The 47,517-nt window shown below is 65.9% G+C and carries 30 protein-coding genes and 2 pseudogenes (1 of these 32 only partly in view); 6 read left to right on the top strand and 26 right to left on the bottom strand.

The genetic code is table 11. The annotated features are described in order from the left end of the window. Positions 1-575: 575 nt before the first annotated feature. The 18 genes from DIE17_RS03525 to tssJ all read right to left on the bottom strand — a co-directional run bounded on the left by DIE17_RS03525 (position 576) and on the right by tssJ (position 28,940). Positions 576-1,121 carry a hypothetical protein gene (locus DIE17_RS03525; protein ID WP_124645666.1) on the bottom strand — a complete coding sequence of 182 codons (546 nt, stop codon included), beginning with the start codon at positions 1,119-1,121 and terminating at the stop codon, positions 576-578. After that, a complete protein-coding gene (locus DIE17_RS03520) occupies positions 1,121-5,611 on the bottom strand; it encodes an RHS repeat-associated core domain-containing protein (protein WP_124920682.1) in 4,491 nt (1,496 codons plus the stop codon). The genes DIE17_RS03525 and DIE17_RS03520 overlap by 1 nt, the downstream gene beginning before the upstream one ends. Positions 5,612-5,623: 12 nt before the next feature. Beyond that, positions 5,624-6,889 (bottom strand): hypothetical protein, encoded by a 1,266-nt coding sequence (locus tag DIE17_RS03515; protein WP_124645669.1) that lies wholly within the window; start codon positions 6,887-6,889, stop codon positions 5,624-5,626. Positions 6,890-6,904: 15 nt separating this feature from the next. Further along, positions 6,905-9,109: a type VI secretion system tip protein VgrG gene (gene tssI / locus DIE17_RS03510; protein WP_124920681.1), complete on the bottom strand. Its 2,205-nt coding sequence runs from the start codon at positions 9,107-9,109 to the stop codon at positions 6,905-6,907. Further along, the gene (gene tssH, locus DIE17_RS03505) at positions 9,106-11,778 is read right to left on the bottom strand and encodes a type VI secretion system ATPase TssH (RefSeq protein WP_124920680.1); all 2,673 of its coding nucleotides are present in this window, start codon (positions 11,776-11,778) and stop codon (positions 9,106-9,108) included. Before tssH ends, tssI begins: the two co-directional genes overlap by 4 nt. A gap of 12 nt (positions 11,779-11,790) precedes the next feature. After that, entirely contained in the window at positions 11,791-12,924 is a 1,134-nt protein-coding gene (tssG, locus tag DIE17_RS03500; protein WP_124920679.1) for a type VI secretion system baseplate subunit TssG, read from the bottom strand. Beyond that, entirely contained in the window at positions 12,921-14,792 is a 1,872-nt protein-coding gene (tssF, locus tag DIE17_RS03495; protein WP_124920678.1) for a type VI secretion system baseplate subunit TssF, read from the bottom strand. The genes tssG and tssF overlap by 4 nt, the downstream gene beginning before the upstream one ends. A gap of 4 nt (positions 14,793-14,796) precedes the next feature. Further along, positions 14,797-15,345, bottom strand: a complete 549-nt coding sequence (gene tssE / locus DIE17_RS03490) for a type VI secretion system baseplate subunit TssE (protein ID WP_124645676.1) — start codon at positions 15,343-15,345, stop codon at positions 14,797-14,799. Positions 15,346-15,361: 16 nt separating this feature from the next. Then, positions 15,362-15,853: a type VI secretion system tube protein Hcp gene (locus DIE17_RS03485; protein WP_059525502.1), complete on the bottom strand. Its 492-nt coding sequence runs from the start codon at positions 15,851-15,853 to the stop codon at positions 15,362-15,364. 59 nt (positions 15,854-15,912) lie between these two features. Beyond that, a complete protein-coding gene (gene tssC / locus DIE17_RS03480) occupies positions 15,913-17,430 on the bottom strand; it encodes a type VI secretion system contractile sheath large subunit (RefSeq protein WP_059690091.1) in 1,518 nt (505 codons plus the stop codon). Next, the gene (tssB, locus tag DIE17_RS03475; RefSeq protein WP_124645680.1) at positions 17,423-17,977 is read right to left on the bottom strand and encodes a type VI secretion system contractile sheath small subunit; all 555 of its coding nucleotides are present in this window, start codon (positions 17,975-17,977) and stop codon (positions 17,423-17,425) included. The genes tssC and tssB overlap by 8 nt, the downstream gene beginning before the upstream one ends. Positions 17,978-18,036: 59 nt before the next feature. Next, positions 18,037-19,161 carry a type VI secretion system protein TssA gene (gene tssA / locus DIE17_RS03470; protein ID WP_124920677.1) on the bottom strand — a complete coding sequence of 375 codons (1,125 nt, stop codon included), beginning with the start codon at positions 19,159-19,161 and terminating at the stop codon, positions 18,037-18,039. After that, positions 19,148-21,340: a serine/threonine-protein kinase gene (locus DIE17_RS03465; protein ID WP_124920676.1), complete on the bottom strand. Its 2,193-nt coding sequence runs from the start codon at positions 21,338-21,340 to the stop codon at positions 19,148-19,150. The genes tssA and DIE17_RS03465 overlap by 14 nt, the downstream gene beginning before the upstream one ends. Positions 21,341-21,405: 65 nt before the next feature. Continuing rightward, positions 21,406-22,101, bottom strand: coding sequence for a type VI secretion system-associated protein TagF (gene tagF / locus DIE17_RS03460; RefSeq protein WP_124920675.1), 696 nt, complete (start codon positions 22,099-22,101; stop codon positions 21,406-21,408). Beyond that, positions 22,083-25,709 carry a type VI secretion system membrane subunit TssM gene (gene tssM / locus DIE17_RS03455; protein WP_124920674.1) on the bottom strand — a complete coding sequence of 1,209 codons (3,627 nt, stop codon included), beginning with the start codon at positions 25,707-25,709 and terminating at the stop codon, positions 22,083-22,085. Before tssM ends, tagF begins: the two co-directional genes overlap by 19 nt. A gap of 1 nt (position 25,710) precedes the next feature. After that, a complete protein-coding gene (locus DIE17_RS03450) occupies positions 25,711-27,030 on the bottom strand; it encodes a DotU family type VI secretion system protein (protein WP_124920673.1) in 1,320 nt (439 codons plus the stop codon). 15 nt (positions 27,031-27,045) lie between these two features. Beyond that, on the bottom strand, positions 27,046-28,428 hold the full coding sequence (gene tssK / locus DIE17_RS03445; RefSeq protein WP_124645691.1) for a type VI secretion system baseplate subunit TssK: 1,383 nt from the start codon (positions 28,426-28,428) through the stop codon (positions 27,046-27,048). Further along, a complete protein-coding gene (tssJ, locus tag DIE17_RS03440; RefSeq protein WP_124920672.1) occupies positions 28,425-28,940 on the bottom strand; it encodes a type VI secretion system lipoprotein TssJ in 516 nt (171 codons plus the stop codon). The genes tssK and tssJ overlap by 4 nt, the downstream gene beginning before the upstream one ends. A gap of 626 nt (positions 28,941-29,566) precedes the next feature. Here tssJ and DIE17_RS03435 point away from each other — a divergent pair. Both DIE17_RS03435 and tagH read left to right on the top strand, forming a co-directional pair. Next, positions 29,567-29,953 carry a TssQ family T6SS-associated lipoprotein gene (locus DIE17_RS03435; protein WP_124645695.1) on the top strand — a complete coding sequence of 129 codons (387 nt, stop codon included), beginning with the start codon at positions 29,567-29,569 and terminating at the stop codon, positions 29,951-29,953. Positions 29,954-30,000: 47 nt separating this feature from the next. Then, entirely contained in the window at positions 30,001-31,404 is a 1,404-nt protein-coding gene (tagH, locus tag DIE17_RS03430; RefSeq protein WP_124920671.1) for a type VI secretion system-associated FHA domain protein TagH, read from the top strand. Between the two features lie 84 nt (positions 31,405-31,488). On the opposite strand, the gene DIE17_RS03425 is transcribed toward tagH, so the two are convergent. Together DIE17_RS03425 and DIE17_RS03420 are read right to left on the bottom strand one after the other, a co-directional pair. Next, positions 31,489-32,085, bottom strand: a complete 597-nt coding sequence (locus DIE17_RS03425; protein ID WP_124528471.1) for a recombinase family protein — start codon at positions 32,083-32,085, stop codon at positions 31,489-31,491. Between the two features lie 21 nt (positions 32,086-32,106). Beyond that, positions 32,107-36,239 (bottom strand): annotated as a pseudogene (locus tag DIE17_RS03420) (CheR family methyltransferase). Positions 36,240-36,941: 702 nt separating this feature from the next. On the opposite strand from DIE17_RS03420, the gene DIE17_RS03415 reads away from it, so the two are divergent. The 4 genes from DIE17_RS03415 (at position 36,942) to DIE17_RS03395 (ending at position 39,673) form a co-directional block, all read left to right on the top strand. Further along, positions 36,942-37,331: a hypothetical protein gene (locus tag DIE17_RS03415; protein WP_124920670.1), complete on the top strand. Its 390-nt coding sequence runs from the start codon at positions 36,942-36,944 to the stop codon at positions 37,329-37,331. A 98-nt stretch (positions 37,332-37,429) separates the two neighbouring features. After that, positions 37,430-37,627 carry a hypothetical protein gene (locus tag DIE17_RS03410; protein ID WP_044848675.1) on the top strand — a complete coding sequence of 66 codons (198 nt, stop codon included), beginning with the start codon at positions 37,430-37,432 and terminating at the stop codon, positions 37,625-37,627. A 130-nt stretch (positions 37,628-37,757) separates the two neighbouring features. After that, the gene (locus DIE17_RS03405; RefSeq protein WP_124920669.1) at positions 37,758-38,312 is read left to right on the top strand and encodes a phasin family protein; all 555 of its coding nucleotides are present in this window, start codon (positions 37,758-37,760) and stop codon (positions 38,310-38,312) included. An 869-nt stretch (positions 38,313-39,181) separates the two neighbouring features. After that, positions 39,182-39,673, top strand: a complete 492-nt coding sequence (locus DIE17_RS03395) for a PRC-barrel domain-containing protein (protein WP_124920668.1) — start codon at positions 39,182-39,184, stop codon at positions 39,671-39,673. Between the two features lie 49 nt (positions 39,674-39,722). Here the strand turns inward: DIE17_RS03395 and DIE17_RS03390 are convergent. The 6 genes and pseudogenes from DIE17_RS03390 to DIE17_RS03360 form a co-directional block, all read right to left on the bottom strand. Further along, a pseudogene (locus DIE17_RS03390) lies at positions 39,723-39,893 on the bottom strand (BON domain-containing protein); the annotation flags it as partial. A gap of 164 nt (positions 39,894-40,057) precedes the next feature. Beyond that, the gene (locus DIE17_RS03385; protein ID WP_124920666.1) at positions 40,058-41,062 is read right to left on the bottom strand and encodes a chemotaxis protein CheB; all 1,005 of its coding nucleotides are present in this window, start codon (positions 41,060-41,062) and stop codon (positions 40,058-40,060) included. 206 nt (positions 41,063-41,268) lie between these two features. After that, entirely contained in the window at positions 41,269-45,411 is a 4,143-nt protein-coding gene (locus DIE17_RS03380; protein ID WP_124920665.1) for a CheR family methyltransferase, read from the bottom strand. 313 nt (positions 45,412-45,724) lie between these two features. After that, on the bottom strand, positions 45,725-45,904 hold the full coding sequence (locus tag DIE17_RS03375) for a hypothetical protein (protein ID WP_124920664.1): 180 nt from the start codon (positions 45,902-45,904) through the stop codon (positions 45,725-45,727). A 40-nt stretch (positions 45,905-45,944) separates the two neighbouring features. Further along, positions 45,945-46,958 (bottom strand): hypothetical protein, encoded by a 1,014-nt coding sequence (locus tag DIE17_RS03370; protein ID WP_124528811.1) that lies wholly within the window; start codon positions 46,956-46,958, stop codon positions 45,945-45,947. A 384-nt stretch (positions 46,959-47,342) separates the two neighbouring features. Continuing rightward, positions 47,343-47,517, bottom strand: the 3' end of a protein-coding gene (locus DIE17_RS03360; protein ID WP_124920663.1) for a GMC oxidoreductase. The gene runs 1,421 nt beyond the window's last position; only the last 175 of its 1,596 coding nucleotides appear in the window; its start codon lies off the right edge, out of view; the stop codon is at positions 47,343-47,345.

Below are 47,517 nucleotides of genomic sequence, written 5' to 3'. Positions count from 1 at the left end.
AACCAACCCTAACCCCAACCTCAAAACCGGACATTTCTATTTAGCTGGCGCCACGACATCTTGAAATGGCTACGACATTGAATGGTCAGACCCTATAATGTTTCGTTTCAGATGATTCAACTGAACTTCAAGACAGGCGCATGGGTAGGACATGCGCCTTTGAGCGCCCGGATGCCATCCGGATAGCCGTCGGGGGTAAAGAAGTAGTCGGTCTAGCCAGTTCAACCATCTTAACGATTCCTGCCATGTTAGCTCGTCGGCAACTATTCGCGCTCGCAAAGTAAAGCGCGTGCATTCACTTTTGCGTCGCGAATGGCGTTCGAATCCTGTAGCGGTCTAGCGAATCCGGACACAGATTTGGCGAGAGTGTGCGCGATGTCGGAAGGCATCGAGCGGACGAGGTAATCGATCAGATCTGCCGGAACGAATCGGCGGAGCCAGTTTGTGCGGTTTTCGATACGCCGCGCTCCTGCGTGTACACGCATCGGGCACGAGTCCGGCATGTCGACAAGCCACCCCTTGCTCCCACGTGCGAAAAGCGATGCCGGTCACCTGCCTTCGATCTTCGATCAACATCAGACAGGCGAGCCGAATTCGATACTGAAATCGTGCGCTTCGCAAAGCGTCTTGAACGCTTCCGACACGACGAATCGGCCATGACTGTCGTTGTCCCTGCAGATGAAGAATTTGGATTCGATCTCCGGCCGGTAGACAGCACGCAATAGCAGAGACGCCCCCGACGCAAGCTTTCGATATTGCGATTTTTCGGTGTCGATCAGCGGCAGCGACCGCAATATCCGGCCGGCACTAAACTGGAATGGTTGCCCATCGCACGCGATTACACAGGGGACGAATTCCAGCTCTCCCGAAAACGTCTCCCCAAGAACGTCCTGGAATCGAGTCGAAAAAATGGGAACTCGAATGGAGGCCGCGATATAGTCGGTCGCCTGGATATTGGATTTCGTATATCCGCTCTGTGCGACGGCCTTTAACGGAATGCTCAGATCGCGCAAATCTCCACGGCCATGTATAAAATAATTCGAGATGCCCTTCGGGTCTCGGGAGAAATCCACGATGGCAAACTCGGATTGCACCGTCGTTCGTATCGAGTAAATATTCATTATTTGAATTTCGCACAGGTGAACCTGCCGTCACGGCTACCTCGCCGCAGCTCACTTTGAAGCCCGTATATCTCCTGCCTGATGGTCTGGCGGTCCCAGCCTGACTGGTGCGCCAATTCCTCGAGATCATCCAGATAAATTTCGACCATTTCGTTGTACTCCTTGTGCTTCTTCGTCCATCCTCGATGCAGCCCGATCAGTTGATGTGGATCGGTCGCGCGCGACCAATGCTTGGGCATATACATCAAGTTGGATGGGGCATCGATATTGGCGCCCGATGCCAGGAATATGGGGTGGTTGCGAAGCGAGTGCGGAATAATGTGTTGGCGTTGATGCCCTGTTTTGGTCGGCATCCACTTCAAGGCTTTCCAGTTCCGCGAACTCTTCCGCTTCAACCCCAGCGGATCGATCCAATCGAAAACATTCGGAGCGATGCCGTATATATTCTCTCCGGCCCGAAAACCGAGCGGATCCGGTGAGATGTATGTTCCGGCGAGTGAATCGTAATAGCGATAGCGATTATAGTGCAGCCCCGACTCGTCGTCGAAATATTGCCCCTGAAGACGAAGGGGCTGACGGAATCCGGCATACGTGTCGATCGCGCGGCATCCGCCCCAGGCCGTATACGACGCTTCCCACCTCACCTGCCCGCGCGCGTCGACGATGCGAACCGGCGATCCGTTCGGATCGGTTTGATAGAAGAGATGCTGTCTGTCTCCCCCATCGAAGCTCGCGTCGTGCCGATGCTTCAACAACGCCAGGGGACAAAACGTTTCAGGGTAGTAGATCCATTCTTGATCGTTCACGTCTTGCGTGTCGATGGATCCCGTTAGGTCCCTGACGTCCGGTCCGGTGCCATCGACCACGAACTCCCGCGCCAGCGCGTCCCCGTCCCAAAAAAAGCGGCTGACACGTGAACGCCGTTTCGAAGGGGAATGCTGTCGCGAAGCCGGCCTTCCGCCGAACTGCGTATGCGACACCTTCCCGATCCGCCGGTGAAGCGCATCGTAGGTGTAGCGCGTACGCGTGTTCGATTCGCCATCGATCGCAATGCGTCTTGCCTCGGTTTCGATCAATAACCCGTCGCTGTCCCAGTGCAGCAGCAGATCCTGCGTGGCGTCCCGCCTGCGCACGAGATTTCCGGATAAGTCGAACGTGTAGTGGCAGCCGGCATAGCTACCTTCGCGCGTCTGCGCGTGTCGTTCGTGACTCGCGTGCGGCGGCGTTTTCAGCAGGTCGCCAGCCGGATCGAACAAATAGCGTTGCAGCCCGCTGGTCGGGTCGACGTGATGCGTCAGTCGTCCTACAGGATCGTACTCGAAGCGCTCGACACCGAGGCGAGCGTCACGCTTTTCGAGCATGTTGCCATTTGCGTCGTACGTATATTCGCTTGCGAACAGCACACCGGTACCGTTCAACAACGTTTGTCTCGCCGGTCGCCCGTCTATGCCGTACGACAACTCGCGGCGTAACGCCGTGCCTAGATGCTCGACGCGGATCTGTCCGAGTTCGTCGCGCTCCAGCGTTATCGGCGCTTCGTCGCCGATCTGTATCGTCGTGACTTCATCCAGCTCGTTGTACGCGTACCGGACGGTATGACTGAGCACGGCCGTCCCGGCGAGCAGCCGGGTCGTGCGTTCGATTCGGTTTCCCGATTCGTCGTACACGTTGGCAATCGTGAAATCATCGCCCTGCTTTTCTTCGACGACGCGTCCCGCCAGGTCATAGGTGAGTTCGACGCGGCTATCCGGATTCTCCGCGATGACGAGATTTCCGCCGCCATCGTACGTGAGCGTTTCGATGCGAAACCCGTCAGGCTGTCGCGAGTCGGGCACCTGCTTTTGCACGATGCGCCCAAGTGCGTCGGTCCGGTAGACGATTGCCTGTCCAAGCGGGTCGATACTGCGCAGTAGCCGGCCCTGCAAGTCATAGCCATACTGGCGCGACTGCCCGTAGTAGTCGACTTCTTCGACGATCCGCCCCATCGCATCGCGTTGCAGTTCGTAGCGCCTGCCGCGCTCGTCGACGACGCAGACCAGTTGCGCTTCGGTGTCGTACAGGTACTCGACGGCATTTCCGTCGGCCGTCAGTCGTTTGCTGACATGCCCGAGCGCCGAATACTCGAGCTGTGTCACATGTCCGAGCGGGTCGCGATAGCGCGTCAGATTGCCATCTGCATCGTAGATGCAGTGGATCTCCAGTCCGCCCGGCTCGATGGCACGAAGAAGATTGCCGTTGCGGTCGTATTCGTAACGGCTCGTCTGGCCGAGGGCGTTCACGGCTTGAATCAGATTGCCGCGCGAGTCATGGACGTACTGCGTATAGCGGCCGAGCGCATCGCAGCGTGTCGACGGATTGCCGTCGCGATCGTATTCGAACCGGGTCACTCCGCCGCGTGGCCCGACATGCGCAATGAGCTGTCCGCACGCATCGTAGGCGTACCGCGAGGTTGCCTGCGCCGGCGTCGTCTGAGCGAGCAAGTTGCCGCACGCATCCCATTCATAGCGCCACACCCTGCCGCCCGGCGCCGTCACGCAAACGAGCCGGAGATCATCGTCGTACTCGTTGCGCAAGGCGCTGCCGTCCGGCAGTGTCTGCGCCTGCAGATTGCCGTACGCATCGTATTCCCAGGTCGTCGCGCGGCCGGCTGCATCGATGCGCGCGCTCGCTCTGGATTGTGCATCGTATCGATAGGTCGTCACCCCACCCAGCGGATCGGTTTCGGCCACGGGCATGCCGCGCGCGTTGAGCTGCAAGACGGTGGTGTGGCCCAGCGAATCGGTGACCCGCGTTTCCATTCGCTCGCGATCGTAGACGAAGCGATAGTCGAGGACGCCCTCGTCTCCCCACGCACGATCCGCGCGCCAGACGCCGTCGTCGTGCTTCAGGTAGCTGTAGTAAAACGACACGCCGCGCGCGCTGGCATGACGCACCATGCGATGGTCGCTGGCGTACTCGAAACGATGCGGTTGTGTCATCGCATCAATTGCGGCGACCAGGTTTCCCTCGTGATCGTGCTCGTAACGTGCGAGCGGATGCACGCGGCCATCCGCATCGATCAGGGTCAATGACGTCAGCCGTGCGGCGTGCGGCGGATGGCCCCGGCCGCACTCGATGACGCGCTTCGTTGGACCGTCACGCGTGCATTCGACCAGGCGTATGAGGCTGCCGTCCGGCTCACGCTCGAAAATCCATGCGTTGCCGTTGAGATCGGCCATGCGATCGACCGGCGCGACCAGCCCGGCACGCTCGTCGGGCTCACTTGCCATTGCGCACCACTGAACCTGACGGTCGGGCGACAACACGAACGCGTACTCGATTCCGGCGGTCGTTCGCAGCACCAGGTGTGCGCCTCGGCGGTATAGGGCGTACCCATGCTGCCAGTCGTACACACGGGCCTGCCACCCCGCCTCGTCAGGCAGCGTGTCGAACGCCGTCGCGTAATCCGTAAAATACGCCGCCGCGCCGACGCCATGCTCGTGCCGTATCAGTTCGAGTCGGATGTCGGCCGGCGTCAGCCAGCCAACGCCGACCGCGCTCACGTATCGCTCATGGCTCGCATAGCACCGGTCCCACTCGAACGGCAGACGCCCCGACACAGTGAAATCGCTCTGCTGAACGACGACCTCTCCGGTGGTCGCGTCGACCGGCTCCGCCTTCAGTACGGTGCACCTCAAAAACCCCGGTTTCAAATTCAGCTTGTCTGCCAGCGACTTCGCCCACTCCGACCCGCGAAACGCCTTGAACAGCCCCTTCGCAAGCGCCGCCATGTTGACGATCGGCGGCCCGCCCACCAGCACGGGGCGTCCGGTCGGAATCGGCAGCATGAACGACGTCGGCAGCGACAGATGCTCGCGCTTCGTATGGGCGCCGTTATGCGTTGGCGGTTCCAGCCCGACCGCCCAGCAGCTCATCGCAGGCAGCGCCAGGAAAGCCATCGGATCGTTGTTCGCGAGCACGGTCTTGCTGCCCATGTACGCTTCCGCGTCGTTCGATGGGTCCGGATCGGGCGGCGCGAACGATGCGCCCAGCGGAAAATGCAGCGACGGCACATGAAACGCGTGCGTGCCCGCTGTCGCGCGCAGCATCCCGTTCACGAAGATCGGCCGGCCGGCTATGCTGCCCATCCCGACGCCCGCGCCCGCCGCATTCGCGATGTCGGCGGCCATGGTCGCGCCCTTCAGTACGTGTGCGACGGTCGGATTGCTTCCGAGCTTTTTGGCTTCGTTGGAGGCGGCGTTGACTGTGTCGCCGAGTTGCTTCACGTCGTCCGGATGATCCTCGAGATACTCGACGGCTTTTTCTTCGACGATCGTGAAGGCGATTGCACCGATCACGCCCAGCGCGGCGTTCACATACTCGCGCAGATCCAGCATGAACCCGATATGGGGGTGCGGCAGGAACACGGGCGTCGGGCTCGGCGTGACCATGACTGAATGCAAGTCGACGCCGACGACCGGATCGAGATGCTTGACCGCCGGCAGCGCCATGCGTGTCTCCGATCAGCGGGCACCGCGCAACGCGGCGACTTTCTCGCCGAGTTCGGCGCGGCGCCGGTCGAACGCCCCGACCTGCGACGCGATCCACTCGACGACGAACTGCAGGTTGCTGTTGACGCGCGTCGAGTCATCCAGCGCCAATCCCGCATCGAGTGCGTTGAAGCCGGCTTCCAGCGCATGCTCACGCTCCCCTGCGCGCTCCCAACATATGGCGCTCATGCGCCACGCTTCGACCGTCATCAGCGTATCCTGCGCCGCGGTCGTCGATGCGGCTGCCCGTTCGTAGCAGTAGGCGGCGTGCGCATGATCGTTGTACGTCAGGTGCACGCTCGCCTCGCCGAACAAGCCGTTGGCGACGAGCTTGTGGCCGGCCGGATGGCCGGTGTTCACCGCATGCGCCCCGCTTTCGGCTGCATGGCGATACGCGTCGACGGCCTGCTCGCGATTGCGCCATTTCAGATACGCGGCACCGGCAATCAAATGCACGACGACACACTGGTCGAACCACTTTTCGCGCTCGGCCACCTGCAGCGCAGCCGCGCGGAGTTCCTCCAGGCGCGCGGGATTGCCGCCTTCGACGGTCTCGCTCATCGCGACGAACAGTCGGCGGAATTCGCCGCTTGATCCGCGCTCGCCCGATTCCGCGAGCAACTCACGCGGCACGCTCGCCATCGCGTACTTGCCTTGTACGACTCGCACTGTGGCCGGATACCGCAGCATCAGTGCTGCGAACGACGCGATCCCGGTACGCGGCACGACGAAGCGCACGCGTTCGCCCAGCTTCGGTGCGGCGCCGATGACCGACAACAAGCCGTCCATCCATCGCACCCATGCCGCGTCATCCCGCACGTGCGCCGGCTCCAGCACGAACACCATCGCCGGAAAAACTTCCGGATGGTGCTGCATCAGGCTGTCGGCAACCGTGAGGAGATACAGCACCGGGTGCTTGCCATCGTCATACGGCGCTTGCCAATCCGCACGCACGCCCTGCGCGGCGGATGCGTCGCGCCGGCTGTCGTAGAAAGCGATGAGCTCATCCGTCAGCGCCGACGCATAACCGGCTTCGCTCACGAACGACGCCCTCATCGTCCTTACCGCACACGACGTCTCGTCCTGAACCTGGAAATACAGCCGCACGAGCTCCGCATCCTTCTCGTCGGTCTGCCAGATCATCAATCGCGCATCGCGATCCTTCGCAAAACGCATCCAGTCCGTGTGCGCATCCATGAACCTGCGTTCCACCGGATTGGTTGGCTGCCAGTTCTGCATTCGTGCGAGCCTCCGTTATGGATTCAGTTTCAGGACCGTGCCTTCGACCGTGTGCTCGCCCGTGGCCGACGACGTGACCGTCGTTCCGCGCACGCTATGGCTTTGGGAGCCGGTCGATGCGACGTTGACGCCCTGGATCGTGATCGTGCCGTCGCGCTTCATCACGATGCTCGACATCCCGCAGACGAGCGAAAGCTGATCGCCGGCGTTGACGGTGACCTGATGCTGCACGTTCGTCGTCTGGTTCGCGCCGACGTTGACGGTGTGTTCGCCGCCGACCGTGTGCGTATGGGCGTTCGCAATCGTCGATGTACGTGCACCGATTTCCTCGGTATGCGACGACGCAACCAGCGTCTTCATGTCTTGCGAAGTCGTTTGATACATCTGTCCGACGTTCAGCGTCTTGCCTTCGCCGATCGTTTCAGTCTTGGCTTTCGCAACCGTCTCGGTATGTATTCCACCAATGGTCGCGTCGCGATTCGCGGCGATCGTCACGGTTTCGTTCTTGCCGACCGTTCGCGTGCGATTCCCCCCCACCCCATGCGTCTCATCCACCCCGATCTGCGCGACCCGGTTCTTGCCGATATTCACCGTCTCGTCCTGCCCGACACTCCGTTGCCGGTTGTTCTTCACCTGCATCGTCTCGTCGTTTCCGACCGTATGCGTGTGGTTGTTCCCGACGGACAGCGAATGATCGACCTCCGTCTCCGCATCGAAATTGCGCTCAGCGTGCATCCACAGTTGCTCGGCGCCCTTCTTGTCCTCGAACCGGAACGCGTTCGCATGGTCGGTTGTCCCGCCGGGCGACGAGCGCGACAGCAACCCGCTCTGCGTCGCACTGCCCGGTAACCCCCACGGTGGCATCTTCTCGCCGTTGTAAACCCGCCCCGTCACGATCGGCTCATCCGGATCACCATTGAGAAAATCGACAACGACCTCATCGCCGACGCGCGGGATCTGCACGCCACCGAATCCACCGCCCGCCCAAGGGCTCGACACGCGCACCCAGCACGACGAATCCTGGTTGCTCTGCCCATACCGATCCCAGCGAAACTGCAGCTTCACGCGCCCGTACTGGTCGGTCCAGATCTCCTCGCCGGGCGGTCCGACAACGGTCGCCGTCTGCGGCCCGTTCGTCCGCGGGCGCGGCGTTTCACGCGGCGATCGATAAGGCAGGCTCGACGGCTGCACGAGCATCGTCGTTCGATGCACGACAGCCTCCGCGCCCTGATCGCTCGCATACGCGTTCTCCTGGAAACGGTATCGACACCGCACGATCAGGTACTCGCGGTTCTGATCGGCACGCGGGCAATGCGCAAGCGTGAACAGATACCCGGGCGCGGCACCGCGCACGTCGGTATCCGCACTCGCCCGCTCATGCTCGGCCTGCTGCTCCTCGAGTCTCACGCGGCTGTAATGCGCACCAGGCGCATCGTCGCGATACCCGCCCGGCCATTCGAACGACGCAAAACTGTCGTGATCATGCCCACGCGGATCGACCTTCTGCGACGAGAGATCCGCACGCGGCTTCATATAGTCGTAGTCGGCGGTCTGATGCTTGCCGACGCTCACCTCCTGCGCGGGCAGCCAGCCGTCGACGCGTTCCTCGTCGGCGATCGCGGTGCGATCCTGCGCGATGTACGGGATCGTTTCGTAACCGGGCAACGCGACGTGCGACGACATCGCATCGCACAGCACGAGCGTATGACTGTCGGCCGCGTGCCGGAAATAAAAATAGATGCCCTCGAACTCCATCAATCGCGTCACGAACGCGGTGTCGGTCTCGTTGTACTGCACGCAGAACTCGCGCGGCACGTACGCATCGGTCAGCTTGTTCTCGATGGGGAAGCCGTAGGGCGCGAGCACTTCCTGCACGATGTCGGGCACGGTGCGATTCTGGAAAATTCGGCAATCGGAGCGGCGCGTCGCGAGCCACAGCCATGGCCGCACGACCAGTTCGTAGCCATAGTGCCGCTCGGCGCGCCGGCCGCAGAGCGTCGCGCGCGCGACGATGCCGTTCAAGTAACGCGTCGACAGGTCCTGCTGCTCGATCCGCACGGTCACGGGCTTGCCGAGCATGTCCTTCAGCGACAGGCTATGGCTGTCCGCCAGCGCGTCGATCCGGAATTCGAACAGGCGGCCGAGTTCGTCGCTGCCGTCGAGCGCATGGAATTTCAGGTCGTCGCCGTGCGGGCTGTCGAGTGTGAATACGCGATTCACGTCGTTCCCTCCTCGTCGAACCGGTAAGCGAATTCGCCGCCGGCCGCGCTCACCTCGATCGAAGCCAGCGCGCGGCCTTCGAGCGTGGCCTCGAGGATCGCGCGGCCGATGCGCGGCATCACGGTATGCGTGAGGATCGCGTCGACCATGCGGCCGCCGGATTCGATCGTCCGGCAGCGCTCGACGATCAGCGCGGTCGCCGAATCGGTGCAGCGCAGCCGGATGCCGTGATGCAGATCGATCCGCTTCTCGAAGCGCCGCAACTGCAACTCGACGATGCGCGCGAGCGTCGCATCGGTCAGCGGGTAGTACGGCACGACGGTCAGCCGGCCGAGCAGCGCGGCGGGGAACACGTCGAGCAGCGGCGCGCGCAGCGCATCGGCGAGCGCCTGCATGTCGGGCAGATGGTCGGGGTCGCGGCACAGCTGCATCACGCGCTCGGCGCCGACGTTGGATGTCAGCAAAATCACGGTATGCCGGAAGTCGATGTCGCGCCCTTCGCCATCTTCCATCCAGCCCTTGTCGAACACCTGGAAGAACATCTCGTGCACGTCGCGGTGCGCCTTCTCGATCTCGTCGAGCAGCACGACGCTGTACGGCCGCCGGCGCACGGCCTCGGTGAGCACCCCGCCCTGCCCGTAGCCGACGTAGCCGGGCGGCGCGCCCTTCAGCGTCGATACCGTGTGCGCCTCCTGGAACTCGCTCATGTTGATCGTGATCGCGTTGCGCTCGCCGCCATACAGCGTGTCGGCCAGCGCGAGCGCGGTCTCGGTCTTGCCGACGCCGGACGGCCCGCACAGCAGGAACACGCCATGCGGTTTGGTCGGGTCGTCGAGCTTCGCACGTGCGGTCTGAATCCGTTGGGCGATCAGTTCGACCGCATGGTGCTGGCCGACGACACGTTCGCCGAGCGTTTCGGCGAGCTTGAGCACGGCCTGCGTCTCGTCGCGCACCATCCGGCCGAGCGGGATGCCGGTCCAGTCGGCGACGACGGCGGCGACCGCATGCGTGTCGACGGCGGGCAGCACGAGCGGTGCGTCGCCTTGCATCTCGGCCAGCGCCTGCTGCGCGGCTGTGAGGCGCGACAGGGCATCGGCGCGTGCGTCGCTGGTGAGCGCGCGCGACGGCGCGTCGTCGAGCAGCGCGGCGCGCGATTCGACGATCGAGGCCAATGCGTCGCGCTCGGCTTGCCAGCGCGTATCGAGCCGATCGAGTTCCGCCTGCACGGCGGCAAGCTCGGCATCGATCGCGTCGCGCCGCGCGGTGTCGCCGCTGCCGAGCGCGCACTCGCGCGCGATCCGTTCCCGCTCGACGCGCAGGCCGTCGATGCGTCGGCGCGCGTCCTCGATCGGAGCGGGCACCGCGTGCTGGCTGACGGCGACGCGCGCGCAGGCCGTGTCGAGCAGGCTGATCGCCTTGTCCGGCAACTGCCGCGCGGGAATATACCGGTGCGACAACGTCACGGCGGCCTGCAGCGCATCGTCGAGCATCAGCACGCGGTGGTGGGCTTCGAGCTCCGCGGCGAGGCCGCGCAGCATCGTCACGGCGGCGGCTTCTTCGGGTTCGAGAACATGCACGAGCTGGAAGCGCCGCGTCAGCGCGGGATCCTTCTCGATGTACTGCTTGTACTCGGACCAGGTGGTCGCGCCGATGGTGCGCAGCAGGCCGCGCGCGAGCGCCGGTTTCAGCAGGTTGGCGGCGTCGCCGGTGCCGGCCGCCCCGCCCGCGCCGACGAGCGTATGGACTTCGTCGATGAAAAGGATCGTCGGCCGCTCGGACGACATCGCTTCGTCGATCACGCCGCGCAGGCGGCTCTCGAATTCACCCTTCACGCTCGCGCCGGCCTGCAGCAGCCCGATGTCGAGCAGGCACAGCGCGACATCTCGCAGAGACGGCGGCACGTCGCCGGCGGCGATGCGCAGCGCAAAGCCTTCCGCGACAGCGGTCTTGCCGACGCCGGCCTCGCCGACCAGCAGCGGGTTGTTCTGCCGGCGCCGCAGCAGGATGTCGACGATCTGGCGGATCTCCGCGTCGCGCCCGACGACGGGGTCGATCTCGCCTGCCCGCGCTCGGGCGGTCAGGTCGACGGCGAAGCGCGCCAGGGCCGAGCCTTCCGCGGCTGGCACACCGCGCATCGCGGCGGCGTCGGCGCCGGCGCCAAGGCCCGAGTCGCCACGCGCAGCCGGTTGCGCCTCGGGCGAACCGTCGACGATCGATGCGAGTTCGTCGGCGAGCACGTCGGGCACGATGCGCTCGAACTCGCGTGCGATCGCGTACAACACGCCGCGCAACTGCGGCGTCTTCAGGATCGCGAGCAGCAGGACCGCGCCGCGAATCCGCGTCGCGTCGTATTTCAAGGTCGCATAGACCCACGCACGCTCGACCGCGTCGTCGATGTGCACGGACAGGTCCGACACCGATCCCGCGCCACGCGGCAGCCGATCGAGCGACGCGACGAGGCCGCGCTCGATCGCGGCCTCGTCGATCTCGAACCGGCGCAGCACGCGCTGCAGGTCGCCGTCGGGCCGCTGCAGGAGCTGCTTGAACCAGTGCGCGAGTTCCACGTACGGATTGCCGCGCAGCCGGCAGAATCCGGTCGCCTGCTCGAGCGTCTCGTAGAGGAGCGGGTCGAGCTTTCCGAACAGGTTGACGCGGCCGATATCGGACATGACGGTTCCCGTTTAGGCGGTTTCGCGATGAGGAGCGGCGCCGGTGCGCGGCGGGCCGCCACGGCGCGCGTCGTAACGGACGATGAGATCGCGCGCGGGCCCCGCGTCGAGCCGTTGCCCGAGCCACGCGGTACGGCCGAGGCCCTGCGGCACGCCGAGTGCGATCGCGGGCACCGCGTCGGCCGCCAGTTCGAGCTGGACGTCCCAGTCGAACTCGATGCCGACGTATTCGCGCACCCAGTGCGCGAGCTGCCGCGCGTGCGGGCCGCCCGGCAGGAAGCGCCGGTACGCGTCGAGCGATAGCGGCCCGAGCACGATCCGGAAATGGGACTGCGCGTCGCGCACCGCGATGCCGAGCGCGACGCCGCCGACGCGCAGGGTCGGCCGCGTCGCACGGATCACGCAGCGCTGCGAGCGCTCGATCGCGACCCAGCGCGGCACGTGCTCGACGATGCGCGCGTCGACGCCGAAATGGCGTCGCAGGATCTGCACGAGCCCTTCCGGGTTGCGCGTGTGCCGCACGAGATGACCCGCGTGGAAATAAAGCGCATGCGGCGCGAGCGTGTCGGCGGCCGTGCGTTCCGCATCGGCCTGCGCGGCCGGCCTGTCGTCATGCGCGGTGCGCCCGATGAGGCTCGCGACATACGCGTCGAACCGTGCACGCCCGGGACGATCGAGGCTCACCGTCGGTTGCGCGTCGGCCCATGCGCGGTAGAACAGCAGGATCAGCCGGTGATGAAACAGGTCCGCGAACGCGGCGAAGGTCGGGTCGTCGTGCTGGGCCGCGCGCTCGTGCGCGTATTCGGTCAGGTGGGTCGGCAGCGGACCGTTCGGTCCGAACAATCCGAAACCGTGGATCGCGATGCGCGGCCGCGTGGCGCCGCCGTCCCCGTCGTATCCGTCGTATCCGCCGGCCACCATCGACGCCGCGAACGCAAGCGACGGCCGTTGCCCGAGCCGCACCGGTTCGTCGCGCGGCCGCGCGGCATGGCCGAGCGGTGCGCGGCCTGACGACAGCGCGTCGAGCCAGCGCAACGCCTGGAACAGGTCGTAACCGTGCGGCGCGGCGCGTAGTTGCGCCCACCACGCATCGCGGCGGGCGGATTCGACGGCCGATCGAGCGCCGGGTGGCGTGCCGTGTTTCATATCGCGGGCCGTCTACCGATGCGCGCAGGCCAGTGCGCGAGCGTGCCGCGCTGCACGCTGGTCAGCACGCATTCGGCGAACGCATTGATCGAAACATGCCGCGCGAAGAACTGTTCGAGCACCGCGCCGAGCAGGAACGGGCTGTCGCCGGAGAACGCATGATCGTCGACGGTCACGTCGACCTGAACGCCACGTCCGAACATCAGCGGGCCGAGCGCCGGCAGCCGCCGGAACACCGGCGAGAACGCGACGCGCCGCACGCCGTCGATCTGCCGGCGCATCGCGGCATCGGCCGGGTCGGCGTGCAGGCCGAGCAGCTCGCGCAGCGCATGCGCGCCCTCGTCGTCGTCGAGATCGGTCAGCGTCTGGCGGGCGAGCCCGAGATGGCGAACGAGCCGCCAGGCCGTCTGTGCGTCGGCGATCGGCGGGCGCGGCCGCGACGGGCCGCGAATCGCGACGATGCGTTCGACGGGCGCCGAGATGCGCAGCGTGAATGCGTTCGCGTCGCCCGGCGGCGGCAGCAGCGCGAGATCGCGGTTCGTGCACAGCGTGTCGACGGACAGGTAGCGCATCGTCTCGTCGTACGGCGCGCACTGGCTGTCGACGAGCGACACGTAGGTTTCGCTGCCGACGTAGCCGGTGCGCGTGCCGTTCGCGCGTGCCTGCTCGGACACCAGCCGAGGCTCGCGCCGCACCGTGTAGTACGCGCCGTAGTTGCCGTCGTCGCGCGCGAACGACGCATGGAACGGCCGGAATTCGCGCGACCGGCCATCGTCGCGCTGCTCGCTCGCAAGCCGCTGCACGGCATAGACCTCGTGATCGAGCGGCCGGCTGCGGTCGACGACGACATGATGCTCGCGCGCGCCCGGCTGCAACAGGATGCGGTCGCCGCGACGTGCGAACAGGTTCACGGCCGGTGTGCAGTTCAGCGCCAGATGCCGCGCATCGACGGCCGCCTCGAGCGCGGCGTCGTGGCGATCGAACAGCACGGTCAGCTCGCATTCGTCGCCGGTGGCGCGCGCGAGCGCGGCGCGCAGCCCGCCGATGCTGAAGAACAGGAAGCGCGCCGGAAACGCGAAATACTCTCGCAGCAGCCGGTAGCCGTGGAAGCTGCGCCCGTCGTCGGGCAGGATCGCCTGCGCCGGATCGAAGCCCTCATGGACGATCGCATCGGCGTCGAGCGTGTGCAGCCACCTCGGCGGCTGCCCCGGGTCGTGGCAGACGGCGCCGAGCGCGTGCGCGGCGATCAGTTCGAGCAGGTGCAGCGCGTCGCGTTCCGGGCCCGCGAGATGAAAGGTCAGCCGCTCGAGCGGCAGTTGCGACAGCCTGGCGCCGCCGCGCGCCTTGAGCCGGATGCGCAGCGCGCCGCGCACGTCCTGGCGTGCCGGCACGGCGCCGCGCGGCAGCCACGACGGCGCGCCGGTGACGGCCGCATCGGTCAGCTCGAGCGGCCACAGCGTCAGGTCGTGCGCGGTACGGAATTCGCACGCGGTCTGCTCGGACGCGGCGGCCCGCGCGCGCAGCGCGGTGCCGGCGGGAAGCCGCCAGCCCTGCGCGAGGCTGCCTTCGTTCGGCATCGGCGCGAACCGAACGATCGCCATCGACGGCAACGGCGCCAGATAGCCCGGATACACGGCGTCCAGCAGCGCCTGCGTGAAGCGCGGAAATTCGGCATCCATCTTCAGCTGCACGCGCGCGGTGAGGAAGCTGAAGCCTTCGAGCAGCCGTTCGACGTACGGATCGGGCGGCCCCGATTCGGTGAGCCGCAGCCGCGCGGCGACCTTCGGAAACTGCTGCGCGAATTCGTCGCCGAGCTCGCGCAGGTATGCGAGTTCGCGGTTGTAGTAGTCGAGCAGGCGCGTATCCATCGTGTCAGTTTCCCGCAGCCGGCCGCAGCGACATCGCGCCCGTCTCGAGATCGAGGTCGGAGCGCAGCACGAATTCGACCGGATGCGGGATCGACCACAGCGTGCCGCGAATCTCGAACAGCAGCACGTTGTGACGCCGTTCGCCGGCGCGCCCGTCCGATGCATCGGCGACGCTGCGGACCTCGACGCTGTCCGGCGCGATGCGCGGCTCGAAGCGCACGATCGCGTCGCGGATCGACGCCTCGACCGACATCCGCTCGACGCCCGACATCGGCTTGCCGACGAGCGGCCGCATCCCGTAGTTGAGCACCGAGGCCTGCGCATGCGCGAACGCGGCCCAGTCGACGAAGCCGTCCTCGGCGTTGCGCGTATTGAGCAGCCACGCGAGATCGCGCAGCACGGCCGCGCGCAGGCGCTCGGCGCCGATCCCTTGCGTGCCGGGCGGATCGGCCGTGCGCTGCGGCGCGTCGTCGGTCAGCCGGTCGAGCAGCGCGGGCTGCAGCCGGTCGCGCACACCGGCGTGCCGGCCGGCGCCGGCTTGCGGGTCGTCCATCGTCATCGCTCCACCGTCACATCTCGGTGTTTTCCTTGATGTTCCAGCCGACCGACACCTCGGCGCCCTTGCCGCCGTTGTCGTTCTGCTGCCAGTACTGCTTCTTCACCTTCGCGGCCTGGAAGCCGTAGTGCATCATCAGCCGGTCGGCCGCGTCGCCAGGGTCGATGCCCGCGACCTGCGCGGACGTGACGAGCACTTCCTGCAGCGTCACGCGCATGAACTCGACCTGCGTGCCGCCGGTCTTGCACGCGGAGATCTCGACCTTCGGCAAGTGCTTGCCGCTCGCGCAGTTCTTGACGATCGCCGGCGCGCCCTTGTCCATGTACGCAGCGACGACGAGATCGTTGAAACTCGCCTTGCCCGCGTTGCCGCCGCTGCCGCTCGCCATCGCGCCCGGCTGGCTCGCGCCCCACGTGAACGATTCGATGTCGGTCCAGCCCTTGTGCTGCGCGTCCGCCGATTCGCCGGTCACGCCGTCCACCTTCATAAACATTGCCACGCCCATTGCCGTCTCCGTTTCGGTGCGAAATCAGGTTGAATGCCGTATCGAATGCCGCGTGCCGCTCACTCGTTCGCCGCCTTCGCCGATGGCAGGCGCGAGATGAGCCGCAGCGACACGGTGAGCCCTTCGAGCTGGTAATGCGGTCGCAGGAAGAATTTCGACGTGTAGTAGCCGGGGTTGTCCTCGACCTCGTCGACGACCACCTGCGCGGCGGCCAGCGGCTTGCGCGCCTTGGTTTCCTGGGACGAGTTCACGGGGTCGCCGTCGACGTAGTTCATGATCCAGTCGTTGAGCCAGCGCTCCATGTCGTCGCGCTCGCGGAACGAGCCGATCTTGTCGCGCACGATGCATTTCAGGTAGTGCGCGAAGCGGCAGCACGCGAACAGATAAGGCAGGCGGCCGGACAACCGCGCGTTCGCGGTCGCGTCCGGGTCGTGATATTCGGCCGGCTGGTACAGCGACTGCGCGCCGATGAACGCCGCGAAATCCGAGTTCTTCCGGTGCACGAACGGCATGAAGCCGTTCTTCGCGAGCTCGGCCTCGCGGCGGTCGCTGATCGCGATCTCGGTCGGGCATTTCTGGTCGACGCCGCCGTCGTCGGTCGGGAACGTGTGGCTCGGCAGCCCTTCGACGGCCCCGCCCGACTCGACGCCGCGAATCGACGAGCACCAGCCGTACAGCTTGAACGAGCGGTTGATGTTCGCGGCCATCGCGTAAGCCGAGTTCGCCCACGTGTAGCGGTCGTGATTCGCGGCGTCGGTGTCTTCCTCGAAGTCGAATTCGTCGACCGGATTGGTGCGTGCGCCATACGGCAGCCGCGCGAGAAAACGCGGCATCGCGAGGCCGACGTAGCGCGAATCCTCCGACTGTCGCAGGCTGCGCCAGCCCGCGTATTCGGTGTTCTGGAAGATCTTGGTGAGGTCGCGCGGATTCGACAGCTCCTGCCACGAATCCATCTGCATCAGTTCCGGCGACGCGCCCGCGATGAACGGCGCGTGCGCGGCCGCCGCGATCTTCGACAGCTCGCCGAGCATCTCGACGTCCGGCGGGCTGTGATTGAAGTAGAAGTCGCCGACTAGGCAGCCGAACGGCTCGCCGCCGAACTGCCCGTATTCCTCCTCGTAGATCTTGCGGAACAGCGGGCTCTGGTCCCACGCGACGCCCTTGTAGCGCTTGAGCATCCGCGCGACCTCGTTGCGCGACGCCGGCAAGGCCTTGATCTTCAGCAGCTCGTCGGTCTCGGTGTGCGTGACGAGGTAATGCAGGCCGCGCCATGCGCCTTCGAGCGTCTGGAATTCGTCGTGATGCAGGATCTGGTTGATCTGTTCGGACAGCTTCCGGTCGATCTCCGCAATGATCTGCTTCACGCTGCCGTATGCGTCGGTCGTCATGCCGACCGTATGTTCGAGCGCCTGCTGCGCGAGCGTGCGCACTGCGCGCTCGACCGACTCGCGCGCCTCGGCGGTCTTCGGCTTGAACTCCTTCTGCAGCAGCGCGGCGAACTCGCCGTGCGCGACGGCCGGCTGCGCGGCGTCGCGGGTGTTGCGAGTTTCTGCGCGGGACTGGACGGGGTCATTCATCGCGGGCCTCCGGTTGGGTCGCGTCGCCGGCCTGCGCGTCGGCGCGCGGTTCGCGCACGAGCGTCTTCAGCAGGTCGGGATCGTTGATCGCGCGCTCGATCAGCTGCTCGGCGCCGTGCTTGCCGTCCATGTACGACAGCAGGTTCGACAGCTCGGTGCGCGCCTCCAGCAGCCGGCGCAGCGCGTCGACGTTGCGCGCGATCGCCGCCGGCGAGAAATCGTCGATCTGCTCGAACGTCATGTCGACGTTGAGCATCCCTTCGCCCGTCAGCGTGTTGGGCACCTGGAACGCGACGCGCGGCGCGACCGACTTCATCCGCTCGTCGAAGTTGTCGACGTCGATCTCGAGGAACTTGCGCTCCGGCAAATCCGGCAGCGGCTCGGCACGCCTGCCCGCCAGGTCCGCGATGACGCCCATCACGAACGGCAGCTGCACCTTGCGCTCGGCGCCGTAGGTCTCGACGTCGTACTCGATCTGCACGCGCGGCGCCCGATTGCGCGCGATGAACTTCTGTCCGCTGCCTGCCGCCTTGGTTCTGTCCGTCATCGTCCGCTCCTTCACATCGATCAGATTGCGTGTACGTCGCCGCCGCCGGGCGGCTTGCCTCATTCGCTCCGCTCGCCGCTCAGCAGGTCCAGCTTCGGCAGGCTCTCCGGAGCGAGGTCCCGGATGATTTCGTAGAAGTCGAGCGCGAGCAGCCGCTGCGCGCGCCGCAGCAGCAGCGGCGCCGGGTGGCTCGGCTCGTGCAGTTCGAAATAGCGGCACATCTTGTCGAGGCCGAGCCGCACGTCGTCGCGGCTCGCGACCTCGGCATCGCGCCAGGCCTCTCCGTGCGGCAACGCGGCCGGCGCGGACGCGGCGTGCGCGGCGCCGGATGCGGCCGGCGTTGCCGGAATCGAACCGTCCGCCGGCCGTGCCGCTTGCAGCGGTGCCGGCTCCGGCATTTCGCGCACGATGCGTTGCAACGCCTTTTCCGTGTCGCTCGCATCGGGCGACCATTCGCTGCCGAGCCGGTCCGTGACGTGCGTGCGGATCGCATCCAGCGCACCCAGCACCGCGCGCACCGCGTCGATCGGCGCGCGGCCGTCGTCGCGTGCGGTCGACAGCGCGGCGACCAGGCCGTCGCGGCTGCCTGCGGCCGGGTCGCCCGTATCGTCGCGGCCGTCGAGCGCGCGTTCGGCGTCGCGCACGCTCGGGCCGCCATCGAACAGCGGCTGGCGCCGCGCCGCGCGCGCGCATTCGTGCGCGCCGGCGACATCGGCCAGCGCGTTCATTCGCAATGTCGGATCCGGTTCGCCATCGGCGTCGAGGCGCGGATGCAGGTCGTCCCACCAGCGCTCGATCAGGCCGGCGACGACCGCGAGCCCGTCCGCGTAGCCCGGAATGCCGTGCTGCTCGGTCCAGCTGCGCGCGAGATACGCGGCGACACGCAAGTCCTTCGTCCGCTCGCCCAGCGCGAGTGCGAGGCGCTCGACCGCGCGCCAGTCGGGCGTCTCGGCCGGAATCACGGTGTCGCCGTATTGCTGCTCGGCGCGCGGTGTCGCCCGCGCCTGAAGCTGCAGGTAGTCGGCGTCGTATTCGAGGTTCGGACCGCACGGGGCTTCGGGCGAGACCGCCGCCAGCAACCGGCCGATCAACCCGGCGCGCGGCGTCGCGGCCGGCAAACCGGGCGACGGCGAGGACAATGCGGCGGCGGCCGGCGCCGCCTGGCTGACGTCATTCGAATGCATAGTCGATGTTGACCGGTTTGCTGCCGAAGTCGATCGCCACGGTGCGGTGCAACGGCGGCAGCGAGCCGTTGCGGATCTCGATCTGATAGACGCCCGGTGTCAGCGACACCGAGCGCAGCGGCGGGCTCGCGCCGCGCCGTGCGCCGTTCACGTACACGTCGCCCCACGGACGCACATTGAAACGGACCTGGACGGTCTCCTGTTTCGGCGGGCGCTGCTCGACGGCCGGCGCGTTGATCGCCGCGACGGCTGTCGCCGCTTCCGATGGCGACGCCGGCGCGGGCACCGGTGCGGCCGACGGCGACGCAGCAGCCTCCGACGGCGGCACGTTGACGACGCGCTCCGATGCGTCGAGGCTGCCGGCCGGCGCGATGGTCGCGCTCGAACCCGCTTGTGACGGCGTGACGCCGGCGATGTCCGTGGCGGTCGTCGCGACCTGCGGCGCGGAAACGGCAGCCACCGCGGCGGGCGTGCTGGCCGGCGATGGCGGCGGCACCTGCGCGGAGGATCCGCCCGGCATGCTCGACGGCGGCACGACGATCGGCGTCGGGCCACGCTGCGCGAGCATCGCATCCGACGCGCCGGCCGAGGACGCGACGCCGGCCGGCGGCTGGCTTGCGCCGGCTTCCGGTTCGCCCGCGACTTTCGCGGGACGCGACAGATAGGTCGCGGCGATGCCAACGACGATCAGCGCTGCCAGCGCGCCACCCACGTAGGTCTTCGTGCGCCGGTTGCCCGCCGCGATGAACGATGGGCGGCGCGGCGGGTGGATCGGAGGCGCTGCGCCCGGCGAGGGCGTGGATGTGGAGGCGCCAGCAGCGCCAGCAGCGCCAGCAGCGCCAGCAGCGCCAGCAGCGCCAGCAATCGGCGGTGCCGTTCCGTTCAGGTTCCCTGTATCCGTTGCACGGCCTTGCCCACTGTCCGCCCCGGCGCTTGCCGATCGCATGCCGGCATCGCCATGCATTTCGGTCCTCGAAGCCGACCGGTCGTCGTGCGACGCTTCCTTTGCATGCTCCTCATCGTCTTCACGTCCATCGGACAGCCCCGTTTTCGCGCAGGGCGACAACGCCTGCGATACGGATGACGAAGCAGTTGAAGACGCGGACGACGCCTGTGAAGCCAGCGCTCCCGCAGCCGCACCCGAAACGCCGGAAGCAACCTTCCCTGCTCTGCCGCCCCCGGCATCGGCCGCCGGCGACACAACGGCCGCACCATACCCGCCGCCCGGCCGGTCGAGATCGCGCAACCCGAGTTCCGCCGCGAACGCCGCGACCGACTCCGGCCGATCCGGGATCCGCAACTGCAACGCATGATCGATCGCCGCGAGGAACGCCGGGCTGTACACCTCGCCGGCCGGCAATTCGCGCGACGCGAGCGGCCGGTACGTGTCCTTGATGCTGCGCACGACGGCCGCAGGCGGCAGTTCACCGGTGATCAACGCGTGCATCACCGCGCCGAGCGCGTAGAGATCGGTCCACGGCCCCTGGCTGAAAGCGGGGTCGTCGGTGTATTGCTCGATCGGCGCGTAGCCGGGCTTGATCATCATCGCGCCGTCGTCGACGAGATCGCCGATCCGCTTGCGCGCCGCGCCGAAGTCGAGCAGGATCGCGCTGCCGTTCGGGCGGATCAGCACGTTGTCGAGCGCGACGTCGCGATGGAAGCACTGCGCGCGATGCAGCGTGTCGAGCGCGCCGAGCAGCGCGCCGACGATGTTGCGCAATTGCGTCTCGCTCATCCGCACACCGCCGTCGAGCAGCTGCTTGAGCGTGCGCCCCTCGTAGAACGGCATCACCATGTATGCGGTGCCGTGGCTCTCCCAGAAGTGCAGCACCTTCACGAGCCCCGGATGGTCGAATTGCGCGAGCAGGCGCGCCTCGTTGAGGAACGCGCCGCGTCCCGCGTCGAACGCCTGGGCGAACCGCTCGGAGCGCAGCGACACCGTGTAGTCGCCGCCGCGCGTCGCGAGCATCGACGGCATGTATTCCTTGATCGCGACCGCGCGCCGCAACGTGCGGTCGAACGCACGATAGACGATGCCGAAACCACCGATGCCCAGCACCTCGTCGAGCTGCAGCTCGCCCAGGCGATGACCGAGCGGCAGCGGCCGCACCGTGAATTCGGGTGCGTCGCCGCGGGTCGCCGTGTCGTGCTCGTTGTCTCTCGATGAAGGGTCCTTCATGTCTACCTCGCGATACCGCATCCGTATTGCCTGCGTTGCCTGCCTCCGACCGCCGGCCGGCACCGTCAGCGACCGCCGAACAGTGTCAGGAACAGCGCGTTGTCGGGTGCGCCCGTATGCGCATGCGTGCGCAGCGGCGAGCCGTCGGCGCGATTGGTCCACCAGAAGCTCGTCCCGCCGTGCGGATCGAAATAGCCGGACAGCCCGGGCCATGCGGCGAGCGCCGGCCGCTCCGGCAGCGTCGCCGTGATCCCGTCGACCACGTCCGCCGTCGGCCCGTCGCCCGGTGCGAGCCGCACGCGGTCGAGCGTCTCCTCGAGGTCGACCGGCGCGCGCGCATGCCGGATCGCGTCGAGCAGTGCATGGCCGATCTGCCAGTAGAACGCGTCGGCGGCGTCCGGCAGCCCGTTCCAGTAATCGGCCGCCGGCATCGCCAGCGTGACGACCACCGGGTAGTAACGCCCGACGCGGTCGCAGCTCGGCGCGAGACAACCGGCCTGCACGCACGACGCGCCGGCGCCCGTCGGCACCAGGAAATTCCAGACCGGCGCGACCGTGTAGTGGCGCGCGATCTCGTCCGGGCCGCGCTGGCGCATCGCGCCCATCCCCTGCTGAAGCCAGCGTTCCCACCACTGCGCGAGCGCATGCGGCAGCCGGCTGTTTACGAAGTCGCCGGCGCCGGGAATCTTTCCGTACCAGGCCGGGGCGTCGCCATCGGCGCGCGTGAGCGGCGGGAGGCGGCTCATTGCTTCGGAGGGCATGTAAAGGACTCCATCTGGGGCAGCCTGAACGGATTGCGGACACTGCCCGCATTCACCTGCAGCACGAGCGGTTTGCCGTCGACGGTGAAGCGCGCGACCATCTGGTCCGACCCGCGCCCGGCCGACACGGCCGCGCGGTCGAACAGCCGGTGCAGCGCCCACGGGCCGCCGGTCGTGAAGCCGTCGGTCGCGCCGGCCTGCCCCGACACCTGCAGGCGCACCTGGTTGCTGCCGCGCGTGCCCGGCCAGTCGACCGCGCTCTGCACGAGCGGGCCGTGCGCATAACGGACGATCTGGCCGTCGACATCGAGCACCATCTCCGTGAGCGACGGATCCATTTCGAGCGGCTGGATCTGCACCTTCAATTGCGCGGTGCGTGCGCCGCCGAAATACACGTCGCGAATCACCGCGGCCTTCTCGAACGACGAAAGCATCGCGGCAGCAGCCGGATCGGCGTCCGCATTGCGGTTCGCGAAACGCCACGGGTGCGACGTCGTATCGACGATCGACTGCAGGTTCTTCTGGTAGAAATCGTCCATCAGGCCGCCCGGCGCGAACATCTGCGCGAAGTCCGCCGGGGCGACGTCGCGCGACGATCCGCGCGCGAACGGGTAGCGACCCGCGATCGCCTGCCGGCAGAAATCGCCGACGTTCGCGCCGGCCCGCTGCGCGACGCTGCGCTGCTCGACGGTCGCGACGCTGCCGTTCGCGACGTTCGACAGGTCGTCGAGCACTTCACGGAACGGCGTGGGCAGCCGGCCCGCCTGCGCGCGCAGCCGCGCGGGCGCGTCGGACGGCGGCGGCTGGGCGCCGCTGCGCAGTGCATCGTCGGTGGCCGTCAGGTACGTATAGAGCGCGTCGATCGACTTCAGCACCGCGTCGAACGCCTGCGCCTGGTCGCCGCTGCCCGGCGCGAACGCGCGCAGTCCGGCGAAGTGGCTGTCGACCACCTGCTCGGGGCTCGCGGGCGCCGCGGCCGACGGATTCGCGTCGCTCGCGCCCTGCCCCGCGAAGATCTGCGACAGCGAACTGCGCGCCTCGTCGACCTTGTCCTGCGCGCGCGACGCGAGATTGCGCGCACCGCCCGGCGCATCGCCGAGCGCCGTGTCGCGCGCGAGCGCGATCATCAGCCGGGTGAGCGGCGAATCCGCCGACGACAGCGCGCGCGCGACCTGGATGCTCTGCGCGAGCGTCGCCGTGCGCTGCAGCTTGAGGTCGGCGAGGTAGTCGTCCCAGATCTTCAGATAGTCGTTCAGGTACAGCTGGCGGATGTCACGCGCCCATGCGGCGGCGTCGTTCGGCCCGGGGATCTCGGACAGCCCGAGATTCAGCACCCATACCTCCTCGCGCCCGTATGCGTCGACCTCGCCCGCGAGGCGCGACGCGAACGCGTTCCGATAGCCGTTGCGCGTATACAGGCCCGGCACGCCTTCCGACAGCGGCTTGCCGCTCTGGCGGCGGAACACGAGCGACGCGTCCGGCCCCACCGCGCGCGCGACGCTGAAATCGAACGCGGACGTCGCCGTCCGCAGCGTGCGCGTGAGCTGGCGATACAGCCGCTGCGAGAATGGCACCTGCCGCAGCCGGTCGCGTACGTCGGCCACGAGCCGCTCGTTCATCGGATACGGCGACACGGCCACCCGGTTGCCGAACAGCGCGGCGAGATGCGCGCGCAGCGCCGAGCGTTCGGCCGGCGAGAAATCGGGCGGCAGCGCGCGCTCCATTTCCAGGTCGACGACGGCCTGCACGAACGCAGGATCGTAATGCGCGCTGTCGTACAGCATCAGGTAGGCCTTCAGCGCCGCATACGCGTAGTCGGTTTCGTCCGGCCGTGCATCGCTCAGCGCGGCCTCCATCCGGCGCGCGGCGATCGGCAGCAGCACGTCGTCGAGCGCGCGCCGGTACACGGCGTCGACGGCCTCGTCGATCTTCTCGCCCTGAAACAGCCCCCAGCGGTACGCGAGCGGTGGATGCGAGCGGTCGACGCCGCCGGCATTCGCAAGCCCGCCGAGCGCATCGAGCACCGGCAGCAGCCGCGCGATGTCGGTCGCATCCGAGAACTTCGCGCCGGCGATCTGCGCATCGACGGCGGGTACCTGCTGCGCGATCCGGTCGAGATACGCGCGATTGTTCGCATAGCTGCGCAGCCAGGCAGCCAGCACGACCACGCTCACGAGCGCGAGGAGCGCATAGCCGGCGATCTGCAACACGCGCCGCTTCTGATGCCAGCGCAGGTCGCTGCCGGCGAGCGCGGCTTCGCGGAAGATGTGCTCCTGCAGCAGCGACTTCAGGAAGAAGCTGCGCCCGGTCGAGCCGACCTGGGCAACCGGCGGCACGCCCTCGATCTTCAGGAAGCGCTTGATGCCGCTCATTACGCGGTCGAACGCGGTGCCTTCCTGCGTGCCGCTCGTCAGGTACACGCCGCGCAGCATCGGCATCGGCTCGAAGCTCGACACGGAAAACACTTCGGCGACGAACTGGCCGAGCATGTCCTGCAAGTCCGCGACCTGCTGCGGCAGCAGGTACGCCATCTCGCGCTGGCGCGCATCGGTCTGCGTCGCGAGCAGTTCGGGCAGCCCGTCGTTCAGCCGCTGGTGCAGCAGCCGGTATTCGCGGTCGAATGCGGCGCGCAGGTCGAAGCCCGGCGCCTCGCTCTGCGCGAGCGGGAACGTGAAGCCCCACACCTGCGCGCATTCCGCGCGGCCGAAGCCGCCGAAATACTCGGCGAAGCCGGCCAGCAGGTCGGCCTTCGTCACGAGCAGGTAGACGGGAAACCGGATGCCGAGCTGGGCGCGCAGCTCGAGCAGCCGCTTGCGCAGCACCATCGCATGCTGCGTGCGCTCGGCTTCCGACGCGCCGACCAGATCGGCGACGCTGATCGTCACCATCGCACCGTTCAGCGGCTGGCGCGTGCGGTACTTCTTCAGCAGCTCGACGAAGCCTTTCCACTCGGCTTCGTCGAGTGCGCGGTTGCCTTCATGGGTCGTGTAGCGGCCGGCCGTATCGATCAGCACCGCGTCGTTCGTGAACCACCAGTCGCAGTGCCGGGTGCCGCCCACGCCGCGAATCGCGGCACGGCCGAACTGCTCGGCCAGCGGAAAACTGAGCCCGGAATTGACGAGCGCGGTCGTCTTGCCCGAGCCGGGCGCACCGATGAACACGTACCACGGGAGCTGGTACAGATACTGGCGCGACATCCGGTCGAACCAGCGCGCCAGCCCCTTGCGCGCGGTGTCCGCCTGCCCGAAGCGGACTTTCTTCAGCAGCGCCGCGGCCTCGTCGAAGCGGCTGCGCAGCTCGTCGAGCTGGGCCTTGGCCGGATCGTCGGGGTTGGCCGGCCCGGGCGTGGCCTCGCGCAACTGGTTCAGCAACTGCGCGTTCAGGCGGCTCGCGTGCCAGCTTCGCCACGCCACGCGTGTGCCCCACGCGGCGAACAGCACCGCGATCGTCACCGCGCGCGCCCAGCCGCTCTCGAGCGGCCGGATCTCGGCGAACGCGAACAGCGGTCCGGCGAGCCACACGAAACACGCGAGCACGACGAGACCGGCGAAGGTCCAGATCTCCCGCGACGGCAACGGCCTGACGAAACGTGCGACGGCCTGGTTCATGTCAGTGCGCTCCCTGCGTCGCGTCGACGGCGGCACTGCCGGGCGCCGGCAGCAGCGTGATCTCGACGCGCCGGTTCAGCGCGCGATTCGCGGGCGTATCGTTCGGCGCGACCGGATCGAGCGTGCCGCGCCCCTCGGCCGCGAGTCGCTCCGGATGATCGAGGCGCGCGGCGATCATGCCGCGCACGGCCTCCGCGCGCTCGCGCGACAGGTCCCAGTTCGACGCGAAGCGTGCCGTATGCACCGGCGTGTCGTCGGTATAGCCGGTCACGCGGACGTTGCCGGGCACCTGGTCGAGCGCATCCGCGACGCGTGCAAGCACCGGTGCGTAACGGTCGATCACCGACGTCGAGCCGGACTTGAACAGCCCGTCGCCGCGCAGCACGATCACGCTGCGATCGGCGTCGTCGCGCACCGACACGAGGCCGGCCGCGATCTCGGGCGCCAGGAACTTCGCGACGCGCGGCGCCGGCGCCGGGCGCGGCGATGCCTGGGCAGGCTGCAGCTTCGGCACGTGCAGCGCGTCGATCGACGCGAACAGCCGGTCCGAATGTCCGGCCAGCGCGATGCGCAGCCCGACGAACGTGCCGAAGCCGATCAGCAGCGCAAGCGCCACGCAGACCCAGAGCGGCACGATGAAGCGACGCGACACGTCGCGCGTGACGACGTCGCGCCAGTGCGGCGACAGCGCGGGCTCGAATTCGCCGCGCACCGAGCGGATCGTGTGAGCCAGTTGCCAGCGCAGCGCGCCGAGCTCGGCATGACCGTTGTCGAGCACCCGATAGCGGCCCTCGAAGCCGAGCGCGAGACAGAAATACTGCAGCTCCAGCAGGTCGAGGTGCTGGCGCGGCTGCCGGGACAGGCGTTCGAGCAGGTGGAAGAACTTCTCGCCGCCCCAGGTTTCGTTGTGGAACGAGACGAGCAGGCTGTGCGACGACCACACGCTGCCGCCCCACGGCGTCAGCGCGGCTGCTTCGTCGAGCGCCGTGCACAGGCAGTAGCGCGCACCGATGATCGCCTCCGACGGCACGCCGGCTTCCTGCGCGCGCGCCTCGAACTGACGGATCTCGACGACGAGATGCTCGCGCAGCCACGCCGGATTCGGATGATGGACGGTCGAGCGGATCTGGGGCACGAGATTGAGCAGCGGGTTCGCGGCCGCGACGAGCGGGTTCGTGCCGCTCGCGGCCCAGCGTCCCGGGCGCGGCTGCGTGGCCGTCGGCCCGGCCGCACCGGCCGCGGCTGGCGGATGCATGCCACCCGGATTCGGCGGCACGAATCCGCCTGCGCCGGCGGAAATCGAATCGGAGGAAGAATTCATCGCGCTGCCCCGCCCTCACCCGCGAATCGCCCAGAACTCCATCGAGAGCCCCGGAAATTCGCCGGCGAAATGAAATGCGAGACCGCCGGAGCGCGCCAGCTGCTTCCACAGGTCGCTGCCCTTGTCGATCTCGAAGTACGTATGACCCGCGTGATACGGGATCTGCCGCGGCGCGACCGGCAACTGGCGCATCGTGATGCCCGGCAGCTGCAACTGCACCAGGTCGCGGATCCGCTCGACCGGGCCGAGCTTCGCCTGCGCGGGAAACCGCGCGCGCAGGCTGTCGGCCGGCACGTCCGCGCGCACGGCCAGCACGAAGCCGGCCGTGTCGCGCAGCGCGGGATCGGCGAGCGTCGCGACCCGGATGCCGTTGCCCGCGTCGCGCAGCTCGATCTGGATCGCGTTTTGCTCCAGCACCGTCGACAGCGACCGGCGCAGCTCCGTCATCAATTCGGCGAAGCTCGTGCGCAGGTCGTCGTGCACGTAGACGGCGAGCGATTGCGGACGCCGGCCGGCCGCCGTGAACGTGCTGAGGTCGCATGCGAGCTTCAGCCAGTCGCGGAACAGCGACTCCGGATGCGTCGCGACGTCCTGCTGCGCGTGCCAGGTCAGCGCCTGGTAGCGGTTCACCAGTTGCAGCAGCAGGAAATCCGCGACTTCCGATACGCCGCCGCGCCCCGGCTCCGACAGGCGCTCGGCCAGCGCGTCGCTGCGCTGCGTCAGCAATCCGTGCAGCTCGCGCGTGTATGCCAGCAACGCCGCATCGCGCTGCGCGACCAGGCGCGGCGGAATGTAGCCGTCGTCGACGAGCAGCCGCGCGTCGGTGCGCCGCTCGACGATCCGCACGACGCCGAGCGCATGCCAGTCGCCGGTCAGCTCGGTGTCGAGCATCAGCCGGACGTTCAGGCGCCCCGTTTGCAGCAGTGCGGGGCCGAGCGCGACCGCGTTCGCATCGGCCACTTCGTATTCGCGCACGACGTAGCGCGCGACGTCCATGCCGCCGTTACCGCCTGCGTCCACGCCGAACGACACCTCCTCGCCGCCGCCGCGCCACAGCGGCAGTGCAAGCACGACGAGCTGATCCTTCGCATCGGGCGGCACATCGAGCGGCTCGGGCAGATCGTCGGGATGCGTCAGGTCGAACGGCGTGCCGTCGCGCATCACGCCCGCCGCCGCGCGTAGCGCGACCTTGCCGAGCGCGAGCTGCTCCCGGTCGATCTCGAGGGTGTCGAAGCCCCAGTAGAACCCCTGCAGCGGCAGGCAGCGCAGCGCGACGTAGCGCTCCCAGTACCGCTCGAGCTGCTGGAAATGCTGCGGCCGAAGGAACATCCCTTCGGTCCACACCACGCGCTGGCGCAGCGCGGCGACAGGCGTCGCGGACATCGTCGGTTCGGTCATGGGCGCCCCCGCGTGTCGTTCAGCGCGAGACCGCCGTTCCTGACCGCGATCGACAGCTTCAGCTCGCCAGGCGACGTCTGCCAGAACTTGTATACGTTCAACTGCTTCGCGCGCGGCAGCGGCACCGTCAGGCGCCAGCGGTTCTTGTCGAGCATCCGGTATTCGGCGATCACGCCGATCGCGCCCGCCTCGACGTTGCCGCGGTAATGCAGCGTGCGCGACTCGCCCGGGCGCAGGATCACGCGGTCGGTGCCGAGCAGGTCCGCGCCGAGGATGTTCTCGGGTTTGTCCTGGAGCGAGAAGAAGTCGGCGCCGTCGAACGTCGATGCCGCGCGCAGCTGGAACACCTTCAGCACGATCGGCGAAGGCTTGCGGTTGAGGTCCGGATTGACGTCGGGCGCCACGTCGACCGTGATCGCATACGGCACCGCGGCGGCACGCTCGGTGGCGCCGCATCCGGGCAACAGCAATCCACATCCCAATACGATGAACCCGCTCGACCGCCAGCGCATATTTCACCCTCGCAGCGCAATAATCCCCCCGTCGATTTCCGTACGCGAAATCGACGCATCGAATTAAAAGGGGACGATTAATTGACCGGTAATTACGTGACCTGCATATCCTTCCACTCAAATTTCATTCGGCAATTTATTCTTGTAAAAAGACGGGTCAAATCTCCAATTACGGGACGGAATCGAAATTGGGGAGATGGCGATGAATTGATTTCTGTCATTTTGAAAAGGCGTGTTAGTCCGGCCGGTTCGCCACGGCGGCCCGGTTCTATTGCATGGACACTTGCTGTATGGACGCTGAACCCAAGCCTGACGGCCGTCGGCGATGGGTGGCGACGCCCTGCGGGTCGTGTCACGCTGTTTGCGTTGCCCGAACGGCAGGCCGGTCTTACGATCATTGACCGGCGCTGGGCAAACAACTGACGAATCCCAAAAAAGCACAGCGAACTATAGAATCGATTTTATGGATTAACAAGTCGAAAACCCGGAATCGATTTGAGTGGCAACTCGAACGCAATTCCCAAGTTGAAACAAAACGTAACGACGACATCACCTGCCGTGATTGGCACTAGAATCCAACAGCGCTTGTGCGCCACCTTCCAATAACGCAAATATTTCATTTCAAAATGAAAGGCCGTTCATCGATCGTGATTTTCCTCGGCGCCTTGCTGCTGGGAATCGGTGGATGCAGCACGTCCCCCACGCAGTCGGCGGCGCGCGCCGCGGTCGACAGCGCGCGCGCGGCGTATGGCGCCGGCGACTACGGACGCACGATCGCGATCCTGAGCCGAGCGAAGGAGATCGACGGGGCCGATACCGACACGCAGGTCGCCGCGCACAAGCTGCTCGCGTTCAGCTATTGCGTGACGAACCGCATCGCGCAGTGCCGCGCCGAGTTCTCGAAGATTCTCGACCTCAACCCGCGCTTCGACTTGTCCCCGGCCGAGAAGGGACATCCGGTCTGGGGGCCCGCGTTCGAGTTCGCGCGCCGCAGACATGCGTCGTCGTCCTGACCGAACCGGAATCCCCGCGAGCGTTTCCTTACCGAGCGACGTGTGACATGCAACTGATCGTGATCGAACATGCCGGCGAGCCGGTCGAAAGCGACTCCTACGACGCCGTCGTGTTCCACCCGCCCGGCGGCACCATCGGCCGGGCGACCGACAATCATCTCGTGCTGCGCGACGACACCCGGCAGGTTTCCCGGCTGCAGGCCCTGCTGCAGGTCGGTGACGATGCGTGCCTGCTGAAGAACCTGAGCAGCGTGTCGACGATCGAGGTGAACCGCGAGCCCGTCGGCTATGCACAGGAGCGCGAACTCAATACCGGCGACATCATCCGCATCGGACCCTACGTGCTGCGTGCCGAGCGTGACGACGGACATGACGCGCCGGTCGTCGACATGCCCACCGCTGCTTCCAGCGCGCGCGCCGACACGCCGGGAACCGCCGCACACGCGCACGTCGACGCGAAGACGACCGGCAACCGGTTGTGGGGCCTGCTGCAGGATCGCCTCGCTCCGCGCGGCAAAGCAGCGGACACCGGCACGCGATCCGGCACGGCGGCGCGCAGGGAGGCGGCGCAGCCCGCGAGCCGCGCCGCGCCGCCGGTGCCATCGCAACGCGATCTGAATCAGTTATCGACCGACCCGCTCGACTTGTTTGTACCGTCGTCGCCCGATATCGGTGGATCGGGTTCGGCGTCTCCGTCCGAACGCGGCAAGGCGGATCGCGGCGCGTCGTCCGCGACGCAAGCCGATCATGCGCCCGAGTGGACGCAGCACGTGCGTGTGCAACCGGCGACGGCGCATGCCGAGCCACGTCCCATCGATGAGCCTGCACCGCAGGCGAACCGCGTGCCGACGCCCGATGAATTGCTGAACGCGTTCTTCGCGGGCGCCGGACTCGATACCGCCGCCGGGTCGCATCAATGGTCGGCCGAACAGCTGTACATCGCGGGGCAGTTGCTGGCGCTGTTCGCGAACGGCACGGTCGAGCTGCTGTCGTCGCGCAGCATCCTGAAGCGGGAGGTGAAGGCGCACATGACGATGCTGCTCGATCGCGAGAACAATCCGCTGAAGCTGCTGCCGGACGGCGGCGCCGTGCTGCGCCAGATGTTCGGGCTGCCGCTGCCCGGCTTCATGTCGCCGCAGAGCGCGGTCAGCGACGCGTTCCAGGATCTGCATGCGCACCAGATCGGCATGGTCGCCGGCATGCGCGCCGCGCTGATGGACCTGCTGACGCGCTTTTCGCCGCAACGGCTGCGTGAGCGCGACGATGCGATGCGCTGGTACGAGAAGCGCGTGCCCCCGCTGTACAAGGCGAGGATGTGGGACCGCTACGCGGCGACGCATCGCGACACGGTGTTCGCGATCGAAGACGATTTCGCGTCGGTATTCGGCAAGGCGTTTCTCGCCGCGTACGACGCGGAAGTGGAAAGCTATCGCGGCAGCAGCCGGCATTGAGCGGCGATCGCGTCCTCGGGCTTGTCGAAATCGCGGATCGCCGCGACCGGGCCCGTCACGCTGCGCAACGCGCTTGCGCACCCGTCAGTCTTCCGTAGCGGCAGTCGCGGAAGACGCCCGTATCCGCATGACGGTTTGACGCGAGGTGCCGAATTTACGTGCGACCTCGCTGACCGACAGGCCTTTGTCGAGCGAACGCATGACGCGCTCCTGATCGTGGCGCGACAGCGAGGCTGGCCGGCCAGTATGCTGTCCGCGTTCCTGCGCGAACTTCAGGCCGTTCTGGCTGCGTTGGCTTCTCGTCGCGATTTCCATTTGGACGATCGCGCGCAGCGTTTTGACCGCTTGCCGTTCGGGACGGCCTGCGAGGTCCACGTTGCCGAGCTCGACGCACAGGACGGAAATTCCTTTGTCGCGACATGCCATCAACGTCGAAAGTACATCGCGCGCGCTGCACCCGAGCGCGGAAAGTTCGAGTACCACCAGAGAATCGCCGGGAGCAACACGCCGCAAGAGACCCTTCAGTTCCGGCCGACCGGCTGCCGCGACGTACGGGTGCACATGTTCGATCGCGGTGCGGCTGAGCACGACGGTGTAACCGGCCTTGTCGAGCTCGAACAACTCCTTTTCCGGATCCTGACCATCGACGGGTTTGTTGAGGTAGAAATAAGTGCGAGCCACGACGGTGTCCTGGAGCGGGCATCAACGACGCGAACGCGCAAGAACGGACAGCAAGTCGTCCAGTGCCACCGGTTTCAGCAGATGCGCATCGAAGCCGGCATTCGTGGCCTCCTTCACGTCGGCCTCCTGGCCAAAGCCGCTGAGCGCGATACAGGTCACCGATCTGAGCGCCGGCGCTTCGCGCAGTTTCGCGATGAACGCCAACCCACCCATGCCGGGCATGCCGATATCGGACAGGACGAGGTCCGGTATCTGGCCGTCGAGCAGGGACAACGCCTCTTCTCCGCTGGTCGCCGTCTGAACGATCGCGCCATCGCTTTCCAGCAGGACCTTGAAGGTTTCGACGGTTGTAGCGTCGTCATCGACCATCAGGATATGCAGACCGTGCAACGATTCCGCCATGGGTCCGCTGGCAGGACTCGTAACTGCGACAGCGCGATGAGTCGGGAGCGTGATAGTGAATGTCGCACCGCGGCCGACACCTTCCGATTCCGCCCGTACCGCGCCGCCATGCAGGCTCACGAGATCCCTGACTAGCGCAAGGCCGATGCCGAGGCCGGCACGGCGTGCGTTCGAGTCCCGGCTTTGCCGGAACATGTCGAAGATGTGCGGCAACAGCGACGGCTCGATGCCGCTGCCGGTATCTGCCACACGCAGCACGGCCTCGGCATGTTCGTTGACCTGCAGCGAGACATCCACCGAACCGCGCTGCGTGAATTTCAGCGCATTGCTGATCAGGTTCCAGACCGTCTGTTCGATCCGCGTGATGTCAGCGTGGATGATGACGGGCGAGCCCGTCATGGTGACGTCGAGCGCGAGGCTGCGCTGGTTCGCTTCGGCCCGAACGGCGTCGGTGACACGACGGACGACCTCGCGCAGGTCGACGGGCGTGCGCACTACCGACAGCTTGCCGGTCCGTACGCGCGAGATATCGAGTAAATCGTCGATGATCTGGGCTTGACCCATCACGGTGCGCCGGATCGTGTCGGTTGCACGCAAAAGGTTCAGGTTCTGCCGCGTTTCCGGCGCGCGCGCAATCAATTCCGCGCTCGCCGAAATCAGATTGAGCGGATGCTTGAGTTCGTGGGATACCACGGCAAGGAATTCGTCGCGCCGCCGCTGGGTATCCCGCTCGCTGGCTTCTCGAACGAGTTCGGGCTTTGCGGCGCGGGCGGCCGCTGCGGACTCGGCGAATTCCCCGAGGTCACGAGCGATTTTCGCAAACCCGCTCACACCCGGTTCATCCAGACGCGCCAGCACGCCGCTCGCAAAGAAGTGCGTGCCGTCCTTGCGCTGATGCCAGCGCTCCTCCTCGGTGCGCCCGTTCAGTCGGGCCTCCGCGAATTCGCGCCGGGCAACGTCATTGACACGGTCCTCCTCGGTCGAAAGGATATCGGCGGACTGCCCGATCATTTCCGCTTCCGTGTACCCGAAGATCCGCTTCGCACCGGCATTCCAGCTCGTGATGAGGCCGTCGTCGTCGAACGTGATGATCGCGTAGTCCTTGGTGCCCTCGGCCACGATACGCATGCGCCGTTCGCCTTCGCGCAGCCGGTCTTCCGCGTGACGACGGTCCGTGATGTCGACGAACGACAGCACCGCGCCGTCGATACGATCTTCCGTCGTCCGGGAGGGAACGAAGCGCGCGAGATACCAGCGCCCATCGTTGCTCTTCAGCTCCCGCTCGATCACGCGCAGCGAATCGAACGCCTCCGCTGCATCGTCGGCGAGCTTCGGGTATTCGAGCCGATGCGTGATATCCAGCAACGAGCGTCCGATATCGGAAGGAATGATGCTGAAGACATCGGTCGCACGCGGCGTGTAACGCTTGATGCAGATATTGCGATCGACGAAGATCGTGCCGATGTCGTTCGCGGCAATCAGGTTGTGCAAGTCGTCGTTGATCTTGCCGGTTTCCTCCACCTTCGATTTCAGCTCGGCATTGACGGTGGTCAATTCCTCGTTGATCGACTGAAGCTCTTCCTTGCTGGTTTCGAGCTCCTCTGTCGCCGAACGCAGTTCTTCATTGATGGCCTGAAGTTCTTCGTTGGAGGCCTTCAGCTCTTCCGTCGACGTTTCCGACTGCTCGATGGTCGACTGAAGCTGCTCTTTCGTGCGCTGCAACTCGCGCTCGAGCTGGTCGATGATCGGATCTTTTTGCGCGTCGGCCGTCGATGTTTCCGATCCGCTCATGCTGTCTTCGACTTCATCGAACAACACCAGCACGAAATCCGCATTGGCCTCGGGATCGTGCACGGGACGCGCCGTCATGTTGACGAAATACGAACGTGCCTCGCGCTCTATCCTCACACGTCGCGCTTCCACGCTGCGATTCGTGTGCAAGGCCTGGTAGATCGCGGTGCGCAGTTCGAGCCGCAGCTCGGGGCGCACCACCGCGATGATGTTGTGAGACGGTTCGCCCCCCGAGTACTGCAGGAAGCGCCCTGCGCGGTCGGACAAGTGAACGATTTCGGAATCGCGGCTGACGAGCACGCTGGGCGGTGCATGTTGCTCGACGAGACGCTGATGCAAGTCGCCAAAGGAGAGGCGGCGGCGTCCCGGCGGCTGCACCGTCGAAACGATCGGCCGTGCGCTCAGTGTGCTGGAAATCGACGCCGGCACGAGCGTATCGCCGCGCACCGCCACGTTCGCACGGTAGATGCGGTTGCGCTTGTCGATGACGGTGAACATCGAACTGACGCTGTCGGCCGATTCGGAGCTGCCGAGAAACAGCACGCCGCCTGGACGCAGCGCGAAATGAAACATCTTCAGAATTTCAATCTGGGCTTCCCGATCCAGATAAATCAGCAAGTTACGGCAGCAAATCAGATCGAGCCGCGAGAACGGTGGATCGCTCAACACGTTGTGATGCGCAAACAGCATGTGCTCGCGCAGTTCTTTCTTGACCCGATAGTGCGCGGTATCTCTTGTAAAGAACTGGCGTACGCGGCCCGGCGTCACGTCGGCGAGAATCGAATCGGGATAGAGGCCGGCACGCGCGAAGGAGATCGCCCGCTCGTCGATATCGGTCGCGAAGACCTGGAACGAATTGCCCTCGGGCGACTTCAGCGATCGATCCTGCAGCAGCATCGCCAGCGAATAGGCTTCTTCGCCGGTGGCGCACCCGACCGACCATACGCGGACGCGGTCCTGCTCGTCTCGCCCGTCGAAGATACCGGGCAGGACATCCCGCTCCAGCACGTCGAACGCCTCCTTGTCGCGGAAGAAGTTCGTGACGCTGATCAGCATGTCCTGCAGCAGCGCCTGGGTTTCCTCCGGGTGCAGGTGGAGGTGGTCGCGGTACGCCTGCAGATCGGTGATGCCGTTGACCTGCATGCGGCGCTCGATCCGTCGCAGAACGGTCGCCCGCTTGTAATGACGAAAATCGTGCGCGGTGCGCGTGCGCAGGATGATCATGATCTCGCGCAGCGCCCGTTCTGCCGCCTCGTTGCCCAGATCGTAGAGGTGTTCCTCGTTTTCGACCGCCGGCAGATGTATTTCCTTTGCAGTCAGCCACAGGTCCATTAGCCGCTGCGGCATCTCCGCCGCGGTGGCCACGAAGTCAACCATGCCGGTGGCAATCGCGCTGCACGGCATGCTGTCGTATTCCGCTTCCGCCGGGTCCTGGGCAAGCTGCACGGCATGCTGTCGTATTCCGCTTCCGCCGGGTCCTGGGCAAGCGTGATGCCGCCCATTTCCTTGACTCTCGACAGCCCGACGGACCCGTCCGAGCCGGCGCCGGACAGCACGATGCCGATTGCGCGTTCGCGGTGAGCTTCCGCCAGTGTCCGGAAAAACAGATCGATCGCGGCCTTGCGCCCCCCTTCCTCAGGCTGATTGGGGGCGACGCGCAAATAGTCGTCGACCATCGTCAGCGCGAGCGACGGTGCGATCAGATAGACGTGATCCGGCTGAATGGGCGTGGCGCTCGTCACCTGGAGCACGGGCATGCTGGTTGCCTTCTGCAGCAGCGAAGCCATGTTGCTTTCGTGATCGGGCGCCAAATGCACGACCACGACAAACGCCATCGACGTGTGCGCCGGCAGCGCTTCGAAAAATTCAAGGAGCGCACTCAACCCGCCCGCCGATGCGCCGATACCGACGATCGGATGATTTGCCTGGCTTGGGAGAGTGTGGCCGCGTCTTTTCGACATCGCAGCTGATCCTTCGGAAGAATAGGTATTCGCGGCCAGGGTCAGGCAGGCTCCTGGCCCGCTTGCACCAAGATGCGCAGTAAACTTCCATTATCCTTCGAGAAGCAGCGACTGCAAGATTTTTGCCGCATGCCGCCATGCCGCGCGCGCCGGGCCGCCGCCCGCCTCTTCCCCCTGCCGCGACGCAGGGTCGCCGCACCGCCTCGCCGAGTGTTTTTTTCCGCGGGACGCCCGACACATCGATCGTCATACATCTCACATAACCGAAACTGCTGCGCAGACAGTTGCCGAAACTGAAATCTCCGATGCGCGGGAGATCGCAACGAAAATCGGTCATGAATGTGCAGGATGGAAACGTATCCATTGGATTCTGGCTTCGCACATCGATGTCGTTGGCGACAACAGGGAGCACGCGCAGTTTTCGCGCCGCACGCTCAGTGCGCGATCTCGCCGACCATTGGGTCGCGACAAGGTGCCGGCCCCGCCGCGTCTCTCCTTGTTCGCTATCGACAACCGAAGGCGTCGCATTCTCACGCTCGAACGTATCGACGAGCGAGAAATCGCTCTTGCCTGCAGTCGGCGCAGCTGTCCGTAATGCTCAACATACGGACATGTTTACGTCGTGTACTCGCGACCGTCCCTAGCCTATGCTACGTACGGTCTCATCCCGGCTCGGACGAGCCCCCTTACAGGGAAATCGCGATGGTTGTTGAAAGGCTTTCGATTCGTGCTGACTTCGGCAAGCTGAAGGTCATCGCGGTCTGGCAATGCCTCGCAAAAAACGGCATGAAAGTGTGTCGTTGGAGAGTTGAAGTCGATCGGACGACCCGCACGGAATCGATAACGGTCGACGTTATCGGCGCACATCCGATGCGCATCGCCGACATCGCCGCCATGCTCGGCGACCCGCATCTCGAAATGAGAGTCGCGCCGTTTCATTTGACGGTGATCTCGAATCCCGGAGCCGAGCCTGCATCGGGGACGGGCGGCGCGCGTGACGCGGCCGGTCCATTCGCACGCGTACGCTCAGGTCCGCGGCTGACGCTGGCCGGAGATGTCACGGATCACGTCACGTGCTCCAGGCGAAAATGATCGCGCCAAAGCGCGCGACGTAGTCCCGGTTTGCGGTCGTCACGACCGACACTCAGTGGATCGGTAAAAACGCCTATTTCAAATTCCAGGAGACAAAAATGCTGAGCCCTCACGAATTGGCGGCGCTCATGCTGATCAAGTCGTCGCCAGACCAGATCGACATGGAACGCGAGGAACTCGATACGCTGCTCGAGCAGCAACTCGTCATACTCGAGCGGCTCGCTTCCGGCGTGCGGCGTCCCTCGGTGACGGATGACGGCGAATTACTGCTTCGTGCAGTGATGCGGGCACATTGACCAGCCTTCGCTGACCGACCGGGTCATGGCGGCCGGGCGCGACAGGCGAAAAGCCGTGACGTGGCCAACGTCCGCGCGCCGAGCAGGTGAACATCCACGGTAGTTCATTCAATTCAGGAGATTGTTGATCATGCAAACCCATGAATTGGTTTCCGGCGCGCAGCGCGCCAATCTCGACACTTTTTTCGATCTGGCCGGCACGATGGTCGATGGTGTCGGGAAACTGGCTGAACTCAACGCGCGCTTCACGCGGTCGACGCTGAAGAGCGCGCTGGAGATCGGACAGAACGCGATCGTCAAGCCGCAAGACTGGTTGGCGATCCAGAGTGCGACCGTCGCGCCGATGGCCGAGAACGTTCAGTCCTACAGCAGCGAATTCTGGGGAATCGTGTCGTCCGCCCAGACGTCGATGCTCAAGGCCGCGCAGGAGGGAAGCGACACGTATGTTCGTCGTGTCCAGACCTTCGTGGAAAACGCGACGAAACACGCGCCGAGCGGCTCCGAGGCGGCTGTGGCTGCCTTGAACTCCGCGATCGATGCCGCCAACGAGTTTTATCTGACACTAGGGAAAACCGGGCAGCAGGCGGTCGAAGTCGCGCAAAGCACCGTCGATGTGGCGGCGGCCGCGGTGTCGAAGAGCGCCAGGCGCGCGATCGAGCAGGAGCAGCGCGCGGCGAAACGATAATTTGGCCGGCAGTGCCGCAGCCTGTCGCCGCACATCACTCGACCAAGCGGACATTTTCCATCGCGGACCACGCCCGGATCGACTGTGCATTTGCGGGCATCTGCGGGCTTCACGCGCGCTCGTCGGCGTCGGATTCGATCGAGCGTGCGTGTTCGACTTGTCGATTGTTCCGGTTGAAAAAACACGATCGTCCAACTGCTTTTCCCGCCCGGCGAGTGCGAAATCGTCCTGCGAACGGCTCGCCGACTGCAACGCCCGACGCACGGCTTCGGTATCGTCGAAGCCGGCATTCCCGAGCCACCGCACCTCCCTCTTGCCCTCGAACTTCAGCCTGTCGGGCCGCGAAACCGGCGGCTCGTGCTTCCAAGCCTGAAAACGGTCCCTCGCCGTATCGAATCCACCGCCGCGAACGTTGACTTCGTAGTGGACCGGATGTGTCGGTTCCGGCCAAGTCGTAGCGCCCTCCTGCATTGGCGACGCCGCCGTTGCGGGCGTTGCACGGCGTTGCCATGTCGCGGCCCGCAGGCTCGCTCCCCCGCCCGGCCGCGGCGCTGGCGTCGTGATGTGACGGGAGGGGCTGCCGCAAGCGGCATAGCCACGCCGCCGCGGGAACGTCCGTTGCGCTGGCGAGCGCGTGCCCCGAAGGAGCATCCGACACGACCAAACCCCACCACGCCGGCGACGACGCGTTGACCCTGGGCCGGCGCGCCGTACATTCGACGCCGCCGTATGCGTATCACGGCGGCACGCATGCGTATCGTTCGGAGCAGCATGTCGACGATGCGCGACGCGTCCCGCCGATTTGGAAACTCACCCGCGCGAAACGCTGCCCGACACAGTCGACATTCGCGCCAGCCAGTAGGATCACCATGAACACCACCGACCACCACAGAACCCGCATCATTCGCAAGGAACGTGAAACTGCGCGCGGCCCGGGCCCCGACTTCATGGCCGCCAGTACGCTCGAAGGCGACAAAGTGCTCACCGCGGACGGCGACCACGCCGGCAGGATCAAGGCGATCATGCTCGATGTCGGCTCCGGTCGAGTCGCCTATGCGGTGCTGTCGAGCGGCGGCCTGCTCGGGATTGGCGACAAGCTGCTCGCAATTCCATGGAACGAGCTCACGCTTGACGCTGCACACAAGTGCTTCGTGTTGTCGGTATCAATCGAACAGGTTCGCAGCGCACCGGGATTCGACAAGGACCACTGGCCGGCTCTGGTCGATCCGCAATGGGCCGGACCGATCCGCGACTACTACAGCAGCGTGCCTCACTGGAGCGTCGATGACGAGTTCGGGTCCGATATGCCTGAAGACGAGATGGCGCCGAATGTTCCTGGGCACGACGGACGCCAGTGCTGACACGCGGCGGTTGCATCGTCGCAGGAGAGCAGCATGGAAACGTGCGCCGTCATCTGGGCCGGCTCGTGAGCTGGTCGTGGGCGTGTTGCACGCCATCGACCTGCTTCACCGTATTGACGGCGAGCGTGCGCTGCTGCAGGTCCGGCACACTGCCCGTCAGCACGACGTCGCCGTGGCGCGTCTTCACGTGGATATCGCCTGACGACACGTTGTCCTTGCCCACGCGTTGCCATCCAGACAACAACCGTTTGATCTAAAGCCGATGTCTATTGGGGCAGTTCGCAAGACCGCATGCGGTCGAGATCGCTCTCATCGGAAAACTGAACGGAAATCGAGGCCACCCTGAAACATACGTCGTCTGCCGCGTTTCCAGTCAGCGTCCGCTTACTGCGTTTCGCTCCGGTGCATCGTCGCCCCCACGGCATTGCGCAGGACCTCCGCGAGTTGCTCGTTCTCATCGATGCGGGCCTGCTCGATTGCAACGTCCTCGGCGTTGCCGCTCTGTCGGGCCCATTTCTGGCGCTCGAGCGCAAAGATCATTCGTTCGTGAACCGCCCGGATCGCCGCCCATATCGTGTCTTCCGCTTTCTGCGCCTGCGCGTCCTCCAGCGAAAGCACGGAGAACGCGTGCCCGGTATGGCACCGATAGCGCAACGGGCGATCGTCACTCATGCGCCACAACACGCCGTGGCAACTGGGGCATGTGAGCGCGGAGCGTTCGCCGATCGCATCAAGAAGCTGTGGCGTCACGAGGCCGCGCTCCGCAAGCCGGGCCTCTTCGTCCAGATCGCGCAACTCTGCCATCTTGTCTCTCCCCTCCACACGTGCACCGTAGACCGCTGCATGAATGGTCCGCGGCAGCTCATCGGCCCGGGCGATCGCATCGGCGCCCGCCGCGGCAAGCGCGCTGCGCGGCATGGAAGGCGCGTCGCACTCATCGGGGTCCTGAACGATCCCGTAGCCGTCGCGGGCCCGGATTGCGGCCAGTCCGGCTGCGCCGTCGTCCAGATCGCCGCTGAGCACCACGCCGACCACCCCGGCGCCGTATTCACGTGCCGCCGATCGAAACAGCGGATCGGCGGCCGGACGGGTGTAGTTTTCGGCAGCGGTATCGAGCAACAAGAAGATCCCGCCGCGTAGGATCATGTGCCGATCCGGCGGCGCGATGTAAATCCTTCCCTGCTCGGGGCGTTCCCCATGCATCGCCTGGCTTGCCAGCAAGGGACCCCATCGCGTCAGCAGCTCCGGCAGGATCGTCCGATGCCGGCCGATGTGCTGCACGATGCAAATCGGCACCGGGAGATCCGCGGCAACGCCCGCCACCAGCGTCCGGAGTACCGCGAGGCCACCGCGGGACGAGGCGATGACAACAATGTCTCGGTGGTTCATGGCACCTCCTATGCGGATGGTGCAGCAAGATTAGTGCCCGATACGGGATGCCGCCGAATGAACCACGTACGAGCAGGCGGTACGAAGCGCCGACCGACGCTCGAATAGACGACCTCGACGCGCGGGGACGAATGCATGCAGATGGACGACAGCGGACCGTCGTCCGCTGCCATCCCGTCACACGCGAATTGGACTGGCGCGCGACCTCACTTAAGGTCCGTCAATGCGGCAAGCAGCATCCCGAAATCCAGCGGTTTGGCGAGATGCGCATCGAATCCGGCGTCTGCGGCAGCGTCGACGTCGTCCTGGCGGTTACGGCCGGTCAACGCGACGACCTTCAGGTTCGCCCACCGGGGGTCGGCCTTGACCCGGCGAAGCAACTCGTAGCCGTCCATGTCCGGTAGCCCGATGTCGGACACGATCGCGTCGATTGGTGTCGTCGACAGGATCTCGAGCGCCGAGGCGGCGGTTTCGGCGATGCTGACCACCGCGCCCGCCAACTCCAGCAGCGCAGTGAGCGACAGCGCCGTCTCCTGGTCATCCTCGACGAGCAGCACGCGCAGGCCGGCGATGCTCCGCTCCGACACGTCACCGCCGGTGGCGGCCACCGCGCGCTCGTCCGCCGCGGCCGGCAGCCATACCGTCATCCGCGTGCCTTGCCCCTGACCATCGGAAGCCGCCGAAATCCGGCCGCCGTGCATCTCGACGAGTTGCCGCACGAGCGCCAGACCGATGCCGAGGCCACCGCGAGCCCTGTCGCGCGGCGCCTGCCGAAACATGTCGAATACATGCGGAAGCATCTCGCGATCGATGCCCTGGCCGTTGTCGACGACGTCGACACGCAGCATCCGCCCTTCGTGCGTCAACTGCACCACGATCTGCCCATGCGGCGGCGTGAATTTCAGCGCATTGGACATCAGGTTCCAGAATATCTGCTCGCATCTCACCGGATCGGCGAGCGCGATGGCCGGACCGGCCGGCAACTCCGTTTTCAGAACCAGCCCGCGCGCATGCGCGTCGGCCTCGCACGTATCCGCGATCGTGCGCAAGATGGCCGTCAGGTCGACCCGCGATACGTCGAGTGCCAGCTTTCCGGTCTGGATGCGCGACAGGTCGAGCAGGTCGTCGATGATCTGTGCCTGCGCGCGTACGGCCTGGCGGATCGAATCGGCCGCCTCGCGCACGGCGGGAATGTCGCGCGTCTCGGGAAGGCGCGGCAGCATCTCCGACTTGACGCCGATCAGGTTGAGCGGATGTCGCAGCTCGTGCGACAGCACCGCGATGAACTCGTCCTTCAGCTGGTTCGAGCTCAGGGCCTGCTCGCGTGCGGCCTGTTCCCGCGCGAGCGCTTCCCGGTTCGCATCCTCGCTCTGCTTGCGCGACGTCAGATCGCGAACGATCTTCGCGAACCCGCTGAACGAGGTGTCCGAAATCGGCGTGACGACGCCGCTGCAGAAGATGCGGCGCCCGTCCTTGGTGCGGTGCCAGCGCTCGTCGTCCGCGCGCCCTTCCCGGGTCGCGATGTCGCGCTCGCGCGCCGGCACGAGCGCCTGCCGGTCGTTCGGTTCGTAGATCAGCTCCACGTCCTGACCGATCATCTCGTCCTCCGTATAGCCGAAGATGCGTTCGGCGCCGGCATTCCAGCTGACGATCGATCCGTTGTTGTCCTGGATGATGATCGCGTAGTCCTTGGTCGACTGCGCGACCAGCCGCAGGCGTTGCTCGCCCGCGCGTGCCGCTTCTTCCGCGTGATGCCGGTCGGTGATGTCGATGAGCGTAATGACGGCGCCGTCGATGTGATCGTCCGCGGTGCGATAAGGCAACAGCCGCATCAGGTACCACCGTCCCGTTTCGCTCTCGATTTCGCGTTCGATCAGGCGCAGCGACTGGAACGACTGGCGGACATCGTCCGCGAGCGTCGGATATCGCAGCGCGTGCGTAATATGGAACAGCGACCGGCCGAGGTCCGTATCGATCAGGTTGAAGATCGCCGTCGCGTTCGGCGTGAAGCGCTTGACGCGGATCTCCTTGTCGACGAAGACGGTGGCGATTTCGCTCGACGCGATGATGTTGTGAAGGTCGTCGTTCGCCTTTGCCGTGTCCTCGATGCGCGCCTGCATTTCGGCGTTCGCCGTGGTCAGCTCTTCGTTGACCGACTGCAGTTCTTCCTTGCTGCTTTCGAGCTCCTCGCTCGTCGAGCGCAGTTCCTCGTTGATCGCCTGCAGCTCCTCGTTCGACGCCTTCAGCTCCTCGACCGACGTTTCATACTGCTCGATGATCGTCGCCAGTTGCTCGCGGCTGTGCTGCAACTCCTGTTCGAGCTGCGCGAGCACCGGATCCTGTCCGCTCGCTTCCGCCTGATCCTCCTCGGTCATGCGGCCGGCCACCTCGTCGAACACGATCAGCAGGAATTCCGAATTGGCGACCTTGTCGTGAAACGGCCTGACCGTCATGTTGATCCACGACACGCGGGCCTCGTGCGTCCACTTGACGCGCCGCGCCTCGACGCTCGTGCCCGTTTGCAGCGCGCGGAAAATGGCCGTGCGCAAGTCGAGCCGCACGTCCGGCAGCACCAGCGTCATGATGTTGCTGGACAGCTCCCCGCCGACATGCCGCAGGAATCGCCCGGCGTTGTCCGACAGGTGAACCACGTTGGATTCCTTGTCGATGATGACGCTCGGCGGTGAATAGGTTTCCAGCGCACGCTGATGAAGCTCCGAATAGGAGAAGTTGCGCTGGGCCGGGCTGGCCGGAACCCGCATCGGCGGTTGAGGCGCGGAGCGCTCGTCCCCGCCGGATTCGACCTGGAAAAGCGGCGGGAAGCCCGTGACCGGTTTCGCGCGATGCGTGACGACGCGCGCCTGGTAGATCCGCCGCTTCTTGTCGACGACCGTAAACAGATCGTCGGCTGCGTCGGCCGATTCCGCGGTGCCGAGGAACAGATAGCCGTTCGGACGCAACGCGAAATGAAACAACTCGAGGATCTGCCGCTGCACCGCGCGCTCCAGGTAGATCAGCACGTTGCGGCACGAGATTAGGTCGAGGTGCGAGAACGGCGGATCGCGCAGCAGGCTGTGGGCGGCGAACAGGATGCGCTCGCGCACAGCCTTGGCAATCACGTAGTGCGCGCCCTCGCGCGTGAAGTAGCGCTGCAGCAGCGGCGCAGGCACGTCCGTCGCGATCGACAGCGGGTAGGAGCCCGTGCGTGCGCGGACGATCGCGGCTTCGTCGATATCGGTCGCAAATACCTGGATCGCCTGGCTCGACATCGACGCCTCGCGTGCCCGCGCGAGCAGCAGCGAGATCGAATACGCCTCTTCCCCCGTCGCGCATCCGGCCACCCAGACCCGCACCTGCTCCTCGGCGGATTCCGGCGCGAACAACTGGGCGATCACCTCGCGTTCGAGGAAGTCGAAGGCCTCGCGATCGCGGAAAAACTGGGTCACGCCGATCAGCATGTCGGCCAGCAGCGCGTTGGCCTCGTCCGGCGCGGTCCGCAGGAAGTCGCGGTACGCGAGCATGTCGCGCTGGCCGTTCACCTGCATGCGCCGCTCGATACGTCGCAGCACCGTCGCCCGCTTGTACAGCCTGAAATCGTGGCCGGTGCGTACCCGCAGGTGCATCAGGATGTCCGACAGCGCCCGTTCGGGATCATTGGCGCCGGGCCGATCGCCGATTTGCTGCATCTGCGTGAGTTCGAGGGTCTGTTGCTCGATGCGTCGCGCATTCGCCCAGAGGTCCAGCAATTTTTGCGGCATCTCGGCCGCCGGCAGCACGATATCGACGCGCGCCGTCGAGATCGCGTGCTGCGGCATCTCCGCGTACTCCGCATCGTCCGGCGTCTGGGCGAGCGTGATGCCGCCCGCCTCCTTGATACGGCTCAAGCCCGCCGCGCCGTCCGAGCCGGTACCGGACAGCACGATGCCGATCGCGCGCGAGTCGTGAGCGTCCGCCAGCGTCCGGAAAAAGTGGTCGATCGAGAGCGCGGCGCCTTCGGCGGAGCTCAGCGGGCTACAGCGAAGGCAACCGTCGGACATCTCCAGCTGCATGCCGGGTGCGATCACGTAGATATGGTTTTTTTCGATCGCTATCGTGGTCGTGACCTGATGCACCGGCATACCCGTCGTGTGCTGCAGGACGTTGTCCATATGGCTGACTTGTGCCGGTGCCAGATGGACGATGACCACGAACGCCATGTCCATGCCCGTCGGCGCGCTCTCGAAGAAGGTCTGCAAGGCCGTCGTGCCGCCAGCGGATGCCCCGATGCCCACAACCGGAAACGGCAGATCGCTCTTCACCGCGGTGGACGAGTGTGGCTGCTCCTGATGGGTCGGCTCTTGCCGTGACATTGATTTTCTCCTGATGCTGTAGCTGGCCGTCGCCTGTCGGGCGCCAACCGCTGGGGCGTCACATGGATCGGGGCGCAGTTCCGCAACGAGCCGGGCCTGTTCGTGGCCATGCACTCTATCAGGTTGGCAGCCGGCTATCGGAAGCGCGCTCGAAGGCGACCGCACGGGCTCGCGATATCGACCGGTGAAGCCGGTTTCGTCCAAGCGCCTGATGGATATTCGGCAGCCTGTTCGTGCTCACGAGACCTTGCACGGGCGCTCGTGCGTATTGTACGCGGCGATCGAGCCATGGGCCGGCACCCTGACCCCGAATTCATTCGCCGGTCGTCCCGTTGCGCCGCGATACGCTATTGCCGACAGGCGCACCGGCCCGCGCATGGGCATGCGTCTCGATTCGCATCGCGGGAACGTCGAGGCGCCACCCGTGCTCGAGCGCGCTGCCCATGCCGCCGTACCGCTCGCTGACCGCAGGGTTCTTTGCCTTGTCGAGCAACGCTCTGTGAACAGAATGCGCCTGCGCTTGAAAACAAGCGCTAGAAATTGCGTGCCACGCCGACCATGAACATGTCCTGATCCTTGTCGTTGCCGGTTGCGACGCGATTGAAGCGCAAGCTCGCCGCCCAATCGGGCGTGACCTGATACGTCACCTGTGCGCTGAGCAACGCGTTGAGCCTCGTTGTGCTCGAGGCCTCGTCCCGATCACGCGACAGGTACGGACCTACGCCTGCCGAAAGCGTCCATTTGCTCCTGATCGGCGCGACGTACCAGATTTGCGCTGCCACGCCTCTGCGGCCGGCGACGCCGTTGTTGCCCTCGTAGATGAAGCTCGCCGAATAGGCCCACGCATTGCCGAGCGGTCGCTTGACTTCGACCATGTAGCCCTTTTCGATCGGCACTTGCGGACGGTTCGTCTGCGACGTCCCGGCCCACACGCCGACCTGCGTCTTGCCGTCCGAAAACGCCGGTCCCGGATCGCCGCCAAAATCCGAGCCGATGCCGAAGAGCACCGCGTCGGAGTTGAATCCGCCGATCATCTGCACGTGGTTGTACTGCACTTTGAGGAAGAAGCGGTCGGGAACGACGTAATACCGCACCGCTGCAGACGCACGTACCCCCCATCGCTTGTCGTTGCGCGGCTGATTGTCGACGTGTGTCGTGTCCATGCTGAAATACGGCCCGGCCGACAATTCGAGCGCGAAGCGATTGCCGAGCGGCCAACGAAACGAACCCAGCGCGGCGAAGCCATCGCGGTGGTGATTGAGCGGATGGCCCTCGTTCAGATACGCGAGATAGACGGAGAAGTAGTCGTTCAGGACGTCGCCGAAGCCGACTTCGTACGCACGCCAATGCATGTCGCCACCCTCGGTCGCGCGTCCGTCGCCATACACCGCATAGACGTCGATCTTTCTTTCCGCTGGCTTGAAGCCGGCCGGCGAGCTCGCAGGATTGTCCTCGGCGTGCGCGTGGCCCGCGCCTGCCAGAATGACCAGACCGGCGATCGAGCTGGTGACGACGAAGCGCGCATAGTTGCGACGGCACTGTCCCATTTGGACTCTCCCTGACCTTGGTAACCGCGACCTGGTTCGACACAACGCCATTTGTCGCATCGCCCTTGATGCCGGGCGCTTGAGCATCGGTTCTCCTGCCTGCAGACGATCAAACGCAATCTCCGCCTCGCAGTAGCCACCGTGCAGCGCAGATTTACCCGGTTGCTCGTGATGAAGCAATATCGCTCCGTCCTGCAACGAACAATAGGTGTTTGCCTCCTGCAATACCTCCCGTTTCGCAAAGGCAGGACCGCCCAACGGTACGCGCGTGGAAATCGTATCGATATTCGGTCCGATCCCGATGCGTTCGGCGCGCGTTTCCACGCTATCCATTGTGACGATCAGGATGCCCCGTCAACCGTCGCCGATCCGGAACACCATCGCTTAACGCCGGCCAAGCAACACGGCGACGTTGCGCTCGGCCAATGCGGCGATCGTGCGCGACGGATTCAGCCCGAGCGCACGCGGGATCGTCGCACCGTCCATCACGTAGAGCCCGTCGTAACCGAATACTTTTCCGTCCGCGTTTACCACGCCATCCGCGTGCGTGAGCCCCATG

Source organism: Burkholderia sp. Bp9099 (assembly GCF_003857805.1).
In the GTDB taxonomy this organism is placed as follows: domain Bacteria; phylum Pseudomonadota; class Gammaproteobacteria; order Burkholderiales; family Burkholderiaceae; genus Burkholderia.
Note: the sequence above shows the minus strand (reverse complement) of the source record. Positions and strands in the feature narration are given on the sequence as shown.

Coding starts and splice junctions, on each gene's coding strand:
- DIE17_RS03525 (WP_124645666.1), bottom strand. CDS start 1,121: ATGAATATTTACTCGATACGAACGACGGTGCAATCCGAGTTTGCCATC.
- DIE17_RS03520 (WP_124920682.1), bottom strand. CDS start 5,611: ATGGCGCTGCCGGCGGTCAAGCATCTCGATCCGGTCGTCGGCGTCGAC.
- DIE17_RS03515 (WP_124645669.1), bottom strand. CDS start 6,889: ATGCAGAACTGGCAGCCAACCAATCCGGTGGAACGCAGGTTCATGGAT.
- tssH (WP_124920680.1), bottom strand. CDS start 11,778: ATGTCCGATATCGGCCGCGTCAACCTGTTCGGAAAGCTCGACCCGCTC.
- tssG (WP_124920679.1), bottom strand. CDS start 12,924: ATGAAACACGGCACGCCACCCGGCGCTCGATCGGCCGTCGAATCCGCC.
- tssF (WP_124920678.1), bottom strand. CDS start 14,792: ATGGATACGCGCCTGCTCGACTACTACAACCGCGAACTCGCATACCTG.
- tssE (WP_124645676.1), bottom strand. CDS start 15,345: ATGGACGACCCGCAAGCCGGCGCCGGCCGGCACGCCGGTGTGCGCGAC.
- DIE17_RS03485 (WP_059525502.1), bottom strand. CDS start 15,853: ATGGGCGTGGCAATGTTTATGAAGGTGGACGGCGTGACCGGCGAATCG.
- tssC (WP_059690091.1), bottom strand. CDS start 17,430: ATGAATGACCCCGTCCAGTCCCGCGCAGAAACTCGCAACACCCGCGAC.
- tssB (WP_124645680.1), bottom strand. CDS start 17,977: ATGACGGACAGAACCAAGGCGGCAGGCAGCGGACAGAAGTTCATCGCG.
- tssA (WP_124920677.1), bottom strand. CDS start 19,161: ATGCATTCGAATGACGTCAGCCAGGCGGCGCCGGCCGCCGCCGCATTG.
- DIE17_RS03465 (WP_124920676.1), bottom strand. CDS start 21,340: ATGAAGGACCCTTCATCGAGAGACAACGAGCACGACACGGCGACCCGC.
- tagF (WP_124920675.1), bottom strand. CDS start 22,101: ATGCCCTCCGAAGCAATGAGCCGCCTCCCGCCGCTCACGCGCGCCGAT.
- tssM (WP_124920674.1), bottom strand. CDS start 25,709: ATGAACCAGGCCGTCGCACGTTTCGTCAGGCCGTTGCCGTCGCGGGAG.
- DIE17_RS03450 (WP_124920673.1), bottom strand. CDS start 27,030: ATGAATTCTTCCTCCGATTCGATTTCCGCCGGCGCAGGCGGATTCGTG.
- tssK (WP_124645691.1), bottom strand. CDS start 28,428: ATGACCGAACCGACGATGTCCGCGACGCCTGTCGCCGCGCTGCGCCAG.
- tssJ (WP_124920672.1), bottom strand. CDS start 28,940: ATGCGCTGGCGGTCGAGCGGGTTCATCGTATTGGGATGTGGATTGCTG.
- DIE17_RS03435 (WP_124645695.1), top strand. CDS start 29,567: ATGAAAGGCCGTTCATCGATCGTGATTTTCCTCGGCGCCTTGCTGCTG.
- tagH (WP_124920671.1), top strand. CDS start 30,001: ATGCAACTGATCGTGATCGAACATGCCGGCGAGCCGGTCGAAAGCGAC.
- DIE17_RS03415 (WP_124920670.1), top strand. CDS start 36,942: ATGGTTGTTGAAAGGCTTTCGATTCGTGCTGACTTCGGCAAGCTGAAG.
- DIE17_RS03410 (WP_044848675.1), top strand. CDS start 37,430: ATGCTGAGCCCTCACGAATTGGCGGCGCTCATGCTGATCAAGTCGTCG.
- DIE17_RS03405 (WP_124920669.1), top strand. CDS start 37,758: ATGCAAACCCATGAATTGGTTTCCGGCGCGCAGCGCGCCAATCTCGAC.
- DIE17_RS03395 (WP_124920668.1), top strand. CDS start 39,182: ATGAACACCACCGACCACCACAGAACCCGCATCATTCGCAAGGAACGT.
- DIE17_RS03385 (WP_124920666.1), bottom strand. CDS start 41,062: ATGAACCACCGAGACATTGTTGTCATCGCCTCGTCCCGCGGTGGCCTC.
- DIE17_RS03380 (WP_124920665.1), bottom strand. CDS start 45,411: ATGTCACGGCAAGAGCCGACCCATCAGGAGCAGCCACACTCGTCCACC.
- DIE17_RS03370 (WP_124528811.1), bottom strand. CDS start 46,958: ATGGGACAGTGCCGTCGCAACTATGCGCGCTTCGTCGTCACCAGCTCG.